Origin of the sequence: Chryseobacterium salviniae (genome assembly GCF_035819015.1) — a bacterium.
Lineage (GTDB): Bacteria > Bacteroidota > Bacteroidia > Flavobacteriales > Weeksellaceae > Chryseobacterium > Chryseobacterium salviniae.
Genome location: NZ_JAYLAA010000020.1, coordinates 57,672 through 107,167 on the forward strand (window position 1 = coordinate 57,672; position 49,496 = coordinate 107,167).

Genomic DNA, 49,496 nt, shown 5'->3' on the forward strand with positions numbered 1-49,496 from the left:
TCTTTTCTAAAGAGGTTTTCTCGTCATTCAATATCGTTGCCATAGTGTGCATAAAACCCGTTACGGTTTCAAGCATTATAATATCAAACAACTTTTCTTTACTGCGGAAATAATAATTGAGCAAAGCAAGGTTAATGTCTGCTTCCTCTGCAATGTCCCTTGTACGTGTTGCCGCAAACCCTTTTTTATGGAATACGATACGAGCAGCGTTCTTTATCTTTTCTTCAGTAGAAGTGTCTAACTTCTTTACTTCTTTACTTTTAGCCATTTTACATTAAAATTCTTTTCAGTGACAAATGTAAAAACTTATTCTTGATTTATCCAAATATTTTAATCATTTGATTAAATTTAGTTTTCGAAATTATTCTTGAAACTTGATAACGAGAAGGTTAGTAATAGTGCTGTACAAAAAAACAGGGCTGTAAAAAGTACAGCCCTGTTTTTGATGGATATATCCTAAAACGCTATTATTCTTGCTGCACCAAATGTTGCAAATCCGGGTCATTTTTGATACGCTCCAATTCCATTTCGATAATCTGTACAATGTCTTGTTTTATCTGACGGTAGTTGCTTTCAATCTGCTGTTTCATTTTATCCTCGCCCTGCTCGTTTACGAAAGAAAGGATTTGCGGTATTTGCTTATAGGCTTTGGTTTCTGCTGCTACCTTGTCATTATCCACCACGATTTCAGCGTGGAAAATCTTTTGCTCGATGCGCTCATCAAAGTTATCCGATACAGAACCTACGAACATACCCTGTGTCAAAGTTGAAATTTTGGAAGCCGGAATAAGGCTGTCTAATTGTGTGGAAATTGAGGTAGATTTATCGTTGCGGTTAATGGTCATACTCTGGCGTTTCTGCAATACTTTTCCGAAGCGTTCCGAAAGGCTTTTTGCCGTTTCTCCAACCACCTGACCACTGAATATATTGCCGACGGTATTCTGTATTACCTTACTTTCTTTGTCGCCGTAATCCCTCGTTAATTGCGAAAAGTCTTGAAAGCCCAAGCATACAGCCACCTTATTACTTCTCGCCGTTGCGATAAGGTTATCCAGTCCCCTAAAATAAATTGTGGGCAACTCATCAATGATAACGGAACTCTTTAGCTGTCCTTTTTTATTAATCAGTTTTACAATCCTCGAATTGTATAAACCCAAAGCTGCGGAATAGATATTTTGACGGTCGGGATTATTACCTACACACAAAATTTTCGGCTCTTTTGGGTTGTTGATGTCAAGCGTAAAGTCATCGCCTGTCATTACCCAGTACAGTTGCGGACTTATCATTCTTGACAAAGGGATTTTTGCCGATGCAATCTGTCCCTGCAATTGGTCTTGTGCGCCACCTTGCCAGGCATCCATAAACGGAGAAAGATAGTTTTCCAAATCGGAATATGAGGTCAGAATGGTAAATACGTCCGAATACTTTTTATTCAGCAATTCAATGGCGTGCGGGAATGTACAATACTTACCATCCTCATAGATTTTCAGATACCAAATAATGGCAGCCAATAGGATAATTGGGCTTTCCACGAAAAAATCCCCTTGCTTCTGTATCCAGCTACGGTTGAGGTTCAGCATTATGGTGTAAGCCGCTTCGTAAGCGTCGGAAATGTCTGTCATAAAATCGGGATTGAGTGGATTGCACCTATGGCTCTTGCGTGGGTCATCGAAATTTATCACATAGAATTTTGGTTGAACTTTGTACTTATCCCGATGCTTCAATAAATGATTGTAGGCAATGGTGGAAAGGTCGTCAAATTTAAAATCATATATATACATACTAAAGCCTTTCTCAATCTGCTGCTTGATGTAGTTGTTTACGATGGCATAAGATTTACCGGAACCCGGAGTACCCAACACGATTGATGCCCTGAAAGGATTTACAATGTTTATCCAACCGTTGTTCCATTTGCCTTTGTAGTAAAATTTGGTGGGCAGGTTAACGGAATATTCATTTTCCATCAGCTTTGTTTCCTGTTGAAAGCTCTCGTTCTCGTTGTTGAAAACATCGTCCATTAAGTTGGTACGAAGCAAGCGGCTCATCCATACGCCCGCCATCAGCAAAGCAATATAACCTAACGAGATAGTAAGGATATACAGAAATGTGCCTATTACCGGAGATAGCTTTAACAACGGCGTGTTCAGAAAGAACAGCACAAAACCAACGCCCAAAGCCACGTAGATTTTAGCCCAGGTTATCTTCTCATTCTTTACGCCTTTCGTTCCCAAACAACTCAAAGCAAGCAAAACCAAAGCGAACGCCTTGGTATAAAGGGTATGTGAAAACAAGCCCGCCGTCCGGTCGAAATTGCCTAATATCTTGTTGATTATTTCCAACGTCCAACCACGTTCTAAAAAGAACCCGTAGCAGAACCAATAAAGGTGCATCAGCACCAAAAGAATACTGACTGCCCGCATAAAAGCCATTATTTTGGCTAAACCTCTTAAATCGTCTTCTCCCTGCATTCTTTTTTAGTTTTAATGTTCGGGCGTGAATTTAAAGGCTCTACACAGCGGCTATAAGAATGTGGCAGTCAATGGCGGTGCGTGGCAGTGTTTGGCGAAGTGATAAGAGTTGTAGCTTCTATGATCCTTTTGTATCGTAACATTTATGAAGCATCCAAATAAAAAATACTTTTAGTTGCTCTTCTGTTTTCTGTCCGTCAGCAACATTTTTTGTCCTGCTGAATTGGTGGACAAGGAACACTTCCGTAACTACAATAAACACAACAGTCTCCTTGTTTTGGTTTAAGAACTTGTTTGCATTTTTCACATTCGTAGAAATATTGGCAAGCGTCTGTCGGCATTGTTTCTTCTTTCTTGTGTCCGCAGTTGGGGCAAGTAATTGTTGATTGCAATATGATTTCCATTTGGTTTTATTTTTTGTCGGTTACAGAATATCCTGTTGAGTTAATTGCTTTTTCGACCTCAGAAATATTCGTTTTTGAGTTGTCAAATTCCACGATTGCGTTTCCTTTTTCGTATGAGGCGTTTGAACTTATTATTCCTGTCAATTTATTTACTTCGTGATTTACGTGTTCGCCACAACTTGCACAAGTCATTCCGCTAATCGTAAATTCTACTTTTTGAATATTGGATTTGTCCACCGCTATAATTTGCTTTTCTGTCTTTGGGTAGAAAATGCTTGAGTAGTATGGAAAGGCAAGCATTACGATTGCAAATGCTGTTACAATTCCTAAAAACATTTTTGACTGAATGAATTTTGGTTTTTCTTCTGTCTCACAATTGCAATCTATCTGCTTTTTGGGTTTCAACTTTTGATACCAAGCAAAACCAAGAACCAAAATTGTCAACCCGATAAAATAGGGTCGAAAAGGTTCAAGCCAAGAAAAAGTGGAAGCAAGACCGCTTGTTCCTGCAATAAGAGCCAATACTGGTGTGATGCAACAAAGAGAAGCTGCAATTGTAGTCAAAAGTCCTGCACCAATTAATTTTTTGTCAGTTTTCATATTGTTTCTAATATTTTGTTTTCGTCAAGTATTTTGAAAAATGGTTTCAGCATTTTTTCATACTCTTTAGTCAGTGAGTGAAAAATAGTTTGAGCTTCTCGTTCGGTTTCAATAAGTTTTCTGTCTTTGAGTTTCCGCAAGTGTTGTGAAACCGCTGAAATTGTCATACCAAGAATATCACTTATATCACAAACACAAAGTCGTTTTTCTTCATAAAGTAGAAAGAGTATTTTCAGTCTTACATTGTTTCCCGCTAATTCAAGTCCGTTCGATAAATAGTCAAAAGAACCGTTGAGTTCTGAAACTCGGTCTTTACAGCGGTTTATTTGTTTAATGTCTGCTTGTTGTCGTATGCAAGAATTATTGTCCATAGCACAAAGATAGTCAATTTGAGTTGTATTTAAGCAATTACTTAAATACAACTCAAATTCTTTCAGAATTATAAAGTGACAGCTCAATAAATCTTTTTAAAAACAGATTTTTAATTCCAAAATCTGACCTCTTACAGTCTTCTTTTTTTCTTCTTCATTTTGTTAGCAAAATCCTGTTCCTCGTAATCATCGCCCTGTGCTTCGGGTAACAAACCGCCAAATGCCTCAATCAAACCGTCTTCGTGTTTTTCAGTAGTATTCAGGAAGTCGAACAAATGATGAGGTTCTTCCGCAGGAAGATCTGCATCATTTGATGTGGATGTTTTTGGAAGTTGTACGACAGGTTCTTTAATCTCCGGTTTGATATTATTGTTCCAATAATCATTAAAGGTATTGGCAGAAAGTTCCTTTGCTAAGCGTGAACCGTTCCAAACCGCCTTTGAATTGTGGTCTATGAAAGTGATACCATAAATACGACCTGTATCGTTCCGGCGGACCACTACATTAATGCCCTGTTCACTCAACTGCTTTTTAAAAGCCTGCTCATCATTTGTGGATTTCAGAGCAATAGAAATTGCAGCTTTTAGGGTCTGCTTACTTGGGTGGTCTTTTAAATCCTCTTTGCATTTTGCAAAATGCAGTTCCAAAGCCGGAAGCCCTGCATTTTTACCAAACAACGAAGCCTTGAACGGATGCCCGGCTCTTTCGCCTTTCTCGTTTAAAGGAATATATAATAAGCCTTGCCGCATTTTTCCCTGCAATTCGCCCTCCACTTTTTCGGTGGTAACATTAAACAGGGAAAGCAAGGCATTGTATTCGCCCAAAGTCTGAAACTTATAATAATTCGGTAGGTGGCGGACAACCGAAGCGATTTGGCTTTTCACATCGCCTGCCCGATAATCTACCGGACGGAAAATCTTGTCGTTCTGCTTGTGTTCTTTATCGGTTGCGGGTATCAAGCCGTGTTGTCTTTCCAGTTCACGGCACACATTCATAGACCGCATTTTCTCGAATTTGTCCGAAATCTTTTTGCCCTGCTCGTCCACGCAAACCGATACAATGTGTATATGGCTGCGGTCAATATCCGTGTGTTTGAATACCACAAAAGGCTGTTCGCCGTAACCCATTTCCCGCATATACTGTTCTGCCATTTCCCTAAACTTATCATCGCTTACCTTGTCGTTCGGGTCAGGATTAAGCGAAATATGCAACGTATGTTTCTCGGTATTGCGGTTCGCTATCAGGTAAGGGGCAAAAGACTGGGCTAATTGTGCCACGGAATAATGACCGCTTGCGGTTTCAATCATCTTATTGGCAAACAAAATCTGCCCGTTTTCATTCTCTACTTTAAGCTGATTGTACGCCAATGCTCCGTATAAATTTGCGCTTCTTCCGATTTTTGCTATCATTTCTACCGCTATTTTTTCAGGTGTTTGGCTTCAAATTCCTCGCTTATTTGGATGATTTTCTGACATAGCATTGCCATTTCAGCCGTCTGCTTTTCCAGTTTGTACAGAAACGCTGCGGCTTTTTTCTCGGAAAAATTCTTGTACAGCAGCTTTACAATTTGGTTATAGTTTACACCTATGGAACGGAACTGGCTATGAAAAGAGGTCAGCCGCATATAAAAATCAACCGTTCCCTTGTCAATCTGAATGGTCTTTATGGTCTTGTTAAAGATGCAGGACGTTATAAAGTGCGCCTTTACCTGCATACCTGATTTATCAAACAGGGCAAGAAAACGGGCGTGTTCCTGCTCGTTAAAGGAAATGGTGTACCGTATTGTCGCCGGGTCTTCTTTGGGGCGGCGTCCGGTCTTTTTCAATTGCTTTTTGTTGTTATCGTTCATCACTAATCCATTTTAAAATCCATACAAAACCCTGACTTCGGAAGGTGTTTTCTGCCCCCTGCAAAGGGCAAGTTGTTTTGAGCATCGGAAATCATTCCGAGATGCTCAAAACACAACTTGCCGTGTTCCGGTGAACACAAAAATCCGCCCTGCGGGACGGATTGAATGTAACAAGGAAAAACGGCTCGATGCCGTTCCCGTTACCCCCTGATATGTCAAAAGACTTTTGCATAAATCCGTTAATAAAAATCACAATACAAAGTAAAGCCCTGTTTACGATAGCGTTGCACTGTGCCACTGTGCCAAATGCAACCTCTGAACGCCAAACACTGCCACCTCTATACAACCGAATGATTTTGATGAGTTCTTTGCCCCTGAATGTTGGCAGGCAGGCAGACAGCCAGTACTTCAGGACGAGCAGACGACACACATTCAAGATAGCGGGTTATCCTGCCTGCAAGATTGCAAGATTGCAGGAATGCAAGAAAGCAAGAGCGCAGGAATGACGGAAAGCGTGCTATCAGCATATCACGCCTGCCCGATGGATGGAATGGCGGACGGAACGAATGAAAGACCGAAATCCTGCCTGATAAGATGCCTGAATGAAGGCATTGCTGCTGTACCGCAGGAAATCAGGCAATCAGTAATTCCCGCAGGCAAGCCTGATGGCTATACTGCAAGAAAGACAGCACGAAATCAGGACTGCACGGCTGATAGCCTGCAAGCCAGAAAACTGGAAGATGTAAACTTTAAATTTTAAAAATATGGACACAAAAAAGAAACCTCTGTTCGTTGCCTTTTCTTCTCAAAAAGGCGGTGTTGGCAAAAGCACATTTACTACGCTTGTCGCCAGTACGATGCACTATCGGTTGGGCTACAACGTAGCCGTATTTGATGCGGATTTTCCGCAGCACAGCCTGATGAAAATGAAAACCCGTGATTTGGCAATGGTAATGGAAAATGAGGCTTTGAAAAAACTGGCGTATAAGCAGTTTACCACCATCAACAAAAAAGCCTATCCCATTATGCAGCACAAAGCGGACAGCGTACTCGATGCGGCGCACGAATTTGTAAACACTTCTCCCGTTCCGCTTGATGTGCTGTTCTTCGACCTGCCCGGAACCGTGAACACGCCCGGCATCCTGAAAGCATTGGCGGGAATGCACCACATTTTTACGCCCATTACGGCAGACCGTGTGGTAATGGAAAGTACACTCATCTTCACGCAGCTTTTACAGGATGTGATTATGAAAAAGGGCGAAACTTCCATACAAACCATTAACCTGTTTTGGAACCAGGTGGACGGCAGGGAAAGCACACCCTTATATGACGTGTACAATCAGCTTATCGGGCAACTGGGATTAAGCCTGATGCAAAGTCAAATCAAGAACAGCACCCGTTTTCGCAAGGAAAGCGAAGCGGACAGCAAAACGGTTTTCCGTTCTACGGTAATGCCACCTGATGAGCGTTTGATGAAAGCCTGTCAGTTAGACCTGTTCATCAGCGAATTTTTAAACATCATTCAATTGTAGTGCTATGGAAAAAGACAATAAAAGAAAAGTAACGCCGGACATTAACGAGGAAATGATGATGAACCTGATGGTGGATGGTATTAAAAAGGATGGTTTGCAGCTACCGCCTGAACCTGCCGAAGAGCAGGTAAAGGAAGCTGTAAAAGACGAGGTGCAGCAGGAAGAATTATCACAAAGCAAACCCGCACAACGGGAAAGGAACCGCACCAAGAAAAACCTTGACGGAAGCTACGGCGAACACTTTTTGAAAACCCACTCGATGACAAAGCGGGGCGATAAAAGCATTTATATCCGGCAGGAATACCACGAACGCCTATCCCGCATTGTACAGGTCATTGGTAAAGATGCCATACCCTTGTATGCCTATCTTGATAACATACTGGAGCATCATTTTGAAATGTTTGAAAAAGCCATTACCGATGATTTCAACGAAAAGTTTAAACCCATTTTTTAAAGCATCAGATTATGGAAATAGTAATTGTGATTTGCCTGCTGATAGTCATTGTCCTGCTTTTGCAGGATAAGATTGTCATTCATAAAAGGTCGGAGCAAAAGCCCACACAGGAAAAAGTTAACCCGAACCTGCCCGATATTATGGGGCAGCCCAAGCGAGTAAGAAGCCATTCCCTGCCAAACACTGCCAATGAAAGCCAAATAACGGAACCGGAGATAAACCCTGATAATTTAGACATCGAATACGACGAAAACGAAAACGTCAGCATTCAAATTCCGCAGGAAGAACTGGACGAAGTTTTCAGCAATATGCCTGATTTGGAAGAAGAGGAAGAAGAATGGAACAGGTACGGAATATCCGGTGGCGATAACGGTTTTGCCCAAGGGGTTACCTACGACGAACTAAGCTCCGTAGGGGCATTGCTCCAAAAAGAGAATTTGGAACAGGCTCAAAAGGAAACAGCGGTAGCCATAGTTCAGAAATTACAGGGAACCGAATTATTCAGCTTACTGGAAAATTCCATTGAGGGTGCTTCCCGAAAAATTGCCGAGCTTTTGGATAGCACACTTTCATCTGAAAGCGACGACGGTTCTTCCACCTTGCGGAAAAGTGATTTGGGTGATTTTGACATTGGGGAGTTTGTATAGCTCCTCAATGTTCTTATGAATAAGTTTAACCAATATCAATTACATTTTCTTCTCCAAACCAAACTTTGGCTTTCGCTATTACATCTGCATCAGGATTGTGAAAGAAGACTGCTAAATTTTCTTTAGCCCTTGTGCAACAGACATAAAATATCTTTTGTGTTCTGTCTAATACAGTTGCTGAACCTGTTTCTAAAAAGAGATTACCGAAATTATAATTGTTCCAACCTCCGTTATCAAGAATAACTAAAACATTATCAAATTCTGTTCCTTTGGTTTTGTGCTGTGTTGAAAATGGTGTTTGTCCTTCAAGGTATTCATATAGCTTTTGAAATTCACTAAACTTAACATCCTTCACTCGATTATACAAATACTCCTTGTTCTCTTTAAAAGCAATCAGCTTATCATCAATTAAATAAATTCTCTTTTCGTTAGCATCATTAATGACTTGTTCGATTGTATTATCTCCAACATTCACAAGGCTTTCAATATTTTCTTTTAAGGCTTTTTTACTTGCGATACTTGTTATTTTAAAATGATAATCTGTAGCTCTTAAAAACTCATTGTACTTTTTATTTTGATACAGAGAAATATTATTCTGAATTTTAAATAAGTGTTTTACAAGATTATCTCTTTTTGAACCTTTCTTGTTTTCATCATCTTTGTCTTGCTTTTTATCATCAAGTAATTGGTCTTTGTCAATATACATTTTGGAAAATTCAGTATATTTTATTGCTTTAGCATAATTATATAATTCCGCATTACCATCAATAAAAACCTGCATTGTGTTTGTAGGACGCACTGCGTTTAACTCTCTACCACTTTTTCCTTGCTGTAATGCTTCAATTACTTCTCCAAATGTATTTTCTGAAAAGTCAGTTGCAACATTGTTATCTTTAATATATTTCTTAATTCTATCTCTAAAACTTAATATGTGGTCTTTATCATAAATATCCATCAAGGTTCTAAAACCTGCTTTGCCTGCTATTAAATTGTGAGTGAGATTAAGTTCCTTAGTTTCCTTTGAATTATTAAAATCCCAGCCATAATTCGCGGCTAAAAATTCTTCAACCTTATTGACATCTCCATCAGTGGAATGCAAAAACAAAACAGTACCTTGCTTTATTGCACCATTAGCCATATTAGGAGCTTTCGGGTCGGCGGATGGTTCTTGAATTATACCATCAGTACGAAGTTTGTTCGCCAAATTGATTACAGATTGGGGATTTCTTCTATTTTGCTTCTTTGGAATTTCATTTACTTTTTCGGGTTCATCTCCTTTATAATCGTTTAGGTTGCCAATGCCATCTTCATAAATTGATTGCATTGCATCCCCAAAGAAACCTATGATATTCTTTCTTTCACTTTTCTTAAAATGTATAAGAAAAGTTTCTACGACAGCTTTGCTTGTATCTTGGTACTCATCTATGAAAATGAACTTGTATTTATCTTTTACAATACTGCTAAGTTTGGGATATTTTTCAAAAAGATAGTTTGCTACTATAAGCAATTCATCGTGAGATATTATTCCTTCACGTATTCTAACAAACTCTTTGTACTGTACACCATCAGGCAAAACTGCATAATAATTATCCGGAACGGGATTGACTTCTTCAATAGAAATTTTGATTACTTCCTCATTGTTCGCTAAGGAAACAAGTGCTTCTTTAAGCTCTTTTTGAAAGTGTTTAATACTATCCCATAAGAAATCGTGTATCGTAGATACATTAAGGTTTTTGTGGTTTACTCTTTCCTCAATTTCTTTGACTGCTGCATTAGTATAAGTCATACAAGCAACCTTAGCCGTCGGGTTTTCAGCTATTGCCTGTCGAATTACATTTACTAAGGAATAGGTTTTTCCACTTCCTGCACCTCCGCTTAATAAAAAGTTCCTGCCATTATCAATAGATTGAAAAATTTCCTGTACTTCCGGTTCTAAATTTAATCTTCCTTCAACCATAACAAACCATTTTTAATGTAATCCGGAATATTCCAATTGCTAAATGTTTCATCACTATGATATAATATGTCTAAAGCGAAATGTGTTTTCTTCTTAACACAATTCGCTGCTAAAACATAAGGGCTTTTCGCATCATCATCAAAATCAGCAGCATTTTTTATCCCTTGGAAAGTATCTTTATTTTCTTTTACAAATGTTCTATTCAGATGTATAAAAGCATCTTCAAAACTTCTTGCGTGATAAGTATTTTCTTCCTGTTGGTAACATATACAAATTGTGGAACTTCCTACAACAATTGTTCTATTTCCAACCGGTAAATTTTTTAAATCATTCCAAGTTACAGCCGACAAAAAATGATTAATTGCCGAATTACTCGTTTTAGTCCCTTCATTTACTGGGCAGGCTCCCCATTCGTCTTGCCCTTTTGCATTTTGACCTGTTACCTTTATAGCGTCAATATCTGTTAATATCAGTGACTTTATACCCAGGAAGTCAATAAACTTTTCAAAGATTTGTGAGTATGCCCCAACTTCGATAGTTGATATATTTTGTGACAGAAGAGGCAAAAATGTATCTGCATTACCTGCTGCTTGTAAACGTGCTGCTTCTTCCAAATCAACCTTTCTCATAAAAGTTGGTATCAAAATTCTTTCGGTATCTCCTTCAATAAGTATAGCCTTATCGGCAAAAAAGATTTCCGCTCTGCTAATTGTTAGATATTGTTTTAGGAATTGATATTGTTTTGGGTCGGCATCATATTGGGCTCTTAAATCCTTCAGATTTTTAGCGGTTACGTCATTCTTTGTTATTGTTTTTAAGTATTTTATATCATCGAAATCGCTATCTGCAACAATATGTGATGAATGCGTTGTGATTATATACTGTAACGGTCTTTCTATTCCATCATCTCTTTTGATACCCTCTCCAAGCAGTTTCTTTATATTTTTTATAAAGACATACTGCATCTGGGGATGGGTATGTGCTTCCGGTTCTTCTATAATAAGTAAATTAATATCTGCTGGCTTTTTGTCTTTATCTCTCTTGAAATCTTGTACTAAAATTTCAATTTCAAAAATCATACTTATTAGGTTCATATAGCCTAAACCATTGTAATGCTCCGGCAATCTGTGGTCATCGTGAGTGTACACCACAGTAGTGTTTCCTTCAAGCAATTCTCGGTGTTGCAGTGTTGAAATAATTGCGATATCAGTGTCATTCAACTTAACGCCACCAAAATCCTGAACCTTTTTTATTACGTCTTTAAATAAGTCTTTATAGATATCGCTTAATGTACTGTCGGTTTCTGAAAGCTGGTCTTTAAAATCTTCTGTAGCCTGCGTCTTATCGCTACTATCTTCTTTCTTTTTATAAAGGCTTGAAGTTTGTTTTGAGAGCGTGTTTTCCTTTTCTTTATTTGTCACATCTCTTCTTGCACTAATGTATTTGAAGCTGATGATATCTTTTAAATTAATGTTCTCACTAATAAGGTCAATTGGGTTAGTTTCGGTAATCTTGTTTGTAGCCGTATTATATTCAAAAGAGAATTTATGAATTTTAAAATAAGCTTCTAAATTTTGCTTTAAAAAATCTTTTAATTCCCTTTGCTTATATTCATTCTTCTTAGCATTCTTAGCATTTTCACTGGCGACGAAGCCTGCATAATCAGCTTTTATTCTTAAAAAGTCATCATAAATTACCGTGTATTCAAAACCTAAAACAATATTGTTATTGTCAGGGTCTAAATCCATTAATACTCTACTGACATTAGATAAGTCATCGGTATCGTTATATTCAATATAAATTTTCAGTCTAATACCTTTGGGTGGAAATTCTTCAGGAACATCAGCCGACTTGATTAAAACTTCTAATTCATTTTTAAAATCAATATTGAAATCATCATAAGAAAATTTACTTTTCTCATTTATAAATTTATCAAGAACTGACAAAATAGAAGTCTTTCCTGTATTATTTTTCCCGATAACAAGAGAAAGTTCATTTTCAAGGTCTATTGAGAAAGTCTTCAATAATCGAAAATTTTCAACTTCAATTTTTTTTATCTTCATAATGACTGGTTATAGTATTTGATTAGTTTTTATTCTACTCTTTTTTTAATCTTTTCCTCGATATTTTTAAAACTTGTTCGGCTACAGGCTCATTTTGTAGCAATTCAATTATTTTATCTGAAAACCATAAAATCAATAGCCCATCAACTGGGGTATTCAAAAAGTCTGCAAGCTTTTCAATATGTTTTCTTGGCAATGGTCTTTCTTCATTTTCGACCTTACTAATAAAAGCACTATCCAGTTCCAATGCAGCCCCAACTTCCCGTAAGAATAAGCCTTTACTTTCTCTTAGTCTTTTTATGTGTTTTCCAAATGCCATTTTGCTTTTTTAAGACTTGTCTAAATATGTCAAATTTAAACAAAATAGTTTAATAAATATGGTTTTAGACTTTCTATAAAGCCACTCACAGCCAAACACTTCCTCTGACTGCCACTTTACGGTAACGCCTCTTTTTCCACAAGACATTTGTCCCGAAAGCTCGCAAGGTGCGGGATAAACAGTAACAAATTAATGTGTTTCAATTATGGAAAAACAGAGAAAAAAAATTTTGCTGGCAGCCGTGGCAATGCTGTCAGGAATTGGTGCGTTCGCACAGGGAAACGGTTCTGCGGGTATCAACGAGGCTACCCAAATGGTAACAAGTTATTTCGACCCCGCAACGCAATTAATCTACGCCATCGGTGCGGTAGTCGGGTTAATCGGGGGCGTTAAGGTGTACAACAAATTCAGTTCCGGCGACCCTGATACGAGCAAGACCGCAGCTTCGTGGTTCGGTGCGTGTATCTTCCTGATTGTTGCCGCTACTATCCTGCGTTCATTCTTCCTTTAATCCGTTGCCTTATGAATTACAATATCAACAAAGGCATCGGCAGGACGGTGGAATTTAAAGGGCTGAAAGCGCAATACCTGTTCATTTTCGCAGGTGGGCTACTTGGTACGCTTATCCTCGTGATGATACTGTATATGGCAGGCGTAAACTCTTACATCTGCCTATTCCTCGGAGCAGGCGGTGCTTCGCTCATTATATGGCAGACCTTTTCGTTGAACAGGAAGTATGGCGAACACGGGCTGATGAAAATTGCAGCCAATAAAAGGCATCCCCGCTACATCATCTGCCGCAAGCCTGTACACCGCTATTTAAAATTCACACCTAAACAGAATGCCGTATGAGAAATGTAGCAAAGACCACCACACTGGAAAACAAATTTCCTTTGTTGGCAGTAGAGAACAACTGCATCTTATCCAAAGATGCGGACATTACCGCCTGCTTTGAAGTGCGTTTGCCGGAACTGTTCACGGTAGCTTCTGCGGAATACGAAGCCATTCACTCCGCCTGGCACAAGGCTATCAAAACCCTGCCTGATTTTACGGTCATTCACAAACAGGATTGGTACATCAAGGAAAGCTATGCGCCCGATTTGGCAATCGAAGACCAGAGCTTTTTATCAAAGTCCTATCAACGCCATTTCAACGAGCGACCGTTCCTGAACCACTATTGCTACCTGTTCCTGACAAAGACCACAAAGGAAAGAATGCGGATGCAAAGCAACTTCAGTTCGCTTTGCAAGGGTACGCTGATACCAAAGGAAATCAGGAACAAGGAAACGATACACCGCTTTATGGAGGCGGTCGCCCAGTTTGAGCGCATCGTGAACGATAGCGGTTTTGTGAGCCTGCGGCGTTTGACCGAAGAGGACATTATCGGAACGGACGATACACAGGGATTACTGGAACAGTACCTCACTTTATCGAGGGGAGCCGGAACACCAATGCAGGACATCGCACTCGGAAACGAAGAGGTGCGCATCGGTAACAAAAGGTTAAGCCTGCATACCCTTTCAGATACGGACGACCTGCCCGGAACGGTATCGGCAGATACCCGTTTTGAAAAGCTATCTACCGACCGTAGCGACTGCCGCCTGTCATTCGCCGCACCCGTGGGCTTGCTGTTAAGCTGTAACCACATTTACAACCAGTACATTTTTTTGGATAACAGCGAAGACAACCTGCAAAAGTTTGAGAAGTCCGCAAGGAATATGCACTCACTGGCGAGGTACAGCCGTGCCAACCAAATCAACAAAGAGTGGATAGAAAAGTACCTGAACGAAGCCCACAGCTTCGGGCTGTCCTCAATCCGTGCGCACTTCAACATTATGGCGTGGTCGGAAGACCCTGCGGAACTGAAGCAGCTAAAGAACGATTGCGGTAGTGCGTTGGCACTGATGGAGTGTAAGCCTCGGCACAACACTACGGATGTAGCCACTTTGTATTGGGCAGGAATGCCCGGCAATGCGGGCGACTTCCCCAGTGAGGAAAGTTTTTACACTTTTATCGAACCTGCACTGTGCTTCTTTACGGAAGAAACCAACTACCACAATTCGCCCTCACCGTTCGGTATCAAGATGGCTGACAGGCTTACAGGAAAACCTATCCATTTGGATATTTCCGACCTGCCTATGAAGCGTGGTATCATTACGAACCGGAACAAGTTTATACTTGGTCCATCGGGTTCGGGCAAGTCGTTCTTCACGAACCATATGGTACGGCAGTATTACGAACAGGGCGCACACGTACTGCTCGTAGATACAGGCAACTCTTATCAGGGCTTATGCGAACTCATCAAAGGAAAGACCAAAGGCGAAGACGGTGTTTACTTCACTTATACCGAAGATAACCCGATTGCCTTTAACCCTTTCTATACCGATGATGGCGTGTTCGACATTGAGAAGCGGGAAAGTATCAAAACCCTGATACTGACCTTATGGAAACGTGACGATGAGCCGCCAACCCGTTCAGAAGAAGTTGCCCTTTCCAATGCGGTAAGCGGTTATATCGAACGTATCAAAACGGAAGATGTTTATCCGTCATTCAACGGTTTCTATGAGTATGTAAAAGGCGACTACCGCAAGGTACTGGAAGAAAAGCAGGTCAGGGAAAAGGACTTTGACATTGCCAACTTCCTGAACGTACTCGAACCCTATTACAAGGGTGGCGAATATGATTACCTGCTGAACTCCAACAAGCAGTTAGACCTGCTTTCCAAACGCTTTATCGTGTTTGAGATTGATGCGATTAAAGACCACAAAATCCTCTTTCCCATTGTGACCATCATCATTATGGAGGTGTTCATCAACAAGATGCGCCGATTGAAAGGTATTCGCAAGCTCATCCTGATAGAAGAGGCTTGGAAAGCAATAGCCAAAGAAGGGATGGCAGAATACATCAAGTACTTGTTTAAGACCGTCCGCAAATTCTTCGGAGAAGCGATTGTCGTAACACAGGAGGTTGACGACATCATCCAGTCGCCCATTGTGAAGGAAAGTATCATCAACAACTCCGACTGTAAAATCCTGCTTGACCAACGCAAGTATATGAACAAGTTTGATGATATACAGGCGATGTTGGGGCTTACTGACAAAGAAAAAGGGCAGGTACTTTCCATCAATATGAACAACGATGCAAGCCGACTTTACAAAGAGGTTTGGATTGGCTTAGGTGGTACGCACTCGGCAGTCTATGCCACCGAAGTTAGTTTGGAGGAATACCTCGCCTACACGACCGAAGAAACCGAAAAAATGGAAGTGATGCAGCTTGCTGCTGAACTGGACGGCAATGTAGAACTCGCCATTAAGCATATCGCAATGCAAAGGCGGGACAATTCAAATCAATAGTCATTAACAATTTAAAAATTCAGAAACAATGAAAAAAGTATTGTATCTGGTGTGTACGGCACTGATGCTCGCCGTAGCACCGTCAGCAAAAGCCCAGTGGGTTGTAACCGACCCGGCTAATTTGGCTTCGGGCATTATCAACTCTGCAAACGAAATCGTGCAGACTTCTTCCACCGTAAGCAACGTGATAAAGAACTTCAACGAAGTGAAGAAAGTGTACGAGCAGGGCAAGGAATACTACGACAAGCTGAAAGCCATCAACAACCTTGTAAAAGATGCCCGTAAGGTGCAGCAAACGGTATTGTTGGTCGGGGATGTGTCCGAAATGTACGTGCAGAATTTTGGCAAGATGATGAACGACCCAAATTTCACACCGCAGGAATTGGTCGCTATCGGCAACGGTTATTCTGCACTGCTTAATGAAAGTACCGAACTGCTAAAAGAGTTGAAGCAGATTATAACCGCCACAGACCTTTCACTCAATGACAAAGAGCGTATGGATGTTATTGACCGTGTGTACAAAGAGGTAAAGGATTACCACAGCCTTGTACGTTACTACACCAACAAAAACATTTCTGTAAGCTACCTAAGAGCGAAAAAGAAAAACGATGCCCAAAGAGTGCTTGAACTCTACGGAACTGCTAACCAAAAATACTGGTAAACTATGGAATGGGATAATCTTCACGAACTCCTGCGGTCGCTTTATGATGATATGATGCCACTTGCAGGCGATATGGCGGCAGTTGCTAAGGGTTTGGCGGGATTGGGAGCATTGTTCTATGTGGCATTAAAGGTTTGGCAGGCTTTAAGCCGTGCCGAACCTATTGATATGTTCCCTTTGCTGCGCCCGTTTGCTTTGGGGCTTTGTATTATGTTCTTCCCAACCATTGTACTGGGAACCATAAATGCGGTATTAAGCCCGGTGGTGGTAGGAACCCACCAAATACTCGAAGACCAGGTGCTTGACCTCAACAAGCTGCAACAGCAGAAAGACCAGTTGGAATATGAGGCAATGGTCAGGAACCCCGAAACCGCCTATATGGTATCAGACGAAGAGTTTGATAAAAAACTGGACGAACTGGGATGGTCGCCCTCCGACATTGGTACGATGGCGGGTATGTATATGGACAGGCAAGCCTACAAGATAGAGAAAGCCTTAAAAGATTGGTTTCGCAATCTATTGGAAATACTCTTTCAGGCGGCGGCTTTGGTCATTGATACCATACGAACGTTTTTCCTGATAGTCCTGTCCATACTCGGACCAATAGCCTTTGCTATTTCCGTATGGGATGGCTTTCAGTCCACGCTCACGCAATGGCTCACGAGGTACGTCAGCGTTTACCTGTGGCTTCCCGTTTCGGATTTGTTCAGCTCAATGTTGGCAAGAATACAATCCCTCATTTTAGAAAGGGATATAGCAATGCTTGCCGACCCCACCTATATACCTGATACAAGCAATACCGTGTACATCATCTTTATGATTATCGGCATCATCGGGTACTTCACTATCCCGACAGTAACAGGTTGGGTAATCCAAGCCGGAGGCGCAGGAAACTTTACCCGCAATGTAAACTCCACAGCAATGAAAGCCGGAAACATCGCCGGAGCAGGCGCAGGTTCAACAGTTGGAAACATCGGCGGTAAACTGATGAATAAATAATCATTAATCATTCTAAAAAATGGAATTTAAAACGCTAAGAAATATCGAAAACAGCTTTAGGCAGATAAGATTATATGCCATTGTGTTTGCGGTTCTCTGCATTAGCGTGGTAGGTTACACCGTATGGCGTTCCTACCGCTTTGCAGAAGAACAACGCCAAAAAATCTATGTACTGGATAACGGCAAATCCCTGATGCTTGCCTTATCGCAGGATGCGAGCATCAACCGCCCGGTTGAGGCAAGGGAACACGTAAGGAGATTTCACGAACTGTTCTTTACGCTTGCGCCCGACAAGAACGCTATTGAAAGCAATATGAGCAGGGCATTCAACCTTGCCGATAAAAGTGCTTTTGATTACTACAAAGACTTGTCGGAAAAGGGCTATTACAGCCGTATCATTTCGGGGAACGTGCAGCAACGCATCGAGGTGGATAGTGTCTTGTGCAATTTCGACAACTACCCTTATGCAGTGCGTACTTATGCCAAACAGTTCATTATCCGGTCAAGCAACGTAACCAGGCGTAACCTGATTACTTCCTGCTATCTCGTCAACTCCGTTCGTTCCGACAATAATCCGCAGGGCTTCAATATTGAAAAATTTGCAGTCGTGGAAAATAAGGATATAGAGGTCATCGAACGCTAAAAAAACAATCTTATGGAAGCATTATCAGATTTAAGCACGTTCGCAAAAATCCTTACCGACAAAGGATATAACGGGTATTTCCATACGCAGGGAGCGTATGCCGGAAAGCTGAAAGACAGCATCAGCGAATACCTCGAAAGCTGCCAAAAAGGTGCAGACAGTTTGCCTAAGCAGGACTTACTGCTGACAGGCTACCTACAATGGTCGGGCGATGACAAGCCCTGTGTAGAATGCAATATGTGGGTAAAATACCTGAATGGAAAATTCTCTCTTAGCCGAATGGAAATAGCCAAGAAAGACGGCTTTGGGCAATTACTCAAAAAAACGGAACTGGCAAACCTGTCCGTAATGTCCGCACCCAAATTAACGGAAGCGGTCGCACTGGTTAACGATGCGCCGAAGCAACAGGCGGGTAAAAGTCCTAAGCGTTTCAAGCTGTAACACAGAAATAGTAAGGCTATGAAAAAATTAAGAGCAAATATGGACAGATACTTTGACAAGTTGGACGAACGTTGGCGGGCGTTGCCCTTGCGCAAACAGCACCGATATACGCTGTACTTCTTTGTGGGTTATCTGCTGCTTACCGTAGCGGTCATTGGCAAAGTGATGTACGATACCTCAAAGTCCGGTAACGGTATGGTCATAGAGCATATCGAGAACCCTGTCCTTAAAAGTAAAAATCCTGCAAGGTTGCAGGATAGTGTATCAACAATTTTAAAAAATCAGATTTATGAAAGAAAATGAAAAAAGGGTCAGCTTTCTCGTTGAGGGAGAAGACCAAAACGGAGCATCAAATCTGCCGGATAATAAAAAGAGCAATAAGGATAAGCTCAAAAAGCCAATCATATTCCTTTTGATGGGCGTGGTATTTCTCGGCTGTATGTACCTCATATTTAAACCGTCGAAAGATAAAAAAGCGGTTGAAAATATCGGGTTGAACGATGCTGTACCGCAGGCTACCGGAGCAGGGATGCCCGATGATAAAAGCAAGGCGTATGAGCAGGAAATGCTCGAACGCAAAGAGCAGGAAAAGCGGAATGCGCTAACCACGCTTTCTGATTATTGGAATACTGAAGACAGTGCATCTGCTGACAATGAAGAAAACTTACCTGAAGAAGATGAAGAAAGCAACGGCTTTGGCGGTGGTGGCAGAAATTCGGGACGAAACGGAAATTCTGCATTGAACAGCTACCGTAATGCACAAAGCACACTGGGTTCATTTTATAATAATGACAATGCTGAAACAATGGAACTCCGTAAGCAAGTGGACGAACTGAAAGCAAAGTTGTCGGAAAAAGATGTGCCACCTGTGGCCACCGTTGACGACCAACTCAAATTAATGGAGAAATCCTATGAAATGGCAGCAAAGTATCTTCCCCAAAATGCCAATACCGGAAACGCTGCTCCTGCCATCGGTGCAACTCCTGCTGCTGCGGGTGCTAACCAAAAAGAGCAATTTGTATCGTTCACACCAACAAGAAAGAACATTGTATCAGCCTTGTACCGTGAACCGTCGGACAGTGCCTTTGCAGCCGATTGGAGCCAAACAAAAAACAGGGGGTTCTATACCGCAGGTTCTACTGAAGAGGTGGTACAGCCTAAAAACAGTATCAAAGCCTGTGTACACGAAGCCCAAACGGTAGTTGGCGAAACGGGTGTGCGTTTACGCCTGTTAGAGCCTGCCAAAACCCCGCAACGTACCATCCCCAAAGGAACAATTGTAACGGCTAATGCCAAATTTCAGAATGGCAGGTTACAATTAAAAGTTACTTCGGTAGAACTGGAGGGCAATATCATCCCGGTAGATATTACTATTTATGATTTGGACGGACAGCAAGGTTTATATGTTCCGTATTCGCCTGAAAGAAATGCGGTTACGGACATTGTAGCCAATATGGGCAATGCCACAGGTTCGAGCTTCAGTATGAGTTCTACTCCTGGACAGCAAATTACTTCTGACCTAAGTAAAAGTGCAGTGCAAGGTATTTCGGGCTATTTCGCTAAGAAAGTAAGAACGCCAAAGGTTGCACTCAAAGCAGGCTATCAGGTCTTTCTTGTATCTAAAAAATAATGTTGAACTCAAATAAATAAAACAATGAAAAATCATTTAAAAACCTTTTGGGCTATTGCCCTTATACTCGGCTTTGCTGCACAATCTAATGCACAGGACAGCATCAGAACACCACTTGCATTGGGCAAGATAGAGCCGTACCGTATGGAAGTTACCTACGATAAAACCTCGCACCTGATTTTCCCGACTGCCATTCGTTACGTGGATTTGGGCAGCGAATACCTTATTGCAGGGAAAGCCGAAGATGCGGAAAACGTGTTGCGTGTAAAAGCATCTGTAAGGGACTTTGAGCCGGAAACGAATTTTTCCGTTATTACGAATGACGGACGTTTTTATAGTTTCAACGTGTATTACAGTTCCTACCCGGAGGCAATGAGCTATGACCTGCTCACGATGCAAAAAGCGGTGGATAAAGCCAAAGGTAACGATGTGCTTTTTGAAGAACTGGGCAACAATTCGCCGTCACTGGCAGGCTTGCTTTTGGAAACCATTTACAAGAAAGACAAACGCATTGTAAAGCATATCGGTGCTAAGAGTTTCGGCATTCAGTTTATCCTAAAAGGGATTTACATACATAACGGCAAATACTATTTCCATACTGAATTGAGAAACCGTGCCAATGTTCCTTTCGAGATTGATTTCATCAATTTCAAAGTAGTGGATAAAAAGGTAGCTAAACGCACCGTAGTCCAGGAACGCCCTTTAACTCCTTTGAGAACTTACAAGCCATTGGACGGTATTTCCGGAAAATCGACCGAACAAAATGTGTTCCTGTTAGACCAGTTTACCATTGCCGATGATAAGGTACTGCTGATTGAGATTTTCGAGAAAAACGGTGGCAGGCATCAAACATTGCACGTCGAAAATTCCGATTTAATCAAAGCCCGTTTGATTGACGATATGCACCTGAAATTTTAATAACCCTTTAAAGCAAGAATATGAAAAAGTATATCTATACCGTGCTGTTTGTCCTGATAGGCATCACGGCTGCACAGGCGCAAAGAATGCTGCCGAAGCAGAAAGGATTGGAAATAAGTGCAGGTGTATTGTCCGATGATAAGATTGGCAATGATTACTACATCAGCGCAGCAATGACGGTAAACGGTAAGAATGGTAACTATCAGCTTTGGGCGTTGGAATATACCCACCAGTACCACGGGTATAAAGACCTCCGCATACCGCAGGAAACCTATTCCGCAGAGGGCGGTTACAGCTTCTTTTTGTTGGGCGATGCCCGTAAGAACATCACGCTGAATTTCGCCGTAACAGGTGTGGTCGGTTACGAAACCATCAACCGGGGCGAAACAATGTTGTACGACGGTGCGAAGATATTGAGCGAAGATAATTTTATCTACGGTGCAGGCGGTCGCCTCACTTTTGAAACGTACCTGTCAGACCGTTTTGTATTAGTCCTGCAAGGGCGTACAAAAATCCTTTGGGGTACGGATTTACAACAGTTCCGACCGTCAGCAGGTGTGGGATTAAGGTTTAACTTTTAAAACGTAAAAACGATGATAGCAATATTCAATAAATTCAGAACGGGGCTACTGCCACTATATGTATTCCTGACAATCCTCACAGCTTCGGTTACGTTGGTATCTTGCAGCAAAGATGATGACCTCGAAATACAGAACAATTTTCCTTTCGAGGTCAATGTAATGCCAGTGCCTAAAGATGTTGCAAACGGGCAGACCGTAGAAATACGCATTACCATACAGCGTACAGGCAATTACAGCAATACGCAGTATTTCCTCCGTTACTTTCAATTTGACGGGCAGGGAACATTGCAATACTACAACGAACCGCCGTATCAGCCCAATGACCTGTACCAATTACCAACGGAGCAGTTCAGGCTGTACTACACTTCAACGTCTGCCGTTTCACAGTCTTTTGACGTTTGGATTTCGGACAGCTTCGGGAATGAAAAGCAGATAACTTTTCAGTTTAACAGCAGCGATTAAGAGCAGTATTTCAATTCAAAAAAAAACGGCTTATCTGATTGGTAAGCCGTTTTTAATTTTCAGCCGGGCAGTGTATTTCAAAAGAAATAATTTCTTATCCTTGTAATCTATTTCAGTGTTGAGTAAGGTTTTATTTCCATAAACAATGAAAGAGGCTTGCCTTTTGGGGTAAGCCTCTTTCGCATTTAATTCACATCGTTTACAGGCTGAAACAAATATTTTTCGTAAATTCAAACAGTGGAAATAAAGTGTTTTTGTTATGGTCGCATCATTGGTTATAGGTATCATATTTTTGGTTGCAGGCTTGGGACTTCGTTACTGGATTAACCGCAGGAAGTTTTACAGGCGCAGCCCTATGGGAGCAGAGGGTTTCTCATCTTATGAAAGTTCGGTTTTCATTAAATTGATTGAAAGGGTTGGTAAATGGATAGCTTACGCACTGATTATTTTCGGTCTGTTGTCACTGTGGGTTTATTCCCGTGAGAAAAAGGAAAAACAGCAGCCTGAAGTAAAAACCGAACAATCTCGATAAAAAAACTATTCGCTTTAACTACCTCCACAAGATTTGTGAGCTAACGCAATTAATTTTTATTTAACTTTGTATGGTGAAGTTTATATCTTTAATATTAGCCGCCTATGTATTGCTTTTATCAGCAGTACCGACTTTTATTGAGGATAAATGTATGCAGAAGCATACTACCGAACAAGGACAAAACGGACAGGATGACCAAGATTGTAATAAGGGATGTTGCTCGCCTTTTTTTAGTTGCAACACCTGTACAGGATTTGTTTTAACTACTTTTCATTTCTCTATTGTCCATTCAGTAAAAGAACCGCAACGGAAGTTAGGAAATATGCTGACCCCACCTGTTTCTGATTTTCCATTTTCCATTTGGCGTCCCCCGCAACTTGCTTAATGTATAATGCTTTCAGCACAAATTAATTAAAAAGCGATGTCTTTGCATCGTCATAGCTTATTTATATACATTAAGTATCATTTTTACAATGAAAAAAATACTCATTGTGTCATTTTTTATGGCACTCAACCTTTGTGTATATGCACAAAATACATTAAACATTGTTGTAAAAAACAGTGAAACAAAAGAACCCTTGATTGGTGTAACAACATCTATAAAAGGCACCTCAATTGGAGGAACCTCGAACGAAAAAGGACAGATTATATTATCGAATATTCCTGATGGAATACAGGAGATACATTTTAGCTACGTAGGCTTTGAAGAGTTTATTGAAAAAATAGAATTTCCACTAAAGGATACCAATGTTATTGAAATTCTGCTCAAAGAAAATTCAGAGGAATTAGAGGGTGTTGTAATTACATCTACCCGAAGTACAAGAAGCATACAAAATATTCCTACACGTATTGAGTTTATTGGAAGTGAGGAGTTGGGAGAAAAAGGGAATATGAAACCGGGAGATATTCGTATGCTTTTGGCAGAAAGTACAGGTATTCACGTACAAACTACGTCGCCCACAAGTGCCAATGCGAGTATCCGTATTCAGGGACTTGACGGACGATATACACAAATCCTTAAAGACGGTTTTCCGATTTATTCGGGAGCTTCAAGTGGTTTGGGCTTATTACAAATTCCGCCACTTGATTTAAAGCAGGTTGAAGTTATCAAAGGCTCAACTTCTACACTTTACGGAGGTGGAGCAATAGCAGGATTAGTCAACTTGATTTCCAAAACGCCAACTGATGAAAGAGATTTACGCTTTCATATCAACGGAACATCAGGGAGAGGTTTAGACATTAATGGTTTTTATGGGCAAAAATTCAATAAAATTGGAACAACTATTTTCGCTTCGCACAACAGAAACGGAGCTTATGACCCTGCAAAAATTGGTTTTTCCGCCATTCCAAAGTTTGAACGCTTCGTATTGAACCCTAAATTATTTGTTTACTTCAATGATAAAACGAAACTGAATTTTGGCATCAATACAACCATAGAGAACCGTTTGGGCGGCGATATACTTTACATCAAGGGCAAAGGGGATAATACGCATCAATATTTTGAAGAAAACAAAACACAACGCTATTCCACACAATTTGTTTTTGACCATTTAATTAATGAAAACAGTTCTTTTCAAATCAAAAACAGTGTAAGTTATTTTAAACGCAATACGGCTATTCCCACTTACGAGTTTGAGGGAACGCAAACAGCCACTTTTACGGAAGCTAATTATACTTACAGCAAAGAAAAGTCAGAATGGGTAACAGGCGTTAATATTTGGACGGACAATTTTAAAGAAAAGCAGATTACAGTATTTCCGTTAAGAGATTATAGCCAAACCACATTTGGGGCTTTCGTCCAAAATAATTTTAAAGCTACGGATTGGCTTCAATTGGAAGCAGGTTTAAGAACGGATTATGTTATAGATTATGGGGCTGTATTCTTGCCAAGAGTATCGGCGCTATTCCATATTGCAAACGGATTAACATCAAGGATTGGCGGCGGATTTGGATATAAAACACCCACTATCTTTACCGAAGAAAGCGAACGCTTACAATATCAAAACGTAATGCCAATTAACAATAAAACCAATAAACTGGAAAAAAGTTATGGTGGAAATGCAGATATAAATTACCGCACTAATATTGGCGATGGTTGGTCATTCAGTATCAATCAATTATTCTTTTATACCTATTTGAATAATCCTCTATTACTTGAAAATCCATCAGCTAATCTCTATCAATTTGTAAACTCTACTGGTTACATCCATACAAAAGGAACAGAAACCAATATCAAAATCGGTTACGATGATGTGAAATTATTTTTAGGGTACACTTATACAGATGCACAGTTACACCAAAATGCAACAACTACCGAAAGCCCGTTAACCCCAAAACACCGTATTAACTCGGTTTTAATGTATGAAATCGAAGACAAATGGAAAGTTGGTTTAGAAGCCTACTATTTCAGCCCGCAAAAGCTGAACGATGGAACAACAGGAAAAGACTATTGGACTTGTGGATTTATGGCTGAAAAGATTTGGGAAAGGTTTTCGTTATATGTCAATTTTGAAAATTTCCTTGATACAAGGCAGACACGTTTTGGCAACATTTATACAGGTACAATTAGTAATCCTATATTTAAAGACATTTATGCACCATTGGACGGATTTGTCATTAATGGCGGAATAAAATTTAGACTTTAAGAAGATGAATAAAACCATATTCAATATAACTAAAATGGATTGCCCAAGTGAGGAGCAATTAATCCGTATGAAATTGCAGGATTTCGATATGGTAAAGTCATTGGAATTTGATATTCCCAGTAGAAAACTAAATGTTTACCATAGTGGAAAACCAGAGCCGATTTTTTCGGCTTTGGAAACATTAAACCTGAATACGTCATTGATTTCAACTGAAGAAAGCAATGCAGTTCTTGAAACAGATACAAGCAATGACCAACGGAAACTACTTTGGACTGTACTGATTATCAATTTCGTTTTCTTTGGATTGGAAATGTTGTTCGGTATTTTTTCCAATTCAATGGGATTGATAGCAGACAGCTTGGATATGCTTGCAGACAGTATTGTTTACGCTTTGGCATTGTTTGCTGTTGGGGGTACGATTGCAAGAAAAAACAATATCGCCAAATTTGCAGGTTACTTTCAAATTCTGTTAGCCGTTATCGGTTTTGTTGAAGTTATCAGACGTTTTATCGGAATAGAAGCGATGCCTGATTTCAAAACAATGATTGTTGTTTCTGTTTTGGCGTTGATTGCAAACGTACTTTGTCTTTATCTATTACAAAAGAACAAAAGCAAAGAAGCCCATATGCAGGCTTCGATGATTTTCACTTCCAACGATGTTATAATCAATTCGGGTGTTATCATTGCGGGATTATTGGTCAATTGGCTCAATTCGAGTTATCCGGATTTGATTATTGGGGCAATTGTATTCGTGATTGTGGCAAGAGGTGCATATAGAATACTGAAGTTGGCAAAATAAAATAGCAGCAAATCATAGCCCCGAAATTCGGGGCTTTTTTTGTACCAAATCTTACTACTAACGCCAAACGCTGCCTTTCAAAGCCAAATCCTGCAACATTCTCCAACGCTGCAATAAGCCTTTATAAATTCGACTTCCACAGCAAAATTGAGCAAACTATGGAAGTAATCACAATACAAAAGTCCGTACTGGAGGGAATGAAAAATGAGCTGAAAGCACTTTTGGAACTGACCGAAAATGCTACGAAAAAATACACGCCAATTTTCAAAGAAGAAAAATGGCTCGATAACCAGGAAGTGTGTCTGATGATGAACATTACCAAGCGGACTTTGCAGACGTATAAGGACAAAGGACTATTGCCCTATTCCCGACTGAACCGTAAGAATTATTATAAACGCTCGGATGTACAGGCTTTGCTCGAAGCCGGACAGCCGTACAATACCGTTGAAAATGGATTTATTCGAGAATGACGAAATCATTGCCCATCAGGAAATGATAACGCTGCTAAGAACCCGTATCGAAAGTATATTGAAAAATTACCGTCCTGTAATGAACGGGGAAATATACCTGTCGGGCGAAGATGTGTGTAAGCTGCTCCATATCAGCAAACGAACTTTACAGCAATACCGTGATGACAATATCCTGCCGTATATACAGATAGGCGGTAAGATTATTTATAAGGAAAGCGATATTCTGACAATACTTGAACAGAATTATATTTCACAAAAAACAGTTTGACTGTAATCTTTTTTGTACTATATGCAGTCAAAAAGGCACGAGTTTAGTATCTTTGTTGTCGAAAATATAGAAAATACTTAAAGTGTTTTTGCTTTAAGTCCCACATTGAAAACTGGTAATTTTTAGACAACGGGACAGATAAGTAAGAACGCTCACGTCAAAAGGCGTGGGCGCTCGCTTATTCGTTGTCGGGCATACCAGTGCCTCAATGTGCGGTAAGTGTAGTTGCCTGCGCTCTTTTTTTGTGCCAGGCATCCACAACCTAAAACATTAAGGCTATGGAGAATGAGCATATTTTTTACCCCGAATTTGACTATCCTGCATCCCATCTATCTGCATTCACTCTCTGCATTGATGTTTTTATCGTATCTCTTAAAAACGGGGAAATTGTTCGTTTCAAGCCTCACGAAATAGCACACTTTAAAGAATGGCTTAATCATTTTAAGGTCAGGGACATTACGGTTAATAATGGCTTACCTCACGTTGACAGAACATCTGATTTATCTAAGTCTAAATACGGATTTTTCAATTTTATCAAAAGAAGAAAATGGGTAAAGAAAAAATAATTAAGATAGGAATGATAGACGACCACGACTTACTTAGGAAAGGTATCTGCGATTTTATACGGGACGACGATAATTTTGAAATCGTATTTGAAGCGGAAAACGGCAAATTAGCACTGAAAAAAATGGAGCAAATTGAAGTTATTCCCGATATAATGGTTGTTGATATAAATATGCCTGTAATGAATGGTTTTGAAACTGCTAAAGCATTGCTTGAAAAATATCCGCAAACCAAAATCTTGGCTTTTAGTATTAACGATGATGTGCAGGATGTGGTTAAAATGCTTAATAGCGGGGCAAAAGGGTATATCCTGAAAGGCGCAGACCCCGAAGAACTCAAAAAAGCCATCACGGTACTAAACGACGGAGGGCGTTATTTCAGTGCAGGTGTAGCTGAAGTAGCAAAAGAATATTACAAACAGTTTCCGCAATAGCAGGTTTCTTTGTTACTTTCTTTTCCGCTGAACTCACGAAAGAAAGTAATCACTCTAATCTAATTATGGGATAACGAATATCCCACGCAATAACGCTGCAACCTGTTTGGTAAAATGAAAAGGATTTGTAAGGGTGCATTTTGCTAAAGGGGATTGCACCAATTTAAAGCAAAAAGACTGCCCGACCATCGGGAGGATCTGTCTTTTTGCCGCCCGACTTTTCGGGTCAGGCGGCTTGTATTAGTTAATCGTTTTTAAATACTCGTAGTATCTTTCCGTTATATCCTTTCCTTTCCTGAAAGTGTCATTGGTATAACTGTAATGCTCTTCAAAAAACTTAACTTCTTTAGTGGTAAGGTCTATTAAATAGCGGTAATATGCGTTTATCCGCCTTTCATCCATCGTGCAATACTCTTTAAGCATTAAGAGTTCTTGCTCGCTGTTATCAAGGGATAACAAGGGCAAAAAAAGCCTTTCAACGATATAGCCCTGTTCGGGTGCGCTGCTGCTGTCGGCAACGCATACAAGGGATTTACCGTTACTCAATTTGATGTGAAGATTTGAACGTGTCATAATTTGAAATTTGATTTTTCTGATTAAGCAATTAATTGGGTTAATAAAAATTCTTCCATCCAAAATTCTTCGCTCGTATGCTTCCCGTATGCTGTATAGTAGCCTGTACCGTTTGCCCTTAATACAAGCCTGTAACAGTCCAGTCGGTTTTCAGGTACGGTAAACGTTTCCTGCTCTTGCTCGTCAAGCTCCACAAATATCCATTCATTACCGTTTAGCAATTCTTCAATATTCGGGTTGTCGTTTTCGCCTGTCCTATAAAAATCTACTGCTGTATCATAGTAATTCATTGAGCAGAAATAGTGATTGCCCTCTAACGGCTTAACTAATGCAAGCCGTTTTGCCTGTTCTGTTTTCCATTCTTCGGATAGGTGGATAATTGCAAACTCGCAATTATCCCATTCGCTGTTGGCTTTAACCAAAATATGTGCTGTCGCTTTATCTGATAGTTTCATCGTTCTAAATTTTAATGGTGTTTAATTGATTTTCGCTTTTACGCTCTAACAAAGTGTCGAGTATTTCCCATTCGCTGTCGTACTCTGTTCCCTCAAAATGGTAGGTGTCCGTTTCCTCGTCTAATTCATAGCTGTCAAAGTCCTGGCTATCTAAACAGGTATCCGTTAGTATTCCTTCTTCAAATATTGCCTGACCATATACTAAGCATCCTAATTCCTCATAGTCCTGTGTGAAATTCACTTTGAAATGTTCGGCTATCTGCTTAACGGCATCCGTATTTGGCGACCATTTTGTTTCATACTGGAATACACCCGCACTTTCATTGTCCTGACTGATATTGTAGAAATAATCTCCGTGCGTGTCCTGTACGAAATGGGGTAAATGCCCGCAGTTGTCTTTCTGTTCCTGTTCAGCCATTGATTTGAATAGCTGTGTTATCTGCTCTATTGCTTCGGCTGTTCCCTCAAAAACAACCCAGTTGTTGCACCAATTAGCCATAATTATTTATCGTTTAAGGTTATCTGTAAAAATTTGTCGTTCCCGAAAAGCAGGTGTATCGCCTGTTTTAATTGCGGGTCGCATTGTGCATCCTCTGTATATTCAATCAGGCAGTGGATAGCGAAAATTGAATTGTGTCCGTCAAAAAAATGGTCTGTAAACCAGTTCGGGCGTTTCCAAAGTGGTTCATTCTTGTCTATGCCTTTTTGTGCATTCTGCACAAGCCTGTACCAAAATTCAGCGGTAAAAAATCCCTTTTGATACCAACCCTCACGAAAGGCGGTTTCATTTTGCAGGAAGTAGTCGCATTGCGTTTTTATAGCGTTTTGCAGGTTCTCCAGTTCTGCGGGAAACAATTTGCACAACAAGCCCGCTTTATCGAGGTTGTCCATTTTATCTAATGCTTTCATATCTTTTGTTTTTAGTAGGCGACCACCTTTGCAGGCAGTCGCCTTTGATGATTAATTGAAGTTGAAAATCTCTGCTCCTGAATAGGCAAAGTCTGTACACAGTTCAAAGGCTTTTTGTGTCTTTAGCTGTGCTGTACCGCCCATTACAATAGATTGTAGTTTGGCTTCGCCATCCCTGTAATTGCGTACATTCTGAAAGTAACCTGTAACAGCATTGTAAGCCCCGAATAATGTGCCTTTGGTAGTTGCCATTTGTTGGGTGTCGCTTATCATAGCGTATTCAAAGGCATCATCTACGGTGTTTTTAAACACGGTGGAAACTTCATCTTCCGCACCTTTTTTGAGCAGGTTAAGCGTTTCTTTGTTCGGGCAAAGTGCCAACTGGATTAGCTTTCTTACTTCTCGGTCTGTTACCCTTACTTTAGCCCAATCGTTAAAGATGTTCTCTAACTGCGTGCTTAGTGTGTTGGCAAGCCCCATAACCTTGTGAGCATTTTCGAGGCGTTGTTTTGCTCCTGACGTGTGTTTGATACGCACTACATTGGTCATACTCCGCAATGATGCGTTCAGGGTGTTTTGACATACGATACGGATAGGTGTAAACGCTGCGGTAATACTTCCACTACCGTCGTGGCTTGTGGTTAAGAAGATGTACTTTTCTGTAACATCGTCGCCGTTACCTACACGGATATAGTCGGGCAGCTTGGCAGTAATAAAAATACGCTCCCCGTTACCCAATGCTCCTGCGGTTTCGTACAATATTCCCTCGCCTCCGCCTACAATAGCATCAAAGAAATTGAACGCCTCACGGTTTTGTACAATATGGTAGTCTTTGCCTACTACACCCAACGGTGTATTGGTGTCGGTGCGGAGGGTGGCGAAACTGTTAGGTACTAAGATGTCATTGGCTTCAATCAGTTCTCCGTTTTCGCCTATGCTCATTGTTCTGCCCTGTGTAAACAGTGGGGATTTGATAACCTCGTAATCTAAACCTGCGTGTACTATTGCTTCCTCGCTTGTTGGGTATTGCTCTACGATTTGCCCCAAACCGTGCCACGCTTTTTGTTGAACGCTAAAGAATGAATGACGTCCTGTTTGCTCGTTGAAATTGATGTTGTGTGCCATAATGCTAAAATTTTGATGTTTGAAAAAATGTTATTTACTCACTCGCTTTTCTCGTTTCCCGCTTCCCGTTGTGGTTTGCTCCGCTTCGCTTCGCATAAATTTTTCCAAAAGAAAAACCGGAAAAAAGAAAGCAGATAATCCAAGCGGGCAACAGCGTAAAACCGAAAGGAAACGGAATAAGTCCCGGAGGGTGGCAAGGCAACACACAGCAATTCGGCGAAGCCAGCATTTTGCCTTGCCATTATGCCGTAGTCTTTTGGTTGGGCGTGTGAGGTGGCTGCCCGCTATAACTTAGCTGCCTTTTTACCGGTTGATTGTGGAAATTTTCTGTCCTAAATTTTTATGGCATTAATGACCAGGCTATGATAGCCTGTAATAGGGATTTGAAAAATGGAATAGCAGGGAGCGTTAGATAAGGGTTTCGTTTTTCAATTTTCTATTTCTGAAGTAGGTAATAAGCTCTTTTACAGCGTTGGATTGCGTAGAGGAAAATAAATGTGCTTTACCTACACAAAAAGATAGGCATAAAAAAAGCAGAACCGTTAAGTTCTGCTCATTGAGATTAGATAAAAGCTGATTAGATTGCCATCATAAACGCTTCTTCCATTGCCTTGAATTTAGGGGTAACTAAATCCATATCCTTACTGATTTTTTGGCTTGTGATTTTAGCGTAAATCTGTGTGGTGGAAATATTTTTATGCCCCATCATTTTGCTAAGACTTTCAAGCGGTACGCCCTCGGTCAAAAACATTGTTCCGAAAGTATGCCTTGCCGTGTGAAAAGTTACTTTTTGCTCCGTAATGATTTCTGCCTTTTCAACCAGTTTGCCTATGTGAGTATTGCAGGTTGCATTGGTCGGAACCGGAAAGATAAATTCATTCCTTGTCGTACCCTGATATTTCTCAATGATACGTTTAGGGATTTCCATTAACCGAACATTTGAAGCAATATCTGATTTCTTTCTCCTGCTGATAATCCACTGATGACCGTCAAAGAATGATTGAATGTTGTTCCTTGTCAGTTTCTTAATATCCGCATAAGCAAGTCCTGTAAAGCAACTGAAAATAAACAGGTCTTTTACAAGTTCATACCGTTGGTGCGATGGTACGCACATCATCAGCTTTTCAACATCTTCTTTAAGGATATAGCCCCGGTCGGTTTCTTCCATATTGATTTCGTAATCCTGAAAAGGATTATCACGTATCAAGCCTTTTTTAATAGCCAGTTCCACAAGGGCTAATACAGGCATCGTGTACACCCAAACTGTATTGTGGGAGGACTGCAAATCATACCGGAGGTAAAAATCAAACTCCCGGATAAAATCGGAAGTCAATTCCCGAAAAGCCATATCGTCACGATGATAGCGTTCCTTTATAAACGTGGTAAGATGATTGTAAACTGTGATATACTTGTTGTAGGTGCTTTGTGAGCGTTCTTCCTTTTCGACCAATTTTTTAAAATCCTCATTTTGGTCGTTGAAGACTTTAAGTATTGCATCATCCATTACGCCAACACCCAAAAACGATAGCTTTACTTTTTGGGCGGTTGCAAAGCCCTCGTGCTTCAACATATCTTCATAAATCTTGTCGATACGCCCACGTATATTATCCAGTTTTTTATTGATACTTAATGCCTGCGCACTCTTGCCCTGAACTCTTCCGTGTTTTAAATCCCAATTATTGGGGTCAATTTCTAACTTTGTTCCGAAAGTTTTAGGGGTTCCGTCAATGGTAATACGTGCCATAATCGGAGCATTACCGTTCTTTTTCAATTCGTTCTTTTTTAGGTAGAAAAGCAGTTTGAACGTCGATTTTTTTGTCTGTTCCATAACTCAAATGTTTAACGTTTAAAATTAAATTACATTGAGTTACAAGGGAATGTAAAAAGAGGTGCAAAAGACTGAAATATAATCGGTTAAGCTATATAGTTACCTTTATCAATCGGTAACGAATTAGTAACCTAACCTTGTCATTTTAAGCCCAAAACCTATCAGACACCGACTTCCGAACTAAGACTACTATTTTTATAAAGCCTTGTATAGCAATGGTTTTAACCGTTTTGCTTATTTTTGCTTTTTACTAATCTTTTTTAGTGAAAAGCATAAAGCCAGCGTTCAGGAAGTAGTTTCGGAAGTAAGAGTAATGACAAAAAGATACATTATCGGCCTTTGCATTCAGGTAATTATTGTTTCGATCCTTACGACGATCCTGCTTACTATTTTAGGAGTAAAATATGCCATTCTGCTTGGAGTTCTTACCGGTTTGCTGAATGTGATTCCCTATATCGGCATTTTCATTTCGCTTCTTATTTCCTGTTTTATTGCGTTTGCTACCAATACACCCTCCACATGCATTTATGTTGCGATTGGATACGTCATTGTACATGCCATAGATGGAAATATCGTACTCCCTTTTGTGGTGGGATCAAAAGTAAAAATTAATGCGCTGTTCTCTTTCATAGGAATTCTGGTGGGAGAGCATCTTTGGGGAATTGCAGGGATGTTTCTCTGTATTCCGGCTATCGCTATTATTAAAATTATTTTTGAAAGGGTTGAAGGACTTCAGCCTTGGGGAAAACTACTCGGTGAAGAAGAAAAGCCGGATAAGAAAAAGAAGAAATATAAAATTACCAAAAAAATAACTTTAGAAGAGATGGATTAAGCTCAATTAATCAACAATTTTTTACTATAAATATAAAAGCCCTCATTTCTGAAGGCTTTTTTTTATGCTTGAATTGCACAAAGAGGATTTCTTCCGTTAGGGCAAAGCTCATCGCAGGGAATGTACGTCTGATTGTCCGGACAGTATCCGATATCGGTACTATTTCCTCCTTTAATAGTTTTCAATGTGTTTCGGTTTAATTTCTGAAGATTTTTCATAATAAGATTTTAGTTTGTTTGTCATACAAATATATAAAACCAGACAATACGGAACCAAAATATTTCCCAATAAAGAGAGTTTTAAAATTAACAGCTTTTTAATCAACGAATTATAATTTTATTTAACTTTAATAAAAAATTAATATTTATGAAAGCCGTAAAATTTATCCTGTCTCTTCTTTTCGGATTAATGTTTATTAATGCCGGATTAAACAAATTCTTAAATTACATGCCAATGGATAAGCCAACCCCGGAGCAAATGAAAGTTTTCAGTGCTTTTAGTGAGCTTTCATGGCTGATGCCTCTTGTGGGAGCGGTTGAAGTTATTGGCGGGCTGCTGTTTATCTTTCCAAAAACAAGAGCATTGGGAGCCATTGTCATTCTGCCGGTAATGGTAGGAATTGTAGCGCATGTCTTTACGCTGGATAAATCTGATATGGGAATGGCAATTGCCGGAGTAATGTTTGTTATCAACCTTTGGATGATTATTGATAATAGAGAAAAATATAAGCATCTCGTAAGCTGAAAAGATGAATGGCCAATTGTCAATTTGCGGTGCTTGTCAATTTTAAAATTCACTTGCGAGCAAATTCACAATTGACCATTGACCATTGACTTTACACAAATGCACTAAATCCCGTGATTGATCTCCCGACAATCAAGGAATTGATTTCTTTTGTTCCTTCATAGGAATAAATAGCTTCTGCGTCTGCGACAAATCTGGCGACATCATATTCCAATAAAATTCCGTTTCCACCCATTACTTCTCTGGCTCTTGATACAATGTCTCTCGTTCTCATAGTACAGAAAACTTTTGCGAGAGAAGCGTGCTCATCTTTTAAAATTCCTTCATCCTGCATTTCGGAAAGCCTGAAAACCATTGTCTGCATCGCCGTAAGATTGGAAAGCATTTCTACTAAATGTCCCTGAATCATTTGAAAAGAAGCAATCGGTTTACCGAACTGTTCTCTTTTTCGGGTATAATCCAATGCGCTTTCGTAGGCTCCTCTTGCACAGCCTGTCGCCATCCAGGCCACCCCTGCTCTTGTCATCTGCAAAACTTTTGCGGTATCTTTAAAAGAATTGGCATTTTGTAGTCTGTTTTCTTCAGTAATAAGGCAGTCTTTTAGGGTAATCAATCCATTTTGAACGATTCTCAAAGCCATTTTTCCCTTTATTTTCTCTACGGAATATCCGGGATTGTCTTTTTCAACAATAAATCCTTTTACTTCCCCATCATCAAGATCTCTTGCCCAGATGATAATAACATCGGCAAACGTTGCATTCCCGATCCACTTTTTCTGTCCGTTCAGGATCCATCCTTCCGGTGTTTTTTTACAAGTCACGGTTAAACCTCCTGCTGCTCCTGAACCGACTTCAGGTTCTGTTAAGCCAAACGCTCCGATTTTTTCAAATTTCTGCATCTGTGGAAGCCATTTTTGTTTTTGTTCTTCAGATCCGCAGATGTAAATCGATCCCATAGAAAGGCCGGACTGTACTCCAAAAAAAGTCGCAATGGAAGCATCAACCCGTGCCATTTCCATAGCCAGAACGCCTTCCATGAGAAAAGGCAATCCGGGACAGCCATATCCTTCATAGGTAACGCCGCAGATATTCAGCTTTTGGAATTTGGGAATTAATTCGTGTGGAAATTCATCCCTCAGCCAGTAATGATTAACCAAAGGCCTTACTTCTTTTTCCATGAATTCCCTTACTTTACGCTGAATTTCTCTCTGCTCCGGACTCAATGTATGATAGATATCGTAAAAATCACCGTCAATTGCGGGAAGGTCTTTTTTCTTCCTGTTTGGATCCAGCATTTTCATCATTCCTGAAAGCTGTTTATCATCCAGCTTGGAGAAGTTTTCCATCAGCTTGGGAAGGTTTACTTTTTGAGAAATAGCACTTAGCTGATCAAAGTCTATCGATCTGAATAATTCTATGGCGTTTCTGATTTTGGAAAAAGTATTTGACATAATAATTCTTTGTGTGTTTGACATGTAAATGATAAGCAAAAATTAATCCGAAAATGAGGTACCTAAAACCTAATTATTTTACAAACACCTGATTTTTAAATCATTAAAAAAAAATTTCTTTTTTACAAATTGTTTACCGCCGATTTCCAACTGTTACAAAAGATTCAGCCTGAACTTTGGATTAAGCAAAAACATTAAAAATCAATATTATGAAAACAACGTACATCAGATTATCATTGGCAGCCGCATTATTACTGGGAATATATTCCTGCAAAAAGGGAGAAGTTGCATCAAGCGATATGGAAGCGTATGCCAATGCAGACACTGTAGCAATTGCTTCAGACAGCATCTCTTCCGTTGCCACCATGAAAGTAAAAGATAAGCAGTTTATTAAGACCGCCGATGTAAACATGGAGGTAAATGACGTTTATGAAACCACGATCTCCATTGAAAAATCCGTGCAGGAACTTGGAGGTTTTGTAACAAAGAGCAGCCTTCAGAGCAACGTCGTTTCGGAAGACACCTACAATACATCGGATGAAAATGCTGTTTTGATAAAGAAATACCAGACCGAAAACAGGATGCAGCTGAGAGTTCCCACCGAAAAGCTCGGTGAGCTGCTTACCAAAATCAATGATAAAAAATTATTTCTTAATTCAAGGATCATCAATGCGGAAGATGTAACAGCAAGCATCAAATACGCACAGCTTGAAAGCAAAAGAATTGAAAAGAACAGCAAAAATATTTCGGAGCTGAAATCGAATAAGGATAAAGTGGAACTTGACAACCAGAATATGGCCGAAGGCAACCAACAGCAATTAGCCAATATGGATGTAACCGATAATCTGAAATACAGCACGATAGATGTTTATATAAAAGAACCAAAAATCAGGGTTGCTGAAATTGCCATTACCAATACAAAAAGCATCGACGATAAATATAAGTTTGATTTTATTTACAGTGCAAAATCTGCCTTTGTGGAAGGATACTATTTAATTCAGAAAATTGTTGTGGGGTTAATTACCATCTGGCCAATCTTATTAATAGGAGCCGCAGTTTTCTATTTTGCAAGAAAAAGAAAGCCCGTGAAAAAGCATCCGAATACAGAAGCATAAGCCATCCTAACCTTCGGGTTATCTCTATATTTTAAAATTTTACAATCTTTACCATTAAGATCATTTAAGTTGTTAAGAATTATTAAGAAACATATTCACTTTAGCAAATTCTTAATGTTTTTTACATCTAAATGATCTTAATTTCTAAAAATAATATTCCGGGTTAATCGGAGGTTGTTTTTAAAATTCCCTCTTTAAAATTTCAGGTTTTGTTGTATGGAGATGAAGGATCAGTTCGCCGAATAAAGTATTGGCCCAGGCAAACCACGACCTTGTAAAATCTTTAGGATTATCAACATCAAATGATTCGTGGATAAATCCAGTTCCGGCATGAGTCGCTTTCAGCATTTTTAAACAGGAGATAATTTCTTCATCGTTATCCGTTGTTAAAGCCTGCATAATCAACCCCAAAGGCCAAATTTTGTGTTCCCCAATGTGCGGCCCGCCGATTCCTCTGGCAAATTTGCCCTCACTGAACCACGGATTTGATTTACTTAAAGAAAACTTTCGGGTGTTTTTGTACACTTCATCCTCTTGAGATCGGTATCCCAAATAAGGGATGGACAGTAAATTCGGAACATTCGCATCGTCCATAAACAAAGCATTTCCGAAACCGTCAATTTCCAGTGCATAAATTTTTCCGGCTTCCGGATGATTTAAAACAGCATATTTTTGGATAGCCTCATCCACTTCTTGGGCTAAATTTCTAAATTGCTCCGAAGAATTTTCATCATTCAAAATTTTAGAAAAAATTTCCGCAGTTTCCTTCAAAGAAACGACTGCAAACATATTGGAAGAAATTAAAAACGGATAAAAAGTAGCATCGTCTGAAGGCCGGAACAAAGAATGAATAAGCCCTACTTTATTGGTTGGATTTCCGTATCCGCCGCCAAATTGGGTATCTAAAGGATTACCATTCGATCGCTGGAATCTGTACGATCCTTTTGAATCCTTTCTTTGCTGCTCTTTAAAAGTCTGCAAAATAAGAAGCATTGCTTTTTTCCAGTCTGCATCAAATATTGAATAATCGCCTGTCTTTTCCCAGTAGTTGTAAGACAAACGCATGACATAACATAAAGAATCAATTTCCCATTTTCTTTCGTGAATTCCGGGTTTCATCTGGGTGGAATCATCTTTCCATTCGCTGATTTTGGTTGCATCATTAAAAAAAGCATTGGCATACGGATCAAGAAGCACACATTCCACCTGTTTATTGATAACCCCTTTTAAAAGATTTTTTAATTTTTCATCTTCATTAGCAAGATTCAAATACGGATACACCTGCGCCGAAGAATCCCGGAGCCACATCGCGTCAATATCTCCCGTGATCACGTATGTGTAAGGCTTATTATTTTTATGATAAAATTTTACCGTTGTGTCTAATGTATTAGGAAAACAGTTTTCAAACATCCATGCCAATTCTTTATCGGCGATTGTTTTTTTAACGGTTTTAATGGTTCTCTCAACTGCTTCTGAAGTAAATTTCCGTTGGGAAATTCCTGGACGTTTTGAAATATACTCCTCTTTATAAATAAATTTTGCAGAAGCCGGCAAAGCAAAAAAGCCAAATCCTAATGATGATTTTTTGATAAAATTTCTTCGGGTTGTCATTCAAGATAATTTGAACTAAAAATACTGATTTTAAGATTAGTCCCAGCCTACCATCTGATTTTTAATTATCCAATACCACCATTGAACTAAATTCCGTAAATTTGCAAATCAATAATTTTGCATGAGGATTTGGCATTCAACAATCCTGAATCTGAAATCACAAAACCCTAATTTCTAAATATATGCTATCAAAAATAAATCCTACCCAAACAAGTAGTTGGAAAGCCTTAGACGAACAATTTGCCAACAATGATTTTGATCTGAGAAGCCTTTTCCAGGACAATCCGAATCGTTTCAATGAATTTTCGATCAAAAGACCGAATTTTTTGTTTGATTATTCTAAAAATTTAATTGATTCAGAAACGAAGAACCTTCTTTTAAATCTTGCAGAAGAATGTGAATTGAAAGACTCTATTCAAAAAATGTTTTCGGGTGATAAGATCAATGAGACGGAAGGAAGAGCCGTTTTGCATACGGCTTTGAGAGATTTTTCCGATAAAGAAATTCTGGTAGACGGAGAAAATATCAAGCCGCAGATCAAAAGAGTCCTGGATCATATGAAATCTTTTTCCGAAAGCATTATTTCAGGAGATCATAAAGGGTTTAGCGGAAAAGAAATCACAGACGTCGTTAACATTGGAATCGGCGGTTCAGATTTGGGTCCTGTGATGGTAGTTTCAGCTTTAAAACATTTTAAAACAAGGTTAAACATTCATTTCGTTTCTAATGTAGACGGGAATCATATTGCGGAAGTTGTTAAGAATTTAAATCCTGAAACAACATTGTTCATTATTGCTTCCAAAACATTTACTACCCAGGAAACTATGACGAATGCTCATTCGGCGAGAGACTGGTTTTTAAAAGCTGGAAAACAGGAAGATGTCGCAAAACATTTTGTTGCTTTATCTACTAATGTTCAGGCAGTTAAAGACTTCGGAATTGCAGAAGAAAATATTTTCGAATTCTGGGATTGGGTTGGCGGAAGATATTCTTTATGGAGTGCAATCGGATTAAGCATCGTTCTGGCAGTGGGTTATGAAAATTTTGAACAGCTATTAAAAGGAGCTTACAATACAGATCAACATTTCCAGACAGCAGATTTTAATGAAAATATTCCCGTCTTAATGGGACTGCTCGGAATATGGTACAGAAACTTCTATGCAGCAACCACTCATGCTATCCTTCCGTATTCACAGTATTTAGACCGTTTCCCGGCCTATTTCCAGCAGGGGGATATGGAAAGTAACGGAAAATGTGTGGACAGAAACGGTGAATTTGTAGAATATGAAACCGGACCGATTATATGGGGAGAACCGGGAACAAACGGGCAACATGCTTTCTATCAATTAATTCATCAGGGAACGGAACTGATTCCTGCAGACTTTATTGCGTACGCAAAAAGTCCTAATAAAGTTTCCGATCATCAGAATAAATTACTGGCTAACTTTTTCGCTCAGACTGAGGCACTTGCCTTCGGAAAAACAGAAGAAGAAGTTGAAGCAGAATTAAAGGCTTCAGGAAAATCTGATGAGGAAATTGACTTCTTGTTAAACTATAAAGTCTTCCACGGAAACACTCCAACTAACTCGATATTATTCAACGAATTAACTCCTTTTTCATTAGGACAGTTAATTGCATTGTACGAGCATAAAATTTTTGTACAGGGTGTGGTCTGGAATATTTTCAGCTTTGACCAGTTCGGGGTGGAATTAGGAAAAGTTTTAGCGAATAAAATTTTACCGGAACTTGAAAGTAATGAAACGGTTAGCGCTCATGATTCTTCGACGAATGGGTTAATTAATTATTATAAAGCAAACAAATAAATTGTTGCTGATTTTCATTAATTTTGATTAAAAATAAAACAAATGACTACCATTACCATATATCTTAAAGATAAGGAAGAAGAAACTTTAATGGAAAATCTTTTGAAAAAAATGAAAATCAGCTTTGAAAAAAATGAGGATGATTTTGAAGTAACGGATGAAATGAAAAGAGTTATTGATGAAAGGAAAGCTAAAAATCATAAAGAGTTCACTCCAGCCAGAGAATTTTTAAAAAAGTTGAAAAACGATCATGGCATTTGAGATTTTCCAGTATCCTGAAGCAGATGAGGATATTTTGGAAGCTATAAATTATTATAAAATATTTCTAATTCTGTAGCTTCCAACTTTGAAAAACAAATTTCAAAAGCATATGATCAATTGGAAAGAAATCCTTTTTTCAAATTAGATATGATGATGTCAGAGTGCTTCCTCTTAAAAAGTTCCCTTACATACTTTTATTTCACATCGATGAAATTAAAAAATTTGTTTATGTAATTTCCGTCTTTTGCACACACCAGAATCCGGAAAAATATCCTTAAAATCTAACAATAAAAAGTAATAAAATAAAAAATGGCAGAAATTCTTGACGGATTAAAAGTATCCAAAGAAATAAAGCAGGAAATCAAAGCTGAAGTTGAAAAAATCGTTGCCGGAAAAAGAAGAGCTCCACACCTGGTAGCGATTCTTGTCGGAAACAACGGAGCGAGCAAGGCTTACGTCAATGCTAAAGTAAAAGACTGTGAAGAGGTTGGTTTTCAATCAAGCTTAGTTAAGTTTCCAAGCACGGTTTCTGAATCTGAATTATTGGAAAAAATCGATGAATTAAATAAATCAAAAGCCGTTGACGGATTTATCGTTCAGCTGCCTTTGCCGGATCAGATCGATCAGGAAAAAATCATCAACGCAATTGATCCAAGAAAAGATGTAGATGGTTTCCATCCTGAAAATTTTGGGAAAATGGCATTGGAAATGGATACGTTCTTGCCTGCGACACCATTCGGAATTTTAACTTTACTGGAAAGATATAATATTGAAACAAAAGGTAAAGACTGCGTAATCATCGGAAGAAGCAAAATCGTTGGAAGACCGATGAGTATCCTTATGGGAAGAAAAGATTTCCCGGGAAATTCTACGGTTACCTTAACGCATTCGTATACAAAAGATATCGAAGAATATACTAAAAAAGCAGATATCGTAATTACCGCACTCGGCGACCCTCATTTCCTGAAAGGAGATATGATTAAAGAAGGTGCCGTAATTGTTGATGTAGGGATCACAAGAGTAGACGACGACTCCCCAAAAGGATATTATCTTGCAGGTGACGTAGACTTTGAAAGCTGCGCAGCAAAAGCAAGCTGGATTACGCCTGTTCCGGGAGGTGTCGGACCTATGACAAGAGCAATGCTGATGAAAAACACCATTATTGCCTATAAAACTTCGGTCTATAACGACTAAATATTAATAATCAGCCTCAACTTTGGAGATGCGGAAAAATCCCTCTCCTTTGGAGAGGGATTTAGGGTGAGGAAATGAATTTAATAGAAGACATATTATTAAAAGAAGGTAAAATGCTCCCTGTAATGGAGCATTTTTACACTCTTCAGGGAGAGGGAGCACATACCGGGAAAGCCGCCTATTTCATCAGACTGGGCGGATGCGATGTCGGGTGCCACTGGTGTGATGTAAAAGAAAGCTGGGACCCGAATTTGCATCCGCTGATGAATGCAGAAGAAATTGCAGAAACTGCAGCCAAATACTGTAAAACAATCGTTTTAACAGGAGGAGAACCATTGATGTGGAATCTTGATATTTTAACATCTAAATTAAAAGAACTGGGCTGCTCCATCCATATTGAAACATCAGGAGCTTATCCAATGAGCGGACAGATCGACTGGATTACCTTATCTCCTAAAAAAACAGGACTTCCTAAAGAGGAAATTTATCAGAAAGCACATGAACTTAAAGTTATCGTATTTAATAACAATGACTTTCAATTCGCCCAGGAACAGGCAGCAAAAGTATCGGAAAAGTGTACGCTGTACCTTCAGAGCGAATGGAGCAAACGCAATGAAATGTACCCTAAAATTACAGATTTCATTATGCAGCATCCGGAATGGAGAGCTTCAGTGCAGACCCATAAGTATCTGAATATTCCGTAAAAATATGTAAATTAGCCTTTCGTTTCCGTTAATCCCGATAGATGCAGAGAATACGATATTCAAGATATCTCAAATCAATCATTATTTTGCTTGACCTTGTGGTTATTGCATCTATTTTCATATTCTTTTTTTTAACAAGAAATCAGAACCTGAAATACAATGAGGAAACCTGGTACCAAAATGCATTTTCCTTAGCTTTGCTGTTTTTGTTCTGGATCCTTTTAAGCGGAAGAACAGGAATTTACAATATACCCAGAAACCTTACCTATACTTTGTTTCTGGAAAGAATCTTCATTCATTTTTTATTGTTCATTCTGGGAGTCCTGCTAATCGGAAAGGTAAGCTATAATGTATTTTTTAATTCCGATATTTACTGGCTTTCATTTTATCTTTTCTTCTTTATTTTTTTAGTGCGGTCAATGATATTTTTCGGGATCAAGTATTTCCGAAGCCTCGGGATCAACCACCGGAATGTTATGTTTATCCAGGAAAACAGCTCTACGGAAGTTTTAAAAAATATATTAAAAGACAGAAGAGATTACGGTTACAAAATTTTCGAATATCCAAAAGAGGAAATCAAAACAGATGAGCTGATAGAATTCTGGAAGAAAAACGGAATTCATACCCTTTTCATTCCTTTAGAAAACTCTTATACGCCCAGTACCGAAAAAGAAATTTTTAAGGTTGCAGAAGCCAATAAAGTACACATTTCGCTTATACCCAATATTACACAAATTGATTTTTTTCTTTATGACATGGGGTATATACAGACACAGCCGGTTCTTAATCAGGCAAAATATCCGCTGGAATATTATTCCAATTATTTGCTGAAAAGAATTTTTGATATTGTGTTTTCCATTGTTGTTTTGATTGGAATATGCTCGTGGCTCTTCCCTATTATTGCTGTTTTAATTAAAATAACATCTAAAGGTCCCGTATTTTTTATACAGGAGCGGTACGGATTTCATGAAGAAGTTTTTAAATGCATAAAATTCCGTACAATGATAGTTAATGAAGATTCTTTAACAAAAACAACGGAAGAAAACGATAAAAGGATCACCCCTTTCGGAAAATTTCTAAGAAAAACGAGCCTTGATGAAATGCCGCAGTTCATTAACGTTTTGAAAGGCGAAATGTCAATTGTTGGGCCGAGGCCTCATATGCTTGCAGTAGACAATTATTACAAACCGAAAATTGGCCGTTACAGCCTGAGAAGCATGGTAACGCCTGGAATTACGGGCCTTGCCCAGGTAAACGGGCTGCGCGGTGATGCCGGAGATGTAGCCGTGGAAATGAATAAAAGAATTCTGGCAGATGCATTTTATGTAAGAAACTGGAGTTTTATGCTGGATCTGGTTATTATTTTAAAAACCATTTTACTGGTAATAGGCGGAGATAAAAATGCAAAATAAAAGATTTTGGTCTACATTATGATATACTGAATATTCATAGAGCCTGATCTTGACTCATTCTATAATTTTATAAATAAAAAAGTCTAATTTAGCAGAATGTTAAAAAAGTTTTTTACAGCAGTCGGAGAATATATCATCCTTCTCGGTAAATCTATACAGAAACCACAGAAAATGAACGTTTTCTGGAAGCTGCTCATGAGAGAAATCAACGACTTGGGCGTCAACTCATTTGGCTTGGTTATCTTCACTTCCATATTCGTAGGAGCAGTTGTGGCCATTCAAATGTTTAATAATTTTGATGCCTCATCATTCCCTATTCCGCCATCATTTGTGGGATATGCTACAAAAGCTGTTCTTGTACTGGAATTTTCACCAACTATTATCAGCCTTATTCTTGCCGGTAAAGTGGGTTCTTATATCGCATCCAGCATCGGAACCATGAGGGTTTCCGAACAGATTGATGCGTTGGATATTATGGGGGTAAACTCTCCCAACTTTCTTATTTTCCCTAAAATTGTAGCGTGCGTAGTATTTAATCCGCTCCTCATTGCAATAAGTATTGTTTTTGGTATTGGCGGAGGGTATATAGCAGGAATTTTAACGGGAAACTGGACCACCAATGATTATATCGTGGGAATACAGATGTATATGCCAAATCTTTTTATTTATTATGCATTTACAAAAACAATTGTTTTTGCTTTTATTATAGCAACAGTACCTTCATATTTCGGATACAATGTAAAAGGAGGATCTTTGGAAGTAGGGAGAGCAAGTACACAGGCAGTAGTATGGACAATGGTTTTCATTATCCTTTCAGAATTACTATTAACCCAATTAATATTAAGCTAAATGATTGAGGTAAAAGATCTTAAAAAAAGTTTTGATCAGGTTGAAGTACTTAAAGGGATATCAACAACTTTTGATAAAGGAAAAGTAAATCTGATCATCGGGCAGAGCGGATCCGGAAAAACGGTATTCCTTAAAAGCCTGCTAAATGTTTATCAGCCCACTTCAGGAGAAATTCTTTTTGACGGCAAAGACATTAATGTAATGTCCAGGGAAGAAAAACAGCATCTGCGTTCAGAAATCGGAACTGTTTTCCAGGGAAGCGCATTGTTTGATTCTTTAACAGTGGAAGAAAATATTATGTTTCCGCTGGATATGTTTACCAATTTAACATTCAGGGAAAAGAAAAGACGTGTTTTTGAAGTTATTGGGAGAGTACACCTCGACAAAGCCAATAAAAAATTTCCTTCAGAAATTTCCGGAGGGATGCAGAAACGTGTTGCCATTGCAAGAGCGATTGTAAACAACCCTAAATATCTTTTCTGTGATGAACCCAATTCCGGTCTAGACCCTTACACTTCCAATGTAATTGACGATCTGCTGCTGGAAATTACGCAGGAATACAATACCACTACCATCATCAATACACATGATATGAATTCCGTAATGACGATTGGCGAGAAAATTGTATACCTGAGATTAGGAATCAAAGAGTGGGAAGGCAATAAAGATATCCTGATTACCGCGGGCAATAAAAACCTCATTGACTTTGTATATTCTTCGGAATTATTTAAGGAACTGAGAGAATATTTGCTTGAGAATAATAAAACGATTGAAAATACAATTACAAAAATAGAAGACAATGAAAAAGATTCTTAGTATAGCATTAATAGGATTTTCCCTATTTGCTTCTGCACAGATTTCTTTGGCAGGAAAGGCAAACTTGATTTTTCCTACAGGATCTCCGTCCTGGCAGAATATCAAAGGAACGGTAAACCAGGCCATTGAAGGCGAAGGCAAAAACAATGCAGGTTTCAACGTGGGTCTTTCCTTAAAAGTGGGATTGCCAACCTCATTTTTCCTGATGCCGGAATTGTACTACACCAATTTTAAAAATGAATTTACTGCCGCCAATACAACTTTCGACATTAAGAGCAGCAGGATTGATCTTCCCGTACTTTTAGGGTATAATATTTTAGGAAATACAGTGGGTGTATTTATTGGGCCTGTAGCGAGCTATAATTTAGCGAAAGAAGATACCTTCAACGATTTTAGAGAGAATGCGAGAGATAATTTCACGGTAGGGTATCAGTTTGGAGCCCAGGTCGAAATCTCTAAATTAATTCTGAATGCCAGATATGAAGGTGCTTTCAGCAAAGATTCTAGAAATTTTATTAACCGGGTTTCTGGCGAAGAGATACGGTATGACAACAGACCTAACCTTTTCATGGTAGGTGTTGGTTATAAGTTTTAGAACTTTACAGATAAATATAATAATCCTCAGTTCATCAGACCTGAGGATTTTGATTTCTAAGATCCAGCTCCGCTTCACGCCTTGCAATCTCTGCAGCTCGTTTTTCCAGATCTTCTTTTTCCTGCTGAAGCTGTTTGAACGCTCTTCTTTTCTGCTCTGCTTTTATTGCACTTCCTTTGCTTACATAGCCTACCATTCCGCCAATGATCAATCCGATTCCGATACCTCCCAAAATTCCCATAATGTGAGGCATCCCCAAATCGTTCAGAGTAAAATTATTTGCTGTAAGATAAAATAAAAGTATTGATAATGCTAAAAGAATAAGCCCTGTAATTGTTAAATTTTTCATAGTGTTGTGCTTAAATAGTTTGAATTAAAATGGCCTTACCAAATTAATAAAAATTCAATAAGGCCTTACTCAAGATTAAAATTTCTTTTTTATTTACATTTTTGCGCCAGAAGCTTTGTAATATTCCAAGGCCTTCGGTAAATTTTTGTTGATATCTGAAATCCTTGTTTCCGGATTCGGGTGAGTAGACAGAAACTCCGGCTGCCTTGCACCTTTTGAAGCAGCTTCCATTCTCTGCCAGAAAGGGATTGCTTCCCTTGGATCGTAACCGGCCATTGACATGATGTAAAGCCCCATCTGGTCTGCTTCAGATTCCTGGTTTCTTCCATATTTAAGCAAAGCTACCTGTGAGCCAATAGGATATACTGCTTCAAAAACATTGGCCCATTGTGCATTAGAAATACTTCCTCCTAAAATAGCACCTCCGTATTGGGCAACCATGGCCTGAGAAATCCTTTCATTACCATGACCTGCCAAAGCGTGCGATACTTCGTGACCCATTACTACTGCTAATCCGTTTTCATTTTTCGTAACCGGAAGAATTCCCGTATAAACGGCTACTTTTCCGCCAGGCATACACCATGCGTTTAGTTCATTGCTTTGAATAAGGTTAAATTCCCATTTGTAGTTGGCCAGATCTCCCGAACGGCCGATAGACTGATAGTATCTTTCTGCTGCAGATTTTATTCTCGATCCTACACTTACCACTCTTTTCGCATCTGCAGTACCTGTAATCACCTTCGATTTTCCTAATGTAGATCTGTATTCCTGAGCAGACATTGTGAGGATTTGTGAATTGTTTGCCAGCTGCAAGGAAGACCTTCCTGTTATTGGATTGGTGGTACAAGCCGAAATCATAAGAGCAACAGCTCCTATTTCTAATAAATTTATAAATTTCATAGTTCAAGTGTTATTAGTTCAACCTTAACAATTTTTATTCCAAAATAATTTTCAGCATCATATATTTGCATACAATTTGCTGTTTAATACAAATTAAATTTATTATTATGAAAAAGTTTATCTCCATTATATGCATGCTTGGCTTTTTAGTGTTTTTTGAAAACTGCTCTTCACAAAGCAACATGGATCCTCAAGTGGTAACGGCCTTGGTAAATTCACAGGATTTTTCGTTTCATGCACAGAGGGCTAATCCTATTAATTATGATGTTATCAATATTGCAACATCACTCCCAAATTCACCGAGTACAAGAATTTTTGATCTTACAGGAGGTAATTACACGATAGATCTAAAACCAGATAATCTGGAAGTTGTACTTCCTTATTTCGGACGAGTTTTTAACCCTAGTTACGGGAATACGACGCAGAGCAGCTATAGATTTACTTCAAAGGATTTTACCGTTAATAAAAGTCAGAGTAAAAAAGGAAACTGGATAATAAAAATTAAACCTAATGATGTGAGAACCGTTGATGAGATCATTATTGAAGTTTCAAAATCCGGACGGGCTCTTACTTCTATAAGCAGCAACGACAGACAGCCTATTTCATACGACGGATATATTACAAAAAATGAAGAACAAAAAGTTCAGCCTTAAATTAATTCTTAGATAAAAATTTTTCCACAAATAATTTTGCTTCGGTACTTGGGTTAGAAACCAGTGCGGAAGCATTTTTTTTGTGCTGAAGATAAGCTTCTTCCAAAGAATTATTTTTCTTCATTTCAGACAAAATATATTCCTGAACCCAATATTCAAAACGTTTTTCAGCTTGCTGGTTTCTTACCTCTTCAAACCTATTTGTTTTGTTTTTCAGCGTAATGAACTCATCAATTTTTTCAAAAACTTCGTTAAGGCCTTCATTGCTTAAAGCAGAACCCAATAAGACAGGAATTTTCCAGTTTTTTTCTTTGGGAGAAATAAAGTCTAAGGCTCTCTTTAACTCGAGCCTCGTATTTTTAGCTTTCTGAAGATTTTCCTTATCCACTTTATTAATGAAGATTATATCCACCATCTCCATGATCCCGCGTTTAATTCCCTGAAGCTCATCCCCGCCCCCGATTATTTTTAAAAACAGGAAAACATCTGTAATATCCGCGACCAAAACTTCAGACTGACCAACACCTACGGTTTCTATTAAAATATAATCGTAGCCGGCAGCTTCACAGATCATCATGGTTTCAAAAGTAGTATTGGCAACACCTCCCAAAAATCCTGAGCTTGGGGAAGGCCGTATAAAGGCGTTTTCTTCTTTCGCCAACTCTTCCATTCTGGTTTTATCGCCCAGGATGCTTCCTTTATTGATGGCCGAACTCGGATCTATAGCCAGAACTGCCACTTTCTTCCCGTTGGCAATTGCCAATCTGCCAAAATTTTCAATAAAGGTGGATTTTCCTGCCCCGGGAACACCGGTTATTCCAACTCTGACGGAATTTCCCGTAAAAGGCATCAGCTCTTTCAGCAATTCTTCTGCCTGAAGGCGATGCTCTTCTTTTTTGCTTTCTACTAAGGTAATGGCTTTTGCAATCAGGCGTTTATTTCCTGATCGTATTCCTTCCAGTAGTTCTTTTGTAGAAAATTTCATGGATTCAAAAATAGACAATTAAAAGTCAACGGTCAAGAGGATTTGTTTATTTAAATAAGGTTTTATCCTTACCATTCTGATTAATTGAGTTTGCGCCTGTTTTTTATTTGCTGCTTAAATGATTTTCAAATTTTGTGAAATATTTATAAGACGGGCTGCCACCTTAGCCCCGATTGGAGCTTTGTCTGAGCTCATTTTTTGGTTTCGGGGGGGGGGGGGGGGGGGCGGGCGCGGAGAAAAAAAAAAAAAA

The 49,496-nt window shown here is 39.2% G+C and carries 58 protein-coding genes (1 of these 58 only partly in view); 36 read left to right on the top strand and 22 right to left on the bottom strand.

Going from position 1 to position 49,496, the window contains the following annotated elements:
• From SOP96_RS05775 to mobA, 7 genes are all read right to left on the bottom strand, one after another.
• Positions 1 to 268 carry the 5' end (the start) of a TetR/AcrR family transcriptional regulator gene (locus tag SOP96_RS05775; RefSeq protein ID WP_002978457.1) on the bottom strand. The gene continues 365 nt to the left of window position 1, outside the view, so the window shows 268 of its 633 coding nt (coding positions 1–268); the start codon lies at positions 266 to 268; its stop codon lies off the left edge, out of view.
• A 199-nt stretch (positions 269 to 467) separates the two neighbouring features.
• Positions 468 to 2,468 (bottom strand): conjugal transfer protein MobC, encoded by a 2,001-nt coding sequence (gene mobC / locus SOP96_RS05780; RefSeq protein ID WP_002978460.1) that lies wholly within the window; start codon positions 2,466 to 2,468, stop codon positions 468 to 470.
• Between the two features lie 197 nt (positions 2,469 to 2,665).
• On the bottom strand, positions 2,666 to 2,872 hold the full coding sequence (locus SOP96_RS05785) for a GDCCVxC domain-containing (seleno)protein (protein ID WP_002996045.1): 207 nt from the start codon (positions 2,870 to 2,872) through the stop codon (positions 2,666 to 2,668).
• A gap of 6 nt (positions 2,873 to 2,878) precedes the next feature.
• The gene (merTP, locus tag SOP96_RS05790) at positions 2,879 to 3,472 is read right to left on the bottom strand and encodes a mercuric transport protein MerTP (RefSeq protein WP_002978464.1); all 594 of its coding nucleotides are present in this window, start codon (positions 3,470 to 3,472) and stop codon (positions 2,879 to 2,881) included.
• Positions 3,469 to 3,843, bottom strand: a complete 375-nt coding sequence (locus SOP96_RS05795; RefSeq protein WP_002978466.1) for an ArsR/SmtB family transcription factor — start codon at positions 3,841 to 3,843, stop codon at positions 3,469 to 3,471. The genes merTP and SOP96_RS05795 overlap by 4 nt, the downstream gene beginning before the upstream one ends.
• Positions 3,844 to 3,974: 131 nt before the next feature.
• Positions 3,975 to 5,252: a conjugal transfer protein MobB gene (gene mobB / locus SOP96_RS05800; protein WP_326320082.1), complete on the bottom strand. Its 1,278-nt coding sequence runs from the start codon at positions 5,250 to 5,252 to the stop codon at positions 3,975 to 3,977.
• Between the two features lie 8 nt (positions 5,253 to 5,260).
• A complete protein-coding gene (gene mobA, locus SOP96_RS05805; RefSeq protein WP_002978470.1) occupies positions 5,261 to 5,692 on the bottom strand; it encodes a conjugal transfer protein MobA in 432 nt (143 codons plus the stop codon).
• A 359-nt stretch (positions 5,693 to 6,051) separates the two neighbouring features.
• Between mobA and SOP96_RS05810 the strand changes: the two genes are divergently transcribed.
• Genes SOP96_RS05810 through SOP96_RS05830 form a run of 5 tightly spaced genes read left to right on the top strand, consistent with a single transcriptional unit; the run spans position 6,052 to position 8,325 of the window.
• Positions 6,052 to 6,198 (top strand): hypothetical protein, encoded by a 147-nt coding sequence (locus tag SOP96_RS05810; protein ID WP_326320083.1) that lies wholly within the window; start codon positions 6,052 to 6,054, stop codon positions 6,196 to 6,198.
• Entirely contained in the window at positions 6,171 to 6,452 is a 282-nt protein-coding gene (locus tag SOP96_RS05815; protein ID WP_100075707.1) for a hypothetical protein, read from the top strand. The genes SOP96_RS05810 and SOP96_RS05815 overlap by 28 nt, the downstream gene beginning before the upstream one ends.
• 4 nt (positions 6,453 to 6,456) lie before the next feature.
• Complete coding sequence (locus SOP96_RS05820; protein WP_100075706.1) at positions 6,457 to 7,224, top strand: ParA family protein; 768 nt, start codon at positions 6,457 to 6,459, stop codon at positions 7,222 to 7,224.
• A gap of 4 nt (positions 7,225 to 7,228) precedes the next feature.
• The gene (locus tag SOP96_RS05825) at positions 7,229 to 7,678 is read left to right on the top strand and encodes a DUF3408 domain-containing protein (protein ID WP_100075705.1); all 450 of its coding nucleotides are present in this window, start codon (positions 7,229 to 7,231) and stop codon (positions 7,676 to 7,678) included.
• A gap of 11 nt (positions 7,679 to 7,689) precedes the next feature.
• Positions 7,690 to 8,325, top strand: coding sequence for a conjugal transfer protein TraD (locus SOP96_RS05830; protein WP_100075704.1), 636 nt, complete (start codon positions 7,690 to 7,692; stop codon positions 8,323 to 8,325).
• 25 nt (positions 8,326 to 8,350) lie between these two features.
• On the opposite strand, the gene SOP96_RS05835 is transcribed toward SOP96_RS05830, so the two are convergent.
• From SOP96_RS05835 to SOP96_RS05845, 3 genes are read right to left on the bottom strand one after another with little or no spacing between them, the layout of a single operon-like run.
• The gene (locus SOP96_RS05835) at positions 8,351 to 10,282 is read right to left on the bottom strand and encodes a UvrD-helicase domain-containing protein (protein WP_100075703.1); all 1,932 of its coding nucleotides are present in this window, start codon (positions 10,280 to 10,282) and stop codon (positions 8,351 to 8,353) included.
• The gene (locus SOP96_RS05840; protein WP_100075702.1) at positions 10,264 to 12,345 is read right to left on the bottom strand and encodes an ATP-dependent endonuclease; all 2,082 of its coding nucleotides are present in this window, start codon (positions 12,343 to 12,345) and stop codon (positions 10,264 to 10,266) included. The genes SOP96_RS05835 and SOP96_RS05840 overlap by 19 nt, the downstream gene beginning before the upstream one ends.
• 34 nt (positions 12,346 to 12,379) lie before the next feature.
• Positions 12,380 to 12,664, bottom strand: coding sequence for a helix-turn-helix domain-containing protein (locus SOP96_RS05845; RefSeq protein WP_066437859.1), 285 nt, complete (start codon positions 12,662 to 12,664; stop codon positions 12,380 to 12,382).
• Between the two features lie 205 nt (positions 12,665 to 12,869).
• On the opposite strand from SOP96_RS05845, the gene SOP96_RS05850 reads away from it, so the two are divergent.
• The 19 genes from SOP96_RS05850 (at position 12,870) to SOP96_RS05940 (ending at position 28,063) form a co-directional block, all read left to right on the top strand.
• Positions 12,870 to 13,175, top strand: a complete 306-nt coding sequence (locus SOP96_RS05850) for a DUF4134 domain-containing protein (RefSeq protein ID WP_326320084.1) — start codon at positions 12,870 to 12,872, stop codon at positions 13,173 to 13,175.
• 11 nt (positions 13,176 to 13,186) lie between these two features.
• A complete protein-coding gene (locus SOP96_RS05855; RefSeq protein ID WP_084019010.1) occupies positions 13,187 to 13,516 on the top strand; it encodes a DUF4133 domain-containing protein in 330 nt (109 codons plus the stop codon).
• The gene (locus tag SOP96_RS05860) at positions 13,513 to 16,017 is read left to right on the top strand and encodes a TraG family conjugative transposon ATPase (protein WP_326320085.1); all 2,505 of its coding nucleotides are present in this window, start codon (positions 13,513 to 13,515) and stop codon (positions 16,015 to 16,017) included. Before SOP96_RS05855 ends, SOP96_RS05860 begins: the two co-directional genes overlap by 4 nt.
• A gap of 28 nt (positions 16,018 to 16,045) precedes the next feature.
• Positions 16,046 to 16,678 (top strand): DUF4141 domain-containing protein, encoded by a 633-nt coding sequence (locus SOP96_RS05865; RefSeq protein ID WP_047098910.1) that lies wholly within the window; start codon positions 16,046 to 16,048, stop codon positions 16,676 to 16,678.
• Between the two features lie 3 nt (positions 16,679 to 16,681).
• Positions 16,682 to 17,677, top strand: coding sequence for a conjugative transposon protein TraJ (traJ, locus tag SOP96_RS05870; RefSeq protein ID WP_100075699.1), 996 nt, complete (start codon positions 16,682 to 16,684; stop codon positions 17,675 to 17,677).
• Positions 17,678 to 17,696: 19 nt separating this feature from the next.
• Positions 17,697 to 18,320 (top strand): conjugative transposon protein TraK, encoded by a 624-nt coding sequence (gene traK, locus SOP96_RS05875; protein ID WP_013632616.1) that lies wholly within the window; start codon positions 17,697 to 17,699, stop codon positions 18,318 to 18,320.
• 12 nt (positions 18,321 to 18,332) lie between these two features.
• Positions 18,333 to 18,761 (top strand): hypothetical protein, encoded by a 429-nt coding sequence (locus tag SOP96_RS05880; protein WP_013632615.1) that lies wholly within the window; start codon positions 18,333 to 18,335, stop codon positions 18,759 to 18,761.
• Positions 18,762 to 18,779: 18 nt separating this feature from the next.
• Positions 18,780 to 19,064 (top strand): hypothetical protein, encoded by a 285-nt coding sequence (locus tag SOP96_RS05885; RefSeq protein WP_013632614.1) that lies wholly within the window; start codon positions 18,780 to 18,782, stop codon positions 19,062 to 19,064.
• Complete coding sequence (traM, locus tag SOP96_RS05890; protein WP_013632613.1) at positions 19,051 to 20,391, top strand: conjugative transposon protein TraM; 1,341 nt, start codon at positions 19,051 to 19,053, stop codon at positions 20,389 to 20,391. The genes SOP96_RS05885 and traM overlap by 14 nt, the downstream gene beginning before the upstream one ends.
• Before the next feature lie 24 nt (positions 20,392 to 20,415).
• Positions 20,416 to 21,309: a conjugative transposon protein TraN gene (gene traN, locus SOP96_RS05895; protein WP_066436433.1), complete on the top strand. Its 894-nt coding sequence runs from the start codon at positions 20,416 to 20,418 to the stop codon at positions 21,307 to 21,309.
• A gap of 20 nt (positions 21,310 to 21,329) precedes the next feature.
• The gene (locus tag SOP96_RS05900) at positions 21,330 to 21,890 is read left to right on the top strand and encodes a conjugal transfer protein TraO (RefSeq protein WP_013632611.1); all 561 of its coding nucleotides are present in this window, start codon (positions 21,330 to 21,332) and stop codon (positions 21,888 to 21,890) included.
• A gap of 12 nt (positions 21,891 to 21,902) precedes the next feature.
• Complete coding sequence (locus SOP96_RS05905; protein ID WP_013632610.1) at positions 21,903 to 22,352, top strand: DUF3872 domain-containing protein; 450 nt, start codon at positions 21,903 to 21,905, stop codon at positions 22,350 to 22,352.
• A gap of 259 nt (positions 22,353 to 22,611) precedes the next feature.
• Positions 22,612 to 22,884, top strand: coding sequence for a molybdenum ABC transporter permease (locus SOP96_RS05910; RefSeq protein ID WP_066436434.1), 273 nt, complete (start codon positions 22,612 to 22,614; stop codon positions 22,882 to 22,884).
• Between the two features lie 473 nt (positions 22,885 to 23,357).
• The gene (locus SOP96_RS05915) at positions 23,358 to 25,529 is read left to right on the top strand and encodes a TonB-dependent receptor (protein WP_326320086.1); all 2,172 of its coding nucleotides are present in this window, start codon (positions 23,358 to 23,360) and stop codon (positions 25,527 to 25,529) included.
• Positions 25,530 to 25,533: 4 nt separating this feature from the next.
• Entirely contained in the window at positions 25,534 to 26,328 is a 795-nt protein-coding gene (locus SOP96_RS05920; RefSeq protein ID WP_013632606.1) for a cation transporter, read from the top strand.
• A gap of 158 nt (positions 26,329 to 26,486) precedes the next feature.
• Positions 26,487 to 26,798, top strand: a complete 312-nt coding sequence (locus tag SOP96_RS05925) for a helix-turn-helix domain-containing protein (RefSeq protein ID WP_066436440.1) — start codon at positions 26,487 to 26,489, stop codon at positions 26,796 to 26,798.
• Between the two features lie 22 nt (positions 26,799 to 26,820).
• On the top strand, positions 26,821 to 27,066 hold the full coding sequence (locus SOP96_RS05930) for a helix-turn-helix domain-containing protein (RefSeq protein ID WP_430807834.1): 246 nt from the start codon (positions 26,821 to 26,823) through the stop codon (positions 27,064 to 27,066).
• Between the two features lie 278 nt (positions 27,067 to 27,344).
• Positions 27,345 to 27,632 carry a hypothetical protein gene (locus tag SOP96_RS05935; protein WP_091520313.1) on the top strand — a complete coding sequence of 96 codons (288 nt, stop codon included), beginning with the start codon at positions 27,345 to 27,347 and terminating at the stop codon, positions 27,630 to 27,632.
• Positions 27,614 to 28,063 carry a response regulator gene (locus tag SOP96_RS05940; RefSeq protein WP_066436445.1) on the top strand — a complete coding sequence of 150 codons (450 nt, stop codon included), beginning with the start codon at positions 27,614 to 27,616 and terminating at the stop codon, positions 28,061 to 28,063. The genes SOP96_RS05935 and SOP96_RS05940 overlap by 19 nt, the downstream gene beginning before the upstream one ends.
• Positions 28,064 to 28,303: 240 nt before the next feature.
• Here the strand turns inward: SOP96_RS05940 and SOP96_RS05945 are convergent, their stop codons facing one another.
• The 6 genes from SOP96_RS05945 to SOP96_RS05970 all read right to left on the bottom strand — a co-directional run bounded on the left by SOP96_RS05945 (position 28,304) and on the right by SOP96_RS05970 (position 32,953).
• Complete coding sequence (locus SOP96_RS05945; protein WP_066436448.1) at positions 28,304 to 28,636, bottom strand: penicillin-binding protein; 333 nt, start codon at positions 28,634 to 28,636, stop codon at positions 28,304 to 28,306.
• Between the two features lie 23 nt (positions 28,637 to 28,659).
• Entirely contained in the window at positions 28,660 to 29,091 is a 432-nt protein-coding gene (locus SOP96_RS05950) for a hypothetical protein (protein WP_326320087.1), read from the bottom strand.
• A 4-nt stretch (positions 29,092 to 29,095) separates the two neighbouring features.
• Positions 29,096 to 29,590 (bottom strand): DUF1281 family ferredoxin-like fold protein, encoded by a 495-nt coding sequence (locus tag SOP96_RS05955; protein ID WP_066436455.1) that lies wholly within the window; start codon positions 29,588 to 29,590, stop codon positions 29,096 to 29,098.
• Positions 29,591 to 29,592: 2 nt separating this feature from the next.
• Positions 29,593 to 30,000, bottom strand: a complete 408-nt coding sequence (locus SOP96_RS05960) for a hypothetical protein (protein WP_066436456.1) — start codon at positions 29,998 to 30,000, stop codon at positions 29,593 to 29,595.
• Between the two features lie 51 nt (positions 30,001 to 30,051).
• Complete coding sequence (locus SOP96_RS05965; RefSeq protein WP_066436458.1) at positions 30,052 to 31,125, bottom strand: DUF932 domain-containing protein; 1,074 nt, start codon at positions 31,123 to 31,125, stop codon at positions 30,052 to 30,054.
• Between the two features lie 577 nt (positions 31,126 to 31,702).
• Complete coding sequence (locus tag SOP96_RS05970; RefSeq protein ID WP_066436467.1) at positions 31,703 to 32,953, bottom strand: site-specific integrase; 1,251 nt, start codon at positions 32,951 to 32,953, stop codon at positions 31,703 to 31,705.
• Between the two features lie 205 nt (positions 32,954 to 33,158).
• On the opposite strand from SOP96_RS05970, the gene SOP96_RS05975 reads away from it, so the two are divergent.
• Complete coding sequence (locus SOP96_RS05975) at positions 33,159 to 33,785, top strand: AI-2E family transporter (protein WP_326320088.1); 627 nt, start codon at positions 33,159 to 33,161, stop codon at positions 33,783 to 33,785.
• A 62-nt stretch (positions 33,786 to 33,847) separates the two neighbouring features.
• Here SOP96_RS05975 and SOP96_RS05980 read toward each other — a convergent pair whose 3' ends face one another.
• Positions 33,848 to 34,003: a bacteriocin-like protein gene (locus SOP96_RS05980; protein ID WP_326320089.1), complete on the bottom strand. Its 156-nt coding sequence runs from the start codon at positions 34,001 to 34,003 to the stop codon at positions 33,848 to 33,850.
• A gap of 148 nt (positions 34,004 to 34,151) precedes the next feature.
• Between SOP96_RS05980 and SOP96_RS05985 the strand changes: the two genes are divergently transcribed.
• Complete coding sequence (locus SOP96_RS05985) at positions 34,152 to 34,529, top strand: MauE/DoxX family redox-associated membrane protein (RefSeq protein WP_326320090.1); 378 nt, start codon at positions 34,152 to 34,154, stop codon at positions 34,527 to 34,529.
• Positions 34,530 to 34,620: 91 nt separating this feature from the next.
• On the opposite strand, the gene SOP96_RS05990 is transcribed toward SOP96_RS05985, so the two are convergent.
• Entirely contained in the window at positions 34,621 to 35,979 is a 1,359-nt protein-coding gene (locus SOP96_RS05990) for an acyl-CoA dehydrogenase family protein (protein ID WP_326320091.1), read from the bottom strand.
• A gap of 209 nt (positions 35,980 to 36,188) precedes the next feature.
• Between SOP96_RS05990 and SOP96_RS05995 the strand changes: the two genes are divergently transcribed.
• Positions 36,189 to 37,094, top strand: coding sequence for a DUF4349 domain-containing protein (locus SOP96_RS05995; protein WP_326320092.1), 906 nt, complete (start codon positions 36,189 to 36,191; stop codon positions 37,092 to 37,094).
• A 180-nt stretch (positions 37,095 to 37,274) separates the two neighbouring features.
• Here the strand turns inward: SOP96_RS05995 and SOP96_RS06000 are convergent, their stop codons facing one another.
• On the bottom strand, positions 37,275 to 38,705 hold the full coding sequence (locus tag SOP96_RS06000) for a glycoside hydrolase family 125 protein (protein ID WP_326320093.1): 1,431 nt from the start codon (positions 38,703 to 38,705) through the stop codon (positions 37,275 to 37,277).
• Positions 38,706 to 38,887: 182 nt separating this feature from the next.
• On the opposite strand from SOP96_RS06000, the gene pgi reads away from it, so the two are divergent.
• The 8 genes from pgi (at position 38,888) to SOP96_RS06040 (ending at position 46,359) form a co-directional block, all read left to right on the top strand.
• Positions 38,888 to 40,528, top strand: coding sequence for a glucose-6-phosphate isomerase (gene pgi / locus SOP96_RS06005; protein WP_326320094.1), 1,641 nt, complete (start codon positions 38,888 to 38,890; stop codon positions 40,526 to 40,528).
• A 42-nt stretch (positions 40,529 to 40,570) separates the two neighbouring features.
• Positions 40,571 to 40,789 (top strand): hypothetical protein, encoded by a 219-nt coding sequence (locus SOP96_RS06010; protein ID WP_326320095.1) that lies wholly within the window; start codon positions 40,571 to 40,573, stop codon positions 40,787 to 40,789.
• Between the two features lie 309 nt (positions 40,790 to 41,098).
• Entirely contained in the window at positions 41,099 to 41,983 is an 885-nt protein-coding gene (locus SOP96_RS06015; RefSeq protein WP_326320096.1) for a bifunctional 5,10-methylenetetrahydrofolate dehydrogenase/5,10-methenyltetrahydrofolate cyclohydrolase, read from the top strand.
• Positions 41,984 to 42,057: 74 nt separating this feature from the next.
• Positions 42,058 to 42,687, top strand: a complete 630-nt coding sequence (locus SOP96_RS06020; protein ID WP_326320097.1) for a 7-carboxy-7-deazaguanine synthase QueE — start codon at positions 42,058 to 42,060, stop codon at positions 42,685 to 42,687.
• Positions 42,688 to 42,728: 41 nt separating this feature from the next.
• The gene (locus tag SOP96_RS06025; RefSeq protein ID WP_326320098.1) at positions 42,729 to 44,099 is read left to right on the top strand and encodes an exopolysaccharide biosynthesis polyprenyl glycosylphosphotransferase; all 1,371 of its coding nucleotides are present in this window, start codon (positions 42,729 to 42,731) and stop codon (positions 44,097 to 44,099) included.
• A gap of 96 nt (positions 44,100 to 44,195) precedes the next feature.
• Positions 44,196 to 44,948 carry an MlaE family ABC transporter permease gene (locus SOP96_RS06030; protein WP_326320099.1) on the top strand — a complete coding sequence of 251 codons (753 nt, stop codon included), beginning with the start codon at positions 44,196 to 44,198 and terminating at the stop codon, positions 44,946 to 44,948.
• Entirely contained in the window at positions 44,949 to 45,764 is an 816-nt protein-coding gene (locus tag SOP96_RS06035) for an ABC transporter ATP-binding protein (RefSeq protein ID WP_326320100.1), read from the top strand.
• Positions 45,748 to 46,359 (top strand): outer membrane beta-barrel protein, encoded by a 612-nt coding sequence (locus SOP96_RS06040; protein WP_326320101.1) that lies wholly within the window; start codon positions 45,748 to 45,750, stop codon positions 46,357 to 46,359. Before SOP96_RS06035 ends, SOP96_RS06040 begins: the two co-directional genes overlap by 17 nt.
• A 34-nt stretch (positions 46,360 to 46,393) precedes the next feature.
• Here SOP96_RS06040 and SOP96_RS06045 read toward each other — a convergent pair whose 3' ends face one another.
• Positions 46,394 to 46,708 carry a hypothetical protein gene (locus SOP96_RS06045; RefSeq protein WP_326320102.1) on the bottom strand — a complete coding sequence of 105 codons (315 nt, stop codon included), beginning with the start codon at positions 46,706 to 46,708 and terminating at the stop codon, positions 46,394 to 46,396.
• Positions 46,709 to 46,801: 93 nt separating this feature from the next.
• The gene (locus SOP96_RS06050; RefSeq protein ID WP_326320103.1) at positions 46,802 to 47,608 is read right to left on the bottom strand and encodes a M48 family metallopeptidase; all 807 of its coding nucleotides are present in this window, start codon (positions 47,606 to 47,608) and stop codon (positions 46,802 to 46,804) included.
• Positions 47,609 to 47,715: 107 nt separating this feature from the next.
• On the opposite strand from SOP96_RS06050, the gene SOP96_RS06055 reads away from it, so the two are divergent.
• Complete coding sequence (locus SOP96_RS06055; protein WP_326320104.1) at positions 47,716 to 48,261, top strand: DUF4251 domain-containing protein; 546 nt, start codon at positions 47,716 to 47,718, stop codon at positions 48,259 to 48,261.
• A 1-nt stretch (position 48,262) separates the two neighbouring features.
• Here SOP96_RS06055 and meaB read toward each other — a convergent pair whose 3' ends face one another.
• A complete protein-coding gene (gene meaB, locus SOP96_RS06060; protein ID WP_326320105.1) occupies positions 48,263 to 49,246 on the bottom strand; it encodes a methylmalonyl Co-A mutase-associated GTPase MeaB in 984 nt (327 codons plus the stop codon).
• Positions 49,247 to 49,496: the final 250 nt, after the last annotated feature.

Coding starts and splice junctions, on each gene's coding strand:
- mobC (WP_002978460.1), bottom strand. CDS start 2,468: ATGCAGGGAGAAGACGATTTAAGAGGTTTAGCCAAAATAATGGCTTTT.
- SOP96_RS05785 (WP_002996045.1), bottom strand. CDS start 2,872: ATGGAAATCATATTGCAATCAACAATTACTTGCCCCAACTGCGGACAC.
- merTP (WP_002978464.1), bottom strand. CDS start 3,472: ATGAAAACTGACAAAAAATTAATTGGTGCAGGACTTTTGACTACAATT.
- SOP96_RS05795 (WP_002978466.1), bottom strand. CDS start 3,843: ATGGACAATAATTCTTGCATACGACAACAAGCAGACATTAAACAAATA.
- mobB (WP_326320082.1), bottom strand. CDS start 5,252: ATGATAGCAAAAATCGGAAGAAGCGCAAATTTATACGGAGCATTGGCG.
- mobA (WP_002978470.1), bottom strand. CDS start 5,692: ATGAACGATAACAACAAAAAGCAATTGAAAAAGACCGGACGCCGCCCC.
- SOP96_RS05810 (WP_326320083.1), top strand. CDS start 6,052: ATGAGTTCTTTGCCCCTGAATGTTGGCAGGCAGGCAGACAGCCAGTAC.
- SOP96_RS05815 (WP_100075707.1), top strand. CDS start 6,171: ATGCAAGAAAGCAAGAGCGCAGGAATGACGGAAAGCGTGCTATCAGCA.
- SOP96_RS05820 (WP_100075706.1), top strand. CDS start 6,457: ATGGACACAAAAAAGAAACCTCTGTTCGTTGCCTTTTCTTCTCAAAAA.
- SOP96_RS05825 (WP_100075705.1), top strand. CDS start 7,229: ATGGAAAAAGACAATAAAAGAAAAGTAACGCCGGACATTAACGAGGAA.
- SOP96_RS05830 (WP_100075704.1), top strand. CDS start 7,690: ATGGAAATAGTAATTGTGATTTGCCTGCTGATAGTCATTGTCCTGCTT.
- SOP96_RS05835 (WP_100075703.1), bottom strand. CDS start 10,282: ATGGTTGAAGGAAGATTAAATTTAGAACCGGAAGTACAGGAAATTTTT.
- SOP96_RS05840 (WP_100075702.1), bottom strand. CDS start 12,345: ATGAAGATAAAAAAAATTGAAGTTGAAAATTTTCGATTATTGAAGACT.
- SOP96_RS05845 (WP_066437859.1), bottom strand. CDS start 12,664: ATGGCATTTGGAAAACACATAAAAAGACTAAGAGAAAGTAAAGGCTTA.
- SOP96_RS05850 (WP_326320084.1), top strand. CDS start 12,870: ATGGAAAAACAGAGAAAAAAAATTTTGCTGGCAGCCGTGGCAATGCTG.
- SOP96_RS05855 (WP_084019010.1), top strand. CDS start 13,187: ATGAATTACAATATCAACAAAGGCATCGGCAGGACGGTGGAATTTAAA.
- SOP96_RS05860 (WP_326320085.1), top strand. CDS start 13,513: ATGAGAAATGTAGCAAAGACCACCACACTGGAAAACAAATTTCCTTTG.
- SOP96_RS05865 (WP_047098910.1), top strand. CDS start 16,046: ATGAAAAAAGTATTGTATCTGGTGTGTACGGCACTGATGCTCGCCGTA.
- traJ (WP_100075699.1), top strand. CDS start 16,682: ATGGAATGGGATAATCTTCACGAACTCCTGCGGTCGCTTTATGATGAT.
- traK (WP_013632616.1), top strand. CDS start 17,697: ATGGAATTTAAAACGCTAAGAAATATCGAAAACAGCTTTAGGCAGATA.
- SOP96_RS05880 (WP_013632615.1), top strand. CDS start 18,333: ATGGAAGCATTATCAGATTTAAGCACGTTCGCAAAAATCCTTACCGAC.
- SOP96_RS05885 (WP_013632614.1), top strand. CDS start 18,780: ATGAAAAAATTAAGAGCAAATATGGACAGATACTTTGACAAGTTGGAC.
- traM (WP_013632613.1), top strand. CDS start 19,051: ATGAAAGAAAATGAAAAAAGGGTCAGCTTTCTCGTTGAGGGAGAAGAC.
- traN (WP_066436433.1), top strand. CDS start 20,416: ATGAAAAATCATTTAAAAACCTTTTGGGCTATTGCCCTTATACTCGGC.
- SOP96_RS05900 (WP_013632611.1), top strand. CDS start 21,330: ATGAAAAAGTATATCTATACCGTGCTGTTTGTCCTGATAGGCATCACG.
- SOP96_RS05905 (WP_013632610.1), top strand. CDS start 21,903: ATGATAGCAATATTCAATAAATTCAGAACGGGGCTACTGCCACTATAT.
- SOP96_RS05910 (WP_066436434.1), top strand. CDS start 22,612: ATGGTCGCATCATTGGTTATAGGTATCATATTTTTGGTTGCAGGCTTG.
- SOP96_RS05915 (WP_326320086.1), top strand. CDS start 23,358: ATGAAAAAAATACTCATTGTGTCATTTTTTATGGCACTCAACCTTTGT.
- SOP96_RS05920 (WP_013632606.1), top strand. CDS start 25,534: ATGAATAAAACCATATTCAATATAACTAAAATGGATTGCCCAAGTGAG.
- SOP96_RS05925 (WP_066436440.1), top strand. CDS start 26,487: ATGGAAGTAATCACAATACAAAAGTCCGTACTGGAGGGAATGAAAAAT.
- SOP96_RS05930 (WP_430807834.1), top strand. CDS start 26,821: ATGATAACGCTGCTAAGAACCCGTATCGAAAGTATATTGAAAAATTAC.
- SOP96_RS05935 (WP_091520313.1), top strand. CDS start 27,345: ATGGAGAATGAGCATATTTTTTACCCCGAATTTGACTATCCTGCATCC.
- SOP96_RS05940 (WP_066436445.1), top strand. CDS start 27,614: ATGGGTAAAGAAAAAATAATTAAGATAGGAATGATAGACGACCACGAC.
- SOP96_RS05945 (WP_066436448.1), bottom strand. CDS start 28,636: ATGACACGTTCAAATCTTCACATCAAATTGAGTAACGGTAAATCCCTT.
- SOP96_RS05950 (WP_326320087.1), bottom strand. CDS start 29,091: ATGAAACTATCAGATAAAGCGACAGCACATATTTTGGTTAAAGCCAAC.
- SOP96_RS05955 (WP_066436455.1), bottom strand. CDS start 29,590: ATGGCTAATTGGTGCAACAACTGGGTTGTTTTTGAGGGAACAGCCGAA.
- SOP96_RS05960 (WP_066436456.1), bottom strand. CDS start 30,000: ATGAAAGCATTAGATAAAATGGACAACCTCGATAAAGCGGGCTTGTTG.
- SOP96_RS05965 (WP_066436458.1), bottom strand. CDS start 31,125: ATGGCACACAACATCAATTTCAACGAGCAAACAGGACGTCATTCATTC.
- SOP96_RS05970 (WP_066436467.1), bottom strand. CDS start 32,953: ATGGAACAGACAAAAAAATCGACGTTCAAACTGCTTTTCTACCTAAAA.
- SOP96_RS05980 (WP_326320089.1), bottom strand. CDS start 34,003: ATGAAAAATCTTCAGAAATTAAACCGAAACACATTGAAAACTATTAAA.
- SOP96_RS05985 (WP_326320090.1), top strand. CDS start 34,152: ATGAAAGCCGTAAAATTTATCCTGTCTCTTCTTTTCGGATTAATGTTT.
- SOP96_RS05990 (WP_326320091.1), bottom strand. CDS start 35,979: ATGTCAAATACTTTTTCCAAAATCAGAAACGCCATAGAATTATTCAGA.
- SOP96_RS05995 (WP_326320092.1), top strand. CDS start 36,189: ATGAAAACAACGTACATCAGATTATCATTGGCAGCCGCATTATTACTG.
- SOP96_RS06000 (WP_326320093.1), bottom strand. CDS start 38,705: ATGACAACCCGAAGAAATTTTATCAAAAAATCATCATTAGGATTTGGC.
- pgi (WP_326320094.1), top strand. CDS start 38,888: ATGCTATCAAAAATAAATCCTACCCAAACAAGTAGTTGGAAAGCCTTA.
- SOP96_RS06010 (WP_326320095.1), top strand. CDS start 40,571: ATGACTACCATTACCATATATCTTAAAGATAAGGAAGAAGAAACTTTA.
- SOP96_RS06015 (WP_326320096.1), top strand. CDS start 41,099: ATGGCAGAAATTCTTGACGGATTAAAAGTATCCAAAGAAATAAAGCAG.
- SOP96_RS06020 (WP_326320097.1), top strand. CDS start 42,058: ATGAATTTAATAGAAGACATATTATTAAAAGAAGGTAAAATGCTCCCT.
- SOP96_RS06025 (WP_326320098.1), top strand. CDS start 42,729: ATGCAGAGAATACGATATTCAAGATATCTCAAATCAATCATTATTTTG.
- SOP96_RS06030 (WP_326320099.1), top strand. CDS start 44,196: ATGTTAAAAAAGTTTTTTACAGCAGTCGGAGAATATATCATCCTTCTC.
- SOP96_RS06035 (WP_326320100.1), top strand. CDS start 44,949: ATGATTGAGGTAAAAGATCTTAAAAAAAGTTTTGATCAGGTTGAAGTA.
- SOP96_RS06040 (WP_326320101.1), top strand. CDS start 45,748: ATGAAAAAGATTCTTAGTATAGCATTAATAGGATTTTCCCTATTTGCT.
- SOP96_RS06045 (WP_326320102.1), bottom strand. CDS start 46,708: ATGAAAAATTTAACAATTACAGGGCTTATTCTTTTAGCATTATCAATA.
- SOP96_RS06050 (WP_326320103.1), bottom strand. CDS start 47,608: ATGAAATTTATAAATTTATTAGAAATAGGAGCTGTTGCTCTTATGATT.
- SOP96_RS06055 (WP_326320104.1), top strand. CDS start 47,716: ATGAAAAAGTTTATCTCCATTATATGCATGCTTGGCTTTTTAGTGTTT.
- meaB (WP_326320105.1), bottom strand. CDS start 49,246: ATGAAATTTTCTACAAAAGAACTACTGGAAGGAATACGATCAGGAAAT.